The organism is Paenibacillus plantarum (assembly GCF_013141695.1).
In the GTDB taxonomy this organism is placed as follows: Bacteria; Bacillota; Bacilli; order Paenibacillales; family NBRC-103111; genus Paenibacillus_E; species Paenibacillus_E plantarum.
Map to the genome: position 1 here is coordinate 634,386 of NZ_WHNY01000067.1, position 57,671 is coordinate 692,056.

56 protein-coding genes and 1 tRNA gene (1 of these 57 only partly in view) are annotated in these 57,671 nt (G+C 46.8%); 46 read left to right on the forward strand and 11 right to left on the reverse strand.

What is annotated here, in order from left to right; translation table 11 throughout:
- The 19 genes from GC096_RS25755 to GC096_RS25845 all read left to right on the forward strand — a co-directional run.
- Positions 1–604: the end of a CoA-acylating methylmalonate-semialdehyde dehydrogenase gene (locus GC096_RS25755; protein WP_171634153.1), read on the forward strand. The gene continues 842 nt to the left of window position 1, outside the view; the window shows 604 of its 1,446 coding nt (coding positions 843–1,446); its start codon lies beyond the left edge, outside the window; its stop codon occupies positions 602–604.
- 32 nt (positions 605–636) lie between these two features.
- Complete coding sequence (gene fba, locus GC096_RS25760) at positions 637–1,515, forward strand: class II fructose-1,6-bisphosphate aldolase (protein WP_171634154.1); 879 nt, start codon at positions 637–639, stop codon at positions 1,513–1,515.
- Positions 1,512–2,552, forward strand: a complete 1,041-nt coding sequence (iolG, locus tag GC096_RS25765; protein ID WP_171634156.1) for an inositol 2-dehydrogenase — start codon at positions 1,512–1,514, stop codon at positions 2,550–2,552. The genes fba and iolG overlap by 4 nt, the downstream gene beginning before the upstream one ends.
- Positions 2,553–2,573: 21 nt before the next feature.
- The gene (iolB, locus tag GC096_RS25770) at positions 2,574–3,392 is read left to right on the forward strand and encodes a 5-deoxy-glucuronate isomerase (protein WP_171634157.1); all 819 of its coding nucleotides are present in this window, start codon (positions 2,574–2,576) and stop codon (positions 3,390–3,392) included.
- 75 nt (positions 3,393–3,467) lie between these two features.
- Positions 3,468–4,481 carry a LacI family DNA-binding transcriptional regulator gene (locus GC096_RS25775; RefSeq protein WP_171634159.1) on the forward strand — a complete coding sequence of 338 codons (1,014 nt, stop codon included), beginning with the start codon at positions 3,468–3,470 and terminating at the stop codon, positions 4,479–4,481.
- Positions 4,482–4,999: 518 nt separating this feature from the next.
- Positions 5,000–5,965, forward strand: a complete 966-nt coding sequence (locus tag GC096_RS25780) for an ABC transporter permease (RefSeq protein ID WP_171634160.1) — start codon at positions 5,000–5,002, stop codon at positions 5,963–5,965.
- Positions 5,966–6,009: 44 nt separating this feature from the next.
- Entirely contained in the window at positions 6,010–6,882 is an 873-nt protein-coding gene (locus GC096_RS25785; RefSeq protein WP_171634162.1) for a carbohydrate ABC transporter permease, read from the forward strand.
- A 60-nt stretch (positions 6,883–6,942) separates the two neighbouring features.
- A complete protein-coding gene (locus GC096_RS25790) occupies positions 6,943–8,631 on the forward strand; it encodes a type 2 periplasmic-binding domain-containing protein (protein ID WP_246302939.1) in 1,689 nt (562 codons plus the stop codon).
- A 124-nt stretch (positions 8,632–8,755) separates the two neighbouring features.
- The gene (locus tag GC096_RS25795) at positions 8,756–9,835 is read left to right on the forward strand and encodes a Gfo/Idh/MocA family protein (protein ID WP_171634165.1); all 1,080 of its coding nucleotides are present in this window, start codon (positions 8,756–8,758) and stop codon (positions 9,833–9,835) included.
- 27 nt (positions 9,836–9,862) lie between these two features.
- Complete coding sequence (locus GC096_RS25800) at positions 9,863–10,882, forward strand: Gfo/Idh/MocA family protein (protein WP_171634166.1); 1,020 nt, start codon at positions 9,863–9,865, stop codon at positions 10,880–10,882.
- Positions 10,883–10,980: 98 nt separating this feature from the next.
- Positions 10,981–11,928 (forward strand): sugar phosphate isomerase/epimerase family protein, encoded by a 948-nt coding sequence (locus GC096_RS25805; RefSeq protein WP_171634168.1) that lies wholly within the window; start codon positions 10,981–10,983, stop codon positions 11,926–11,928.
- A 10-nt stretch (positions 11,929–11,938) separates the two neighbouring features.
- The gene (locus GC096_RS25810; protein ID WP_171634169.1) at positions 11,939–13,681 is read left to right on the forward strand and encodes a hypothetical protein; all 1,743 of its coding nucleotides are present in this window, start codon (positions 11,939–11,941) and stop codon (positions 13,679–13,681) included.
- Positions 13,682–13,695: 14 nt separating this feature from the next.
- Positions 13,696–15,936 (forward strand): glycoside hydrolase family 88/105 protein, encoded by a 2,241-nt coding sequence (locus GC096_RS25815; RefSeq protein ID WP_171634171.1) that lies wholly within the window; start codon positions 13,696–13,698, stop codon positions 15,934–15,936.
- Positions 15,933–16,694 carry an MgtC/SapB family protein gene (locus GC096_RS25820; RefSeq protein ID WP_171634172.1) on the forward strand — a complete coding sequence of 254 codons (762 nt, stop codon included), beginning with the start codon at positions 15,933–15,935 and terminating at the stop codon, positions 16,692–16,694. Before GC096_RS25815 ends, GC096_RS25820 begins: the two co-directional genes overlap by 4 nt.
- Positions 16,695–16,734: 40 nt before the next feature.
- Entirely contained in the window at positions 16,735–17,583 is an 849-nt protein-coding gene (locus GC096_RS25825; RefSeq protein WP_171634174.1) for a glycoside hydrolase family 43 protein, read from the forward strand.
- Between the two features lie 802 nt (positions 17,584–18,385).
- The gene (locus GC096_RS25830) at positions 18,386–19,033 is read left to right on the forward strand and encodes a chromate transporter (protein WP_171634175.1); all 648 of its coding nucleotides are present in this window, start codon (positions 18,386–18,388) and stop codon (positions 19,031–19,033) included.
- A gap of 17 nt (positions 19,034–19,050) precedes the next feature.
- Positions 19,051–19,590, forward strand: coding sequence for a chromate transporter (locus GC096_RS25835; protein WP_171634177.1), 540 nt, complete (start codon positions 19,051–19,053; stop codon positions 19,588–19,590).
- A 41-nt stretch (positions 19,591–19,631) separates the two neighbouring features.
- A complete protein-coding gene (locus GC096_RS25840; RefSeq protein ID WP_171634178.1) occupies positions 19,632–20,606 on the forward strand; it encodes a formylglycine-generating enzyme family protein in 975 nt (324 codons plus the stop codon).
- A gap of 218 nt (positions 20,607–20,824) precedes the next feature.
- The gene (locus GC096_RS25845) at positions 20,825–21,100 is read left to right on the forward strand and encodes a transporter suffix domain-containing protein (protein ID WP_171634179.1); all 276 of its coding nucleotides are present in this window, start codon (positions 20,825–20,827) and stop codon (positions 21,098–21,100) included.
- Positions 21,101–21,151: 51 nt separating this feature from the next.
- Here GC096_RS25845 and GC096_RS25850 read toward each other — a convergent pair whose 3' ends face one another.
- Positions 21,152–22,051, reverse strand: coding sequence for a LysR family transcriptional regulator (locus tag GC096_RS25850; protein ID WP_171634180.1), 900 nt, complete (start codon positions 22,049–22,051; stop codon positions 21,152–21,154).
- Between the two features lie 251 nt (positions 22,052–22,302).
- Here GC096_RS25850 and GC096_RS25855 point away from each other — a divergent pair, with 251 nt between their 5' ends.
- The 12 genes from GC096_RS25855 (at position 22,303) to GC096_RS25910 (ending at position 34,921) form a co-directional block, all read left to right on the forward strand.
- Positions 22,303–23,634 carry an LLM class flavin-dependent oxidoreductase gene (locus GC096_RS25855; protein WP_171634182.1) on the forward strand — a complete coding sequence of 444 codons (1,332 nt, stop codon included), beginning with the start codon at positions 22,303–22,305 and terminating at the stop codon, positions 23,632–23,634.
- 13 nt (positions 23,635–23,647) lie between these two features.
- Positions 23,648–24,979 (forward strand): LLM class flavin-dependent oxidoreductase, encoded by a 1,332-nt coding sequence (locus GC096_RS25860; RefSeq protein WP_171634183.1) that lies wholly within the window; start codon positions 23,648–23,650, stop codon positions 24,977–24,979.
- A 20-nt stretch (positions 24,980–24,999) separates the two neighbouring features.
- Entirely contained in the window at positions 25,000–26,637 is a 1,638-nt protein-coding gene (locus tag GC096_RS25865; protein ID WP_171634185.1) for an ABC transporter substrate-binding protein, read from the forward strand.
- A 21-nt stretch (positions 26,638–26,658) separates the two neighbouring features.
- Positions 26,659–27,582, forward strand: a complete 924-nt coding sequence (locus GC096_RS25870) for an ABC transporter permease (RefSeq protein ID WP_171634187.1) — start codon at positions 26,659–26,661, stop codon at positions 27,580–27,582.
- Positions 27,583–27,603: 21 nt separating this feature from the next.
- Complete coding sequence (locus tag GC096_RS25875) at positions 27,604–28,500, forward strand: ABC transporter permease (RefSeq protein WP_171634188.1); 897 nt, start codon at positions 27,604–27,606, stop codon at positions 28,498–28,500.
- Between the two features lie 3 nt (positions 28,501–28,503).
- Positions 28,504–30,540, forward strand: coding sequence for an ABC transporter ATP-binding protein (locus tag GC096_RS25880; protein WP_171634189.1), 2,037 nt, complete (start codon positions 28,504–28,506; stop codon positions 30,538–30,540).
- Between the two features lie 36 nt (positions 30,541–30,576).
- Positions 30,577–31,386, forward strand: coding sequence for a CoA transferase subunit A (locus GC096_RS25885; protein WP_171634191.1), 810 nt, complete (start codon positions 30,577–30,579; stop codon positions 31,384–31,386).
- Between the two features lie 21 nt (positions 31,387–31,407).
- Complete coding sequence (locus GC096_RS25890; RefSeq protein ID WP_171634193.1) at positions 31,408–32,193, forward strand: CoA-transferase; 786 nt, start codon at positions 31,408–31,410, stop codon at positions 32,191–32,193.
- A gap of 14 nt (positions 32,194–32,207) precedes the next feature.
- Complete coding sequence (locus tag GC096_RS25895) at positions 32,208–32,795, forward strand: cysteine dioxygenase family protein (protein ID WP_171634194.1); 588 nt, start codon at positions 32,208–32,210, stop codon at positions 32,793–32,795.
- A 47-nt stretch (positions 32,796–32,842) separates the two neighbouring features.
- Complete coding sequence (locus GC096_RS25900) at positions 32,843–34,012, forward strand: CaiB/BaiF CoA transferase family protein (RefSeq protein WP_171634196.1); 1,170 nt, start codon at positions 32,843–32,845, stop codon at positions 34,010–34,012.
- Between the two features lie 3 nt (positions 34,013–34,015).
- Positions 34,016–34,489: a DinB family protein gene (locus GC096_RS25905; protein WP_171634197.1), complete on the forward strand. Its 474-nt coding sequence runs from the start codon at positions 34,016–34,018 to the stop codon at positions 34,487–34,489.
- A gap of 135 nt (positions 34,490–34,624) precedes the next feature.
- Positions 34,625–34,921, forward strand: coding sequence for a DUF6509 family protein (locus GC096_RS25910; RefSeq protein ID WP_171634199.1), 297 nt, complete (start codon positions 34,625–34,627; stop codon positions 34,919–34,921).
- A 671-nt stretch (positions 34,922–35,592) separates the two neighbouring features.
- Here GC096_RS25910 and GC096_RS25915 read toward each other — a convergent pair.
- Positions 35,593–36,534: an aldo/keto reductase family protein gene (locus GC096_RS25915; RefSeq protein ID WP_171634200.1), complete on the reverse strand. Its 942-nt coding sequence runs from the start codon at positions 36,532–36,534 to the stop codon at positions 35,593–35,595.
- A 146-nt stretch (positions 36,535–36,680) separates the two neighbouring features.
- A complete protein-coding gene (locus tag GC096_RS25920; protein ID WP_246302940.1) occupies positions 36,681–37,817 on the reverse strand; it encodes a GGDEF domain-containing protein in 1,137 nt (378 codons plus the stop codon).
- A 174-nt stretch (positions 37,818–37,991) separates the two neighbouring features.
- On the opposite strand from GC096_RS25920, the gene GC096_RS25925 reads away from it, so the two are divergent.
- From GC096_RS25925 to GC096_RS25945, 5 genes are all read left to right on the forward strand, one after another.
- On the forward strand, positions 37,992–39,155 hold the full coding sequence (locus GC096_RS25925; RefSeq protein WP_171634202.1) for a glycosyltransferase family 4 protein: 1,164 nt from the start codon (positions 37,992–37,994) through the stop codon (positions 39,153–39,155).
- A gap of 25 nt (positions 39,156–39,180) precedes the next feature.
- Positions 39,181–40,458, forward strand: a complete 1,278-nt coding sequence (locus tag GC096_RS25930; protein WP_171634204.1) for a metallophosphoesterase family protein — start codon at positions 39,181–39,183, stop codon at positions 40,456–40,458.
- Complete coding sequence (locus GC096_RS25935; RefSeq protein ID WP_171634205.1) at positions 40,455–43,676, forward strand: AAA family ATPase; 3,222 nt, start codon at positions 40,455–40,457, stop codon at positions 43,674–43,676. Before GC096_RS25930 ends, GC096_RS25935 begins: the two co-directional genes overlap by 4 nt.
- Before the next feature lie 63 nt (positions 43,677–43,739).
- Positions 43,740–44,015: a hypothetical protein gene (locus tag GC096_RS25940; protein ID WP_171634207.1), complete on the forward strand. Its 276-nt coding sequence runs from the start codon at positions 43,740–43,742 to the stop codon at positions 44,013–44,015.
- A gap of 30 nt (positions 44,016–44,045) precedes the next feature.
- Positions 44,046–44,483: a hypothetical protein gene (locus GC096_RS25945; protein WP_171634208.1), complete on the forward strand. Its 438-nt coding sequence runs from the start codon at positions 44,046–44,048 to the stop codon at positions 44,481–44,483.
- Here the strand turns inward: GC096_RS25945 and GC096_RS25950 are convergent.
- On the reverse strand, positions 44,415–45,455 hold the full coding sequence (locus tag GC096_RS25950) for a YkvI family membrane protein (protein ID WP_171634210.1): 1,041 nt from the start codon (positions 45,453–45,455) through the stop codon (positions 44,415–44,417). The genes GC096_RS25945 and GC096_RS25950 overlap by 69 nt on opposite strands.
- Positions 45,456–45,599: 144 nt before the next feature.
- Here GC096_RS25950 and GC096_RS25955 point away from each other — a divergent pair, with 144 nt between their 5' ends.
- On the forward strand, positions 45,600–46,235 hold the full coding sequence (locus GC096_RS25955; protein WP_312886343.1) for a DedA family protein: 636 nt from the start codon (positions 45,600–45,602) through the stop codon (positions 46,233–46,235).
- A 52-nt stretch (positions 46,236–46,287) separates the two neighbouring features.
- Here the strand turns inward: GC096_RS25955 and GC096_RS25960 are convergent, their stop codons facing one another.
- Positions 46,288–47,001, reverse strand: coding sequence for a DUF4309 domain-containing protein (locus tag GC096_RS25960; protein ID WP_171634211.1), 714 nt, complete (start codon positions 46,999–47,001; stop codon positions 46,288–46,290).
- Positions 47,002–47,267: 266 nt separating this feature from the next.
- Between GC096_RS25960 and GC096_RS25965 the strand changes: the two genes are divergently transcribed.
- Together GC096_RS25965 and GC096_RS25970 are read left to right on the forward strand one after the other, a co-directional pair.
- On the forward strand, positions 47,268–47,837 hold the full coding sequence (locus GC096_RS25965; protein ID WP_171634213.1) for a xanthine phosphoribosyltransferase: 570 nt from the start codon (positions 47,268–47,270) through the stop codon (positions 47,835–47,837).
- An 80-nt stretch (positions 47,838–47,917) separates the two neighbouring features.
- Positions 47,918–48,244 (forward strand): hypothetical protein, encoded by a 327-nt coding sequence (locus GC096_RS25970; protein WP_056615938.1) that lies wholly within the window; start codon positions 47,918–47,920, stop codon positions 48,242–48,244.
- Positions 48,245–48,318: 74 nt separating this feature from the next.
- Here GC096_RS25970 and GC096_RS25975 read toward each other — a convergent pair whose 3' ends face one another.
- Positions 48,319–48,636 (reverse strand): hypothetical protein, encoded by a 318-nt coding sequence (locus tag GC096_RS25975; RefSeq protein WP_057309825.1) that lies wholly within the window; start codon positions 48,634–48,636, stop codon positions 48,319–48,321.
- A 174-nt stretch (positions 48,637–48,810) separates the two neighbouring features.
- Here GC096_RS25975 and GC096_RS25980 point away from each other — a divergent pair, with 174 nt between their 5' ends.
- Together GC096_RS25980 and GC096_RS25985 are read left to right on the forward strand one after the other, a co-directional pair.
- Entirely contained in the window at positions 48,811–49,074 is a 264-nt protein-coding gene (locus GC096_RS25980) for a hypothetical protein (RefSeq protein WP_056615932.1), read from the forward strand.
- Entirely contained in the window at positions 49,061–49,855 is a 795-nt protein-coding gene (locus GC096_RS25985; RefSeq protein ID WP_246302941.1) for an adenosylcobinamide amidohydrolase, read from the forward strand. The genes GC096_RS25980 and GC096_RS25985 overlap by 14 nt, the downstream gene beginning before the upstream one ends.
- Before the next feature lie 98 nt (positions 49,856–49,953).
- On the opposite strand, the gene GC096_RS25990 is transcribed toward GC096_RS25985, so the two are convergent.
- Complete coding sequence (locus tag GC096_RS25990) at positions 49,954–50,139, reverse strand: hypothetical protein (RefSeq protein ID WP_171634216.1); 186 nt, start codon at positions 50,137–50,139, stop codon at positions 49,954–49,956.
- 111 nt (positions 50,140–50,250) lie between these two features.
- On the opposite strand from GC096_RS25990, the gene GC096_RS25995 reads away from it, so the two are divergent.
- Together GC096_RS25995 and GC096_RS26000 are read left to right on the forward strand one after the other, a co-directional pair.
- Positions 50,251–50,334: transfer RNA gene (locus GC096_RS25995), tRNA-Leu, on the forward strand.
- A gap of 139 nt (positions 50,335–50,473) precedes the next feature.
- Positions 50,474–51,127: a Bax inhibitor-1/YccA family protein gene (locus tag GC096_RS26000; protein WP_171634218.1), complete on the forward strand. Its 654-nt coding sequence runs from the start codon at positions 50,474–50,476 to the stop codon at positions 51,125–51,127.
- 89 nt (positions 51,128–51,216) lie between these two features.
- Here the strand turns inward: GC096_RS26000 and GC096_RS26005 are convergent, their stop codons facing one another.
- Positions 51,217–51,441, reverse strand: coding sequence for a hypothetical protein (locus GC096_RS26005; protein ID WP_171634220.1), 225 nt, complete (start codon positions 51,439–51,441; stop codon positions 51,217–51,219).
- A 167-nt stretch (positions 51,442–51,608) separates the two neighbouring features.
- On the opposite strand from GC096_RS26005, the gene GC096_RS26010 reads away from it, so the two are divergent.
- Both GC096_RS26010 and GC096_RS26015 read left to right on the forward strand, forming a co-directional pair.
- Positions 51,609–51,890, forward strand: a complete 282-nt coding sequence (locus tag GC096_RS26010) for a hypothetical protein (RefSeq protein WP_171634221.1) — start codon at positions 51,609–51,611, stop codon at positions 51,888–51,890.
- A gap of 91 nt (positions 51,891–51,981) precedes the next feature.
- Positions 51,982–52,173, forward strand: coding sequence for a YqzE family protein (locus GC096_RS26015; protein ID WP_056615913.1), 192 nt, complete (start codon positions 51,982–51,984; stop codon positions 52,171–52,173).
- Between the two features lie 332 nt (positions 52,174–52,505).
- On the opposite strand, the gene GC096_RS26020 is transcribed toward GC096_RS26015, so the two are convergent.
- From GC096_RS26020 to GC096_RS26030, 3 genes are all read right to left on the reverse strand, one after another.
- Positions 52,506–53,447, reverse strand: coding sequence for a hypothetical protein (locus tag GC096_RS26020; protein ID WP_171634223.1), 942 nt, complete (start codon positions 53,445–53,447; stop codon positions 52,506–52,508).
- Between the two features lie 116 nt (positions 53,448–53,563).
- Positions 53,564–54,565 carry a YqhG family protein gene (locus GC096_RS26025; protein ID WP_171634224.1) on the reverse strand — a complete coding sequence of 334 codons (1,002 nt, stop codon included), beginning with the start codon at positions 54,563–54,565 and terminating at the stop codon, positions 53,564–53,566.
- Positions 54,562–56,352 (reverse strand): DEAD/DEAH box helicase, encoded by a 1,791-nt coding sequence (locus GC096_RS26030; RefSeq protein ID WP_171634226.1) that lies wholly within the window; start codon positions 56,350–56,352, stop codon positions 54,562–54,564. The genes GC096_RS26025 and GC096_RS26030 overlap by 4 nt, the downstream gene beginning before the upstream one ends.
- A gap of 252 nt (positions 56,353–56,604) precedes the next feature.
- Between GC096_RS26030 and lipM the strand changes: the two genes are divergently transcribed.
- Complete coding sequence (gene lipM / locus GC096_RS26035) at positions 56,605–57,444, forward strand: octanoyltransferase LipM (RefSeq protein WP_171634227.1); 840 nt, start codon at positions 56,605–56,607, stop codon at positions 57,442–57,444.
- Positions 57,445–57,671: the final 227 nt, after the last annotated feature.

Below are 57,671 nucleotides of genomic sequence, written 5' to 3' on the forward strand. Positions count from 1 at the left end.
CTGTATGGCATGTTCCGTCGTGGTAGCAGTAGGCGATGTAGCGGATACGTTAGTTAGCAAGCTGCTTGAAGCGGCAGATGCGATTACGATTGGCAACGGAAATGATGAAGGTGTGTTCTTGGGTCCTGTTATTCGCGGTGGACACAAGGATCGTACATTGAAATATATCGACATCGGTGAAAAAGAAGGCGCAATTATGATTCGTGATGGACGTAAAGACGCCGCTGCTTCCGAAGCGGGCTACTTCGTAGGCCCGACAATCTTCGATCAAGTGCAATGTGAAATGAAAATTTGGGAAGACGAAATTTTTGCTCCTGTGCTTTCCATCGTTCGTGTAGCAACACTCGAAGAAGCAATTGAGCTTTCCAACCGTTCCGAGTTCGCGAATGGCGCATGCCTGTTTACGCAGGATGGCAGCAATGTACGTCAATTCCGTGAAAACATTGAAGCAGGGATGCTAGGCATTAACCTTGGTGTACCAGCACCAATGGCTTTCTTCCCATTCTCTGGCTGGAAAAAATCCTTCTACGGCGATTTGCATGCCAATGGTACGGATGGCGTGGAATTCTATACGCGTAAAAAGATGGTAACGGCTCGCTGGTAACAGCGAGTTTCCGCTAGAAAGGAGCGATTGGTATGGCACTCGTCTCAATGAAAGAGATGCTGCAGACGGCGTTAGAAGGTAAATATGCCGTTGGGCAATTTAATTTAAATAATCTTGAATTCACACAAGCGATCTTACAAGCGGCCCAACTCGAACAGGCGCCCGTGATTCTTGGTGTAAGTGAGGCTTACATTCCCTATATGGGGGGACTGCCCTGTATCGCAGGCATTGTGAAAGCTTTGATCGAGCACTATGGCATTACAGTGCCAGTAGCCCTTCATTTGGATCATGGCAGCTCGTATGAAGTATGTATCAAAGCGATCCACGCTGGATTTACCTCGGTGATGATCGATGCTTCCCATCATTCGCTCGAGCATAACATCGAAGTTACGCGTCAAGTGACGCAAGCTGCGCATGTGCTCGGTGTTTCTGTAGAGTCTGAGTTAGGTCGGATTACAGGACGTGAAGATGATCTAGTTGTAGATGATGCTGATGGGATGTATGCGGTGGCTGAGGATTGTGTGAAAATGGTTCAGGAAACAGGCATCGATTGTTTAGCACCTGCACTTGGATCGGTTCATGGTCCTTATCGCGGACAGCCTAAGCTTGGTTTTGAACGAATGGCTGAAATTAAGGAACTGACAGGAGTACCCCTTGTGCTTCATGGGGGAAGCGGTCTGCCAGATGACGAAATTCGCCAAGCCATTGCTTGTGGTACAGCTAAAATTAACGTTAATACAGATAATCAAATTGCTTGCACAGCAACGATTCGCAAATTTTTGAATGATCACCCGGATGCCTATGATCCTAGGAATTATTTAATCCCAGCTCGGGAAGCCATCATTGCATCTGTGAGAGCCAAAATCCAGTTATTCGGAAGTGCAGGTAAAGCGGGAGGGAACGTAGGATGAAGAAGATCAGAATCGGTATTATCGGCGCAGGCCGCATTGGTAAAATCCACGCAGACAATTTATTACGGAACCCGCAAGTTGAGATTGTGGCAGTAAGCGATCTGTTTGCAGGTCCTGAGCTCGAAGCATGGGCAGCAGACCGCAACATTTCCATCGTAACTAAGGATAGCAACGAACTTATTTCTCATCCAGATATCGATGCCATTTTCATTTGTTCCTCCACAGATACGCATGTTCCGTTGATAGGGCAAGCCGCGCGTGCGGGTAAACATATTTTCTGTGAAAAACCGATCTCGATGGATATCACACAAACCGTATCAGCGATTGATGAAGTTAGAAAAGCTGGCGTGAAGCTGCAAATTGGCTTTAATCGTCGTTTTGATCACAATTTCAAGCGTGTGCAAGAAGTCGTGCAAAGCGGGGGGATCGGCGATCCTCATATTATTAAAATTACTTCCCGTGACCCGAATCCGCCTCATATTGATTATGTCAAAGTTTCCGGCGGTATCTTCATGGATATGATGATTCATGATTTTGATATGGCTCGATTTGTTTCAGGCAGTGAGGTTGAAGAAGTGTATGCGGTTGGAAATGTACTGATAAATCCGGATTTTGCCCAGCATGGTGATGTGGATACAGCGGTTGTGACACTTCGTTTCGCGAATGGCGCACTAGGTGTGATTGATAATAGCCGTCAAGCCGTATATGGCTATGACCAGCGTGTTGAAGTGTTTGGCTCCAAGGGCAGTGTGGTCGTTGCGAATGATCATCCGAATACAGCTGTGATCTCCACAGCAGAATCGATTGTGAGTGATAAACCGCTGCATTTCTTCCTTGAGCGTTATCAAGCAGCTTATATAGAAGAAACGCAAATGTTTATTGATGCGATTTTGAATGATAAGTGTGTGCCTGTTAGTGGGGATGACGGTGTTCAAGCCGAACGGATTGCACTAGCTGCGAAGTTATCTTCCCGTTTGGGCAGACCAGTGAAGGTGAGTGAGGCCTTGGAATTGCTCAAAGAATCCGCGGTATCCTAAGAAGGGGAGGGAGACGTTACGATGTCCAAATTAATTGTAACACCTGCATCTTCTCCGAATGAAGAAGGCAGCCTTTTACAAGTGACGCCGGAATCGGCAGGTTGGCAGTATGTTGGATTCGAAATTGTTCAGCTAGCAGCAGGAGAAACCTTGAAACGTGAAACTGCTGATCAAGAGGTATGCCTCGTATTGTTGAGCGGCAAAGCGGATGTGAGCACAAAGGAAGAACAATGGCTTGGGATCGGTCAGCGTATGAGCGTGTTTGAGCAAATTCCTCCTTATTCTGTCTATGTGACTAGCCATGATAACTATGAAGTGACGGCGTTAACTTCGCTAGAGCTTGCTGTGTGCTCAGCGCCTGGTGCCGGGAATCATCGTTCACGCTTGATTGCTCCTGCGCAAGTAGGCGTTGAGACACGCGGATATGGGAATATCGAGCGTTACATTCATAATATTTTGCCTGAGAGCGAGCCTGCGGATAGTTTACTTGTTGTCGAAGTTTTCACTCCGAACGGCCATTGGTCCAGTTATCCGCCGCACAAGCATGATCGTGATGCGCTTCCGGATGAGTCCTTTCTGGAAGAAACGTATTATTTTCGTGTCCAGCCTGAGCAAGGTTTTGCGATTCAACGGGTGTACACAGATGATCGTTCACTTGATGAAACGTTAATTGTTAAAAACGGAGAAGCCGTGCTAGTTCCTCGTGGCTACCATCCCGTATCTGCGCCTCCGGGCTATGATGTGTATTATTTGAATGTCATGGCTGGACCTACGCGGATATGGAAATTTCATAATGACCCCGACCATGCCTGGATCATGACGAAGCCGAGCGAATCGTAAGGCGGTTGCAAGTTCTGGCAAGCCCCGTCATAATGGGGGAATAACTGTATTCTTCAAGAAAAATGGGGTAGTACGATGAAGGCAACCATTTACGATGTGGCTCGGGAAGCCGGTGTATCGATTGCAGCGGTTTCGCAAGTCATGAACGGTAAAGGGAAAATAAGCGAAGAACGGCGCACTGAAATTCTAAAAGTGATGGAAAAGCTCAATTACCAGCCGAGTGTCATCGCATCCGCACTTACGGGGAAGAAGACATATACGTTAGGCCTGCTTGTCCCTGATATCTCCAATCCCTTCTTTGCTGAAATCGCTAGGGCTGTTGAGGACCAAGGTCATAATCTAGGATATAGTCTTGTCATCTGCAGTACGGATAATAAAGACGAACGCGTAGAACGGTATTTGAACTTACTCCAGCAAAAAAGTGTGGATGGGATGATTATCGGGACCGGGATGGATAATAAGGACATGCTGACACCACTCATGGAGCGATCGATTCCTGTCGTCATGATCGCGCGGGAGATGCCGGATATGGCTGTACATACCGTTGTTGTTGACGATTTCGTCGGTGGCACGTTATCTGCTAAGCATCTCTTGGAACTTGGTCATACTCGGATGGCGATTCTTGCTGAACACACCAAAGTTACAAGTAGTCGTGAACGGGTAAAAGGTTTCATGACCACGCTTGCGGAAGCGGGGATCGGGCTCCCCGAAGCGAGGGTTCGGAATTGTAGGTATACCGTAGAAGACGGCAAACGCGAGGCGATTGAACTTCTAGAGAAACCTGCCGCCGAGCGGCCGACTGCGCTGTTCTGCTGTAATGATATGCTCGCGATTGGCGCCTTGCAGGCTGCTAAGCAATTAAAGCTTCGTGTTCCTGAAGATATTTCCGTGATCGGTTTCGATAATACGATCCTAGCTTCTGTGACGGATCCACCGCTTACCACAATTGCACAGCCAATTGAACCGATGGGTAAGCAAGTTGTCGATCTGCTTATTCTCGAACTGAAGAAGAAGTCACAAGCCAAGCAACGCATCGTTATGCGCCCAGAACTCATCATCAGGCAATCCACAGCAGCTCCGGCAAAGTGATCGTATAAGGAAGCGAAGACTGCTTTCCCTTAGGGGAAGGCAGTTTTTTACTTTTAGACTTGTAAAACGTCGTTCGCTCCATCCGAATAGATGATTACTTCTTGATCAATCGGTCTCCACGCGAATAGATGGATTTCCTGTAGTTAATTTAGGGGAATTTCTGTTCAATCACCAATTAGATGGATTACCTACAGTTAATCGGAGGGAATTCCGCTGAAATGCGTAAAGCGGGTGGATTTACCTACATTTTTTACAGTTATATTGGGAAATCGGGAAAATTCCACAGAAATAACTGTACTTTTTCCATTTAATTTCCATTCGCAGGATCAGCCAGTCGCATAAGCATCACAAGAAACTCTCCCAAGCACAAATATCTATAGATATTCTTTATTTATGTGGAAAAATTCACTAGAAATGACCCAATGATTTTATAGTTTCTTCTATAATATTTTAAGGGTTTTACGCGTGAAAACTTATATGATAGGGATATAAACATTGAAGTAAGGAGTGAAGCAAACATGAATGGGAATATTATTAAAACTCCTGACATCCAGCCTGCCATTAGCGAAATAGGAGCCTTGCGCTTGAAACGACGAAGAAAGTTGAAGCAGAACATTCCATTGTTCATCATGTTGTTACCTGTTGTTGCGTACTATATTCTTTTCAAATACTGGCCTATGGGCGGACTTGTTATCGCTTTCAAAAATTACAACTTTGCCGATGGGATTTTACATAGCCCCTGGGTAGGGCTGAAAAATTTCCATCTATTATTTTCTAGTTCGAATACACTTCAAATTATTTGGAACACATTCTGGTTAAGCTTATTAAGTTTAGTATTCGGTTTCCCGATGCCGATCTTTCTAGCTATTTTATTAAATGAAGTTAGACGGTCATGGTTTAAAAAATGGGTGCAAACGATTATTTATTTGCCGCATTTCTTTTCTTGGGTTATTGTTTCCGGGATTGTGCTTTCCCTATTCGCTACCGATTACGGTTCGATTAATAAGGTTCTTGTCCTGTTTAATATTGAACCGATTACCTTCTTGTATGAGTCCAAATCTTGGCTAGCCATTTTTATCGGATCGGGTATCTGGAAGGAAATGGGGTTTAGCACCATTATTTATCTAGCCGCACTAACGACTATTGATCCTTCGCTCTATGAATCAGCCGCAATGGATGGTGCTGCGAAATGGCGTCAAATGTGGCACGTAACGATTCCAGGAATCAGGCACACGATAATTTTGCTACTTATCCTAGCGATGGGGAAAATTATGGAGGTTGGCTTCGATCAAGTCTATAATTTACAGAACGCCGGCGTGTCTGAAGTGTCTGAAGTTATCTCTACCTATATTTATAAAATTGGTTTAGGCAGTGCGCAGTTTAGTTTAACAACAGCCATGGGATTCTTCGAATCCGTCATTAGTTGCAGTCTGGTGTTGATCGCTAATCAGATCGCTAAGAAATATGACCAAGCATTGTTCTAGACCTTGGAAACATCCTGTAGGACAGCAATGAGAGGAGGGGTTGTATGAAAGCCACTAGGGGAGAAAATATATTTTACACGATCAATTATATCGTACTTGGATTAATAGCTTTGACTTGTATCCTGCCATTTATTCATATCGTGGCTCTTTCACTAAGTGAACGAACAGCCGTGGATTCAGGTCATGTCGCCTTCTGGCCAATAGGTATGCAGTTCACTGCATATAAAATCTTTTTCGTTGCCAGCCCAGCGCTTAGTGCTTTTAAGAATAGCATTATCATAACGCTTGTTGGTGTGGTACTTAGTTTATTAGGTACGATATTAGCTGCATATCCATTGTCAAGATCCTACCTCATGGGTCGCCGTTATCTTGTTCTTGGGATGGTATTTACAATGCTATTCTCGGGAGGGTTAATTCCTACGTATCTCGTGATTAAGAGTATGCATCTCATCGACTCCTATTGGGCATTATGGTTGTCTGGCTTCATTAGTACGTACAATATGTTGTTGATGAAAAGTTATTTCGAGAATATTCCGTATGAAGTGCAGGAAGCCGCCCGAATTGATGGGTGCAGCGATACTTCCCTTCTCGTACGTATAATATTGCCGCTATCCCTTCCGATGCTGGCTACGCTTGCTTTGTTCTATGGGATTGGTTTCTGGAATTCATTCATGAACGTACTTATGTACATCAATAAGAGCGAAATGATGAATTTAACCGTTGTCGTGCAAGCGATGCTGCAAAAAAACGATCTGTTGAACTCGCCGTCGCTTAATGTGGAAGAGCAAGCAGCAGTCGCTACGGAAATGGTTAAAGCTGTAGGCGTAGTTGTTATGGTTGTGCCGATGTTAGTCGTTTATCCTTTTTTGCAGAAGTATTTTGTCAAGGGTGTCATGCTTGGATCCGTCAAGGGTTAATCAAATCGGTGTTCCCGTTTCACAAAACTTCACTATAAAATTTTGCAGGGGGAAATGAACATGACAAATAAGAAACTATGGCTCGGGATGACAGTAAGTGCTGTTGCTCTAGGGGCAACGCTGGTAGGTTGCAGCAGTGACAAAAATGAAGGTGCGACAGCAACGACATCTACAACAGCGGCACAGAGTACGACAGCAGCTGCGCCAGCCAAACGTGGAGATGTAACTTCAACCATGTATGATCGTGGCGGAGTACCTGCAGCCGAAGGAAATTATGAAGAGAATCGTTGGACCAAGTACATCAACCAAAACGGCCCTGCTAATGTGAAGTTTGTACCTGTCTTGCGAAGCGACTCCGTGAAGAAATTGAATGTCCTTTTCGCATCCGGCTCAGCACCAGATATCATCAATGAATATAACACACCGTTCCGTGGTTCCCTATATGATCAAAAACAGTTGATGCCAATTGATAATATTTTGAAATTTATGCCTGAATATACAAAGTTGTTAGAGAAATACCCGCAGCTGAAAAAAGCAGGAACGAAGCCAGACGGTAAAATTTATGAAATTGGTAAAGTGAAAGAAGCAGTACCTGCCCACATTCTACTTATTCGCTCTGATTGGTTGAAAAAGTTGAATTTGAGCATGCCAACAACAACAGAGGAGATGCTTGCAGTTGCGAAAGCGTTTGCTGAGCAAGATCCTGATGGCAATGGCAAGAAAGATACGTACGGTATGAATATGAGCACGTACTCCGAACAAGCGATCAATGAAATGTTCGGTGAAAACTCATCCTCAACGCTGCTTGCTTGGGATATCAAAGATGGCAAAGTTGTTCGTGCATGGGATAAAGAGCTAGCTTCCCTAGCCTACAAGCAGAAATTATATGAAGGTGGAATCATCGATAAAGACTACATCAATGATAAAGACGGTGCGAAAGCGAAGCAGGACTTCCTGAATGGGAAGATCGGTATCTACGTGAAGTTTACTGGCGGTTGGAATGAATTTGTACTGAGCGATATGGCTACGTTGAAGAAAAATGTGCCAACTGCAGAAATCGCACCATTAGGGTATCCGAAATCACCACTCGGAACATTCACAGGTGGAATTGATAACCCAGTTCAAATGACTACTGTAGTCAATGCGAAAGCCAAAGATCCAGAAGCAGTTGGCCGCTATCTTGACTTCATGATGAAACCAGAAACAGCGGGTAAAATCTTCAATGGTGATGAAGGCGTTCACTGGAAGAAAGGGCCAAATGGTTGTCCGCAACCAATTGATGTAGCGAAGAACAAAAATGAAGTTGTTTGGGCAGGAGATTATGATATGTTCTACTCCCTCGGCCAAGATAAATGTAGCTTCGTCTTGAGCGGTGTAAATCCTGAAATTCCTGAACAAAAGGTTGCTTACGATATGTATAAAGAAGTTCAGAAATTGTACTATGATCCTGCGAGACAATATCCAGCGATTGCAAATGGTGATCACATGCCTGTATACCCTGCTGATCTTCAAGTGATTAATACGACGATCTTGAAAGAGAAAGGTGATCTCTTCGTTAAAGCAATTCTGAGCGGTGCGAAATACACACCAGAACAAGCGATTAAGGATTCACAAGCAGCTTGGACGAAAGCTGGCGGTCAGCAACTCGAAGATTACATGAACAAATGGTACCAAGAAAATAAATCCACAGCATTCCTTGCTAAAGATCTTATGGACATTGCTAGGCAACAAATGGAACAAGTGAAGTAATTGAATTGTTGACGGAAGAGCTGGATTTCGATGAGGAGTGCCTGCACATGTAGGTCTCTCATCGATGTCCAGCATCTTCTTTAAATAGGCAGATATCAGCAATACATCATGGGAGGAACTAACAGTGAACAAGGTGAACGTAGCCATCATCGGTTGTGGCGGCATTGCAACGGGGAAACACTTACCCAGCTTGAGCAAAATTGAGCAAGTCGAAATTATCGGATTTTTTGATATTTTCCCGGCAAGTGCACATAAGGCAGCTGAGAAATTTGGCGCACCTAGAGCCAGAGTCTATGATGATTACCGCGAATTACTCGCAGACCCAACGATTGATGTGGTTCACATCTGTACACCGAATGATACACATGCGGAAATCTCCATTGCTGCATTGGAAGCAGGCAAGCATGTGATGTGTGAGAAACCGATGGCCAAAACAGCCGCAGATGGTCGCCGCATGGTGGAAGCTGCGAAACGTACGGGTAAAAAATTAACGATTGGGTATAACAATCGCTTCCGTGCTGACAGCCAACATTTGAAACGAGTTATTGAAGATGGCGATTTAGGTGAGATTTATTTTGCAAAAGCACATGCTGTTCGCAGACGTGGTGTTCCCACTTGGGGTGTTTTCCTGGATGAAGAGAAACAAGGCGGCGGGCCGCTAATTGATATTGGAACGCATGCGCTTGATCTAACGCTTTGGTTAATGAATAACTATGAACCTAAGGTGGTGCTGGGCACCGCTTATCATAAACTTTCACGTAAGGAAAATGCGGCAAATTCTTGGGGGCCTTGGGATCCAGAGAAGTTTAAAGTTGAGGATTCAGCTTTCGCAATGATCGTGATGAAGAATGGTGCGACCATCATGGTGGAAGCGAGCTGGGCGCTCAATACACTCGATACGAAGGAAGCGAAATGTACGCTTTGCGGTACCGAAGGCGGTGCCGATATGCAGGATGGCTTACGTATTAATGGCGAAAACCATAGCCGCCTCTATGTGAACCAAATGCAATTCGAAGCGAAAGGCGCAGATTTCTATGAAGGTAAGAAAGAAACGATGCAGGATAAAGAAATCCGTTTATGGATTAATGCCATTATCAATGATACAGAGCTGGTCGTGACCCCAGAACAATCCTGTGTCGTTTCTGAGATTCTTGAAGCGATTTATGAATCGAATCGCACGGGTAAAGCTGTCTATTTTGACTAAAACATGTAGAAAAGAGGCAGTCGAACTATGATTAAAGTAGCGATGTTGAGCTTCTGGCACGTCCATGCCAAAGATTATGCACGTCTAGCTGCCGAACATACGGATACCGAAATTGTTGCTGTTTGGGATGAAATGGAGGAGCGAGGTCGGGAGAAGGCCGAAGAACTCGGTGTTCCCTTTTACAGAAACTTGGAACAGTTGTTGAGAAATCCTGAGATCGATGCTGTCATTGTGGGTACACCAACGAATCGACATCATGAGGTCATTATTGCAGCTGCCAGAGCAGGTAAGCACATATTCACGGAAAAAGTGGTAGCTACGACCACCAAAGAATGCAAAGAAATACTTGCCGTGGTAGAGGAAACAGGGGTCAAATTAACTGTGTCCTTACCTCGTCTTTACATGGGCTTCGCACAAGCGGCGTTAACGTGTATCCGTGAAGGTCTCCTAGGCACGATTACCACTGTACGTATTCGACTTGCACATAACGGTGCGCTGCGAACAGACAAACATCCAAACGGAGCACTTCCATCTCATTTCTTCAACTTGGAGCAATGCGGTGGGGGAGCGTTGATGGATCTTGGGTGTCATCCGATGTACTTAGCTCGTTTGTTTCTGGGATTACCAGAAAGCGTTAGTGCAAGCTTCGGTTACATCACTGATCGCGAAGTTGAAGATAGTGCCGTAGTCACATTACGTTATCCAAACGGTGCTCTGGGCATTGTGGAAGCTGGATTTGTTAACAGCTATTCGCAATTTGATATGGAGATTCAAGGAACAGAAGGTAACCTTATGTATGCCCGAACGGACGATAAATTACGCATCCGCAGCTCCAAAATGTCAGGGGAAGCAGCGACAGAGTGGCAAGAAGTGACCGATTTACCAAAGCTGCCTTCTGCCTTCGAACAATGGGTATCCCATATTCAGCAGGGAACGACGGCGACAGAGAACATTGAGCTTGCTTTCGATTTAACTTGTTTAATGGAAGCATCGACGTTGTCTGCCCGTTATGGCGCTGTGATGAAGTTGAGTGACCTTTCAGAATAAAACCGTTTCCCTAAGGAAAGGCCAGAGCATCCCCTTCAGAGCAGTAAGGGAATTCTGACCTTTCTTTCATAATAGAAAAACTTTTAGGAGGAAGAGACATGATCGATAAAGGGGAATATTCCTTTTCAACCTGTTGGAACATCAAGAAGCACACGGTAGGACGTGGCATGATTGAGGAAATTAAAGAGCTTGGCTTTCGCAATGTCGAGCTTAACTATAACGTTACGGAAGAAATGATGACAACGATTGAACCGATGATTGAGAAGGGTGAGATTGGTGTATCTAGTGTGCACAATGTGTTCCCATTTATCAATGACAAGGATTATGATACAGATTCCGTCATGCTGGGATTCGATGATGAAGCGAAGCGTAAGCGTTCTGTGGAGTTACTAATCCGTTCTATGGAATATGCCAACCGATACGGGGCCAAAGCTGTGGTCGTGCATCCAGGTGAAGTGCCTTTTGACTATAACATTGATGTGGATTTGAAAAAGCTGTATCGAGACCACGGTAAGGATTCACCGGAGTATCAGAAACTATGGAGCGTCATGATCGAAAGAAGAGATCGGTTGAGTCCTCTGTATACGCAAAGAATTCAAGAAAGTTTGGAGATTGTAAGCGAGCATGCGGCTCGAAAAGGCTGGAATGTCGCGATCGGCATTGAAACTCGCTCCAGATCGTATCAGATGCCTTCTTTGATGGAAGCGAAGACGATCTGCGATAACCTGGCAGGCAGTCCTGTGTATTTATGGTACGATATCGGTCATGCGATGATGATGGACCGAATGGGCTTATACGATAATCTCAAAGAGTTGCAAGAAGTGAAAAAATACATTTATGGTGTACACATCCATGAAACGCTGGAACTTGCCGATCATTGGTGTCCTTATGTTCACAGCAAAGATCTGAACTATTTCGACCATTTCCTAGAAGCTATCGATTATGCCAAAGTGAAAGTATATGAATTAAAAGCGCTATGCGAGCCGAATGAAATTCATGAAAGTCACAACCTCATCACAAGTAAAATCGCAGCTAGGAAAGGGTAAGGTGACCTGCATGGATGCTATTTATAATCGCTTAGTTAGCTTGAATGATGAATTAACGGAAGCTACGCTTCTGGGGCAGATTCTGGATCCGCAATCCAAATATTACGGAGGTATTGTGGACGAAACGGGCATTGCCCGAGCGAATCACATGAGTACACCGCGTATGATAGCTGGTTGGGCTTCTGCTTTGGTGAATCCGGATTCTCGCTATTATCAAGATAGCTTGCTATTGAACGCATTGGATAAAGCGGTCGCGTTCATGCTGAACAGACAACATGCGGATGGTACGGTTTCACTGGGTTCTACGAATTATAATTCTCCCCCCGATACCGCGTTCGTAGTCGGTGGCGTGACACAAATGTACCAACTGCTTAACAAACACGACTGGGCTGAACTTGAGCCTGTGACAGCTAAGCTGAAGCTCTTCTTGGAACGAACGATACCAGCCATGCTGACTGGTGGTTGCCACACGCCGAATCATCGATGGGTGATTACCGCTGCACTATGTCTATTATTTGAAATTTTCCCACAGCCCGAGTTGCTTGCACGAGCGGAAGACTGGTTAGCTGAAGGATTAGATATAACTGAAGATGGGGAATGGACAGAGCGCAGCAACGGGATCTATAACGCAGTTAGCAATATTGCCCTATATCATACGGGTCGTTTGATGAACCGTCCTGAACTGATCGCATGTGTGCGAAGTAATCTTCGTATGATGATGTACTTAATTCACCCTTCTGGTGAAGTAGTAACGGACTACTCAGGACGTCAGGATTTCGGTCAGACCGCTACGATGGCGAACTACTTTCCGATTTATCGCTTAATGGCGGCGCATGATCAGGATCCCATCTTTGCGGCCATGGCCGACTATGCGGGATCCTACATTACAGGCTTCTACGAAGGCGTGAACAACCATCCGCTGATGAGTATCCTCGTTTATCCCGAAGCGGATATATCTCACATTGAACGAGCACCGCTGCTTGATCGATATGTGAAAATGATAAATGCCGAGCATCCGATGAAGGAACATTTGCAGCAAATCGATGCGGTTGGCCATCATATGCACATCCAGCATAGCAGCATGCATCTCACTTTCGGAGCTCCGTTGGTTCGGATTCGTGAACTGGATCAAAGTGTAACAATCATGTCGCAGACGCCATCCTTCTTCTCGTTGCGCCATGGGAAAGCGAGGTTACTCGGTGTCAAACTGTCCACTTCGTTCTCACCAGGCATTGTGAAGTTCACGAATCTGACAGCGAGCGAAAGCGGATATAAGCTGGATACGGTGTTGGAAAAAGGCTACAACGGACCGATTCCGCGTCATTTGCTACCTGCTGGGACGGAGGGTTCAACACTCAGTCCATGGTATTTGCTACCGCATCAGCATCGGCCGATGACCCATTCGCAGAAGCTTGAACTGCAAGCGGAAATAGTGAACACAGGAGACTCTGAATGGACGATTCATGTATCGTCTGATGAGCGTGAGGATGTCTTCACGCAAGTAACTTTCATTTTTGGAAATGAAGGTGCGGTGAGTGGCGATGATTTGCTAGCAGGGGAAGAAGGGAAGTACTTCCTGCGAAGCGGTTCTATGACGTACGAGGCAGAGGGAGATGTTATTGAGATTTCTTCAGGTGCCTATGAGCATATCCTGCCTATCGTTCGTGAAGATCAACATCCATCAGGATGCCAATATGTCCATGTCAACTTGGTTACACCTTATGATCGGACGTTCAAGATCCGTCTACTGTAGAAAGGAAGTTCGTTATGACGACCTATTTCAATGAACAAGAGAGTATACAATCCCGTTTAGGGAATGACAATAAACAAACATTGAAAGTGCTTGCTGATCGCTACATTGGTGCGAACCCACCTGTACCCTTCGCATTTCGAGCATTCAGCCGAGCAGGCGTTTTGCAAAATGAAAAAGGGATGTTTGATCTCGATTTGGGCCGCAGATTTCCTGAGGCAAAACCCGGTCAATTCTCCTATGCTTATGCCTTGGTTTGGAGTGATGGCGAACGTAATCTGGATGTCTTGTTCAACTGTTTGGGTCCGATTCAGTTTTATTTCAATGATGAGCTGACGTATCGTTCTACGGTCATTGACGAGATTAAGCCGGATGCGACTGTGAAGTTAAATCTAGACTTCGTCAAAGGCTGGAATCGTCTCTTTATCAAAGCGAAGCATACGGCTGCTGGTTTCGGCTGTTTGTTCGGTTCTGATGAGGCGAAGGTGCGCATCCTGAACGTGCTAGCTCCGTTCGCAGAACGCATAGGACAAGCGGGTTGGGTGTTTTCCTCGCCCATTGACAACGATATTTTCGAGGGGCGTTCCTTACCAGATGCGATGTCCTCAGAGAAGAATAATGGCCTACGTTGGCTGCCAAACCGTGAATGGGATGAGAATGAGCTCTCACTGCCTGTCTGCGAGCGATTGTTTGGGAGACAGCCTGGCAAACGAGCTTATGCTTGGACGAAGCTGAACAATGTCAGACCGGGTCGAGAAACCTGCGTAATCAAGGGCACTGCAGCTGGAGCACTGACGGTATGGCTGGAGGGCGAGCTAGTGCTGGAGCTTACGGAGGCAGATAACTTTCATGTCGAGGTGCCGCTTGCGTATGGTCAACACCATCTACTCATTCGGAGTGATTGCGCTAATAGCGCTTGGGGCTTCACGATAGAGACTTCTATCGGAGATGAGATTGTTCCGCTCAGTTTACCGAAGCAGGTTCATGGCGCTGCAGACCCTTGGTTGTACCTAGGCCCTCTGTCTGCGAACGTATCCTTATCGTACGAGGATTTGGTACAGACGGATCGCGTGTATTCAATCGATGTGAATTCCGAAGAGAAAACCTATTGGCGCTTGGATCGTCCTGACACATGGATTCGCCCTTACTATGAGAATGCGATGCTGAGCAATAAATGGACAGTTGGCAATGTGACGAATTATGCACGTTGGGATTATCCGCTTGGTGTTACGATTTATGGGCTGTTGCAAACAGGCCGCTTATTAGAGCGATCAGATATTACACAGTACGCTCTGGATCATGTTCAAAGCTGTACAGACATGTTTGCCTATTCCCTATGGGATCGTGTGCAGTATGGGTTCCCAGCGATTAATCAACAATTGGTTATGATGAAAATGCTCGACAACTGCGGTTCCTTTGGCTCCGCGATGTTGGAGGCGTATCAAGAAGATGAGGATCAGAGCTTCATGGCTATTGCGAATCGCATCGCAGATTTCATTTTATATAGCTTGGAACGTAAGGAAGACGGGGCATTTTATCGGATTTGTGCAGATGAGTACTCGGAAAATACGATGTGGGCAGATGATCTTTACATGTGCACACCGTTTCTGTGCCGTTACGCACGGATCACTGGCGTAACGGATGCGCTTGATGAAGCAGCCAAACAATTCTTGCTGTTCCGCAAGTACTTGTACATGCCGGAGGAACGAATTATGTCGCATGTGTTTGATTTTAAATATGGTATGGCGACGGGAATCCCGTGGGGCCGTGGCAATGGTTGGACACTCTTTTCGTTAACAGAGGTGTTGGAAGCATTGCCAGCTTCACATGAAGCACGACCTGCGCTTGTGGAATTTTTCAATGAGCTGTGTGGTGGATATGCGGATCTTCAAGCAGAAAGTGGTCTATGGCATCAGGTTTTGAATGATACAGATGCCTATGAGGAAGCTTCTTGTACAGCAATGTTCGCTTATTCTTTTGCTCGAGGTGTTCGCTTTGGTTGGCTCCAAGAGCCGCAGCGGTTCATTGAAGCGGCATTGAAAGCGTGGGATGGTCTGACTCGCATTGCGATCGATGCGCAAGGGAATGTGCACGGTGTATGCAGTGGCTCCAGATATGCGTTTACGGCGGACTATTATAAGAAGGATCTGCTTACTGTCAAAAATGACAATCATGGCGTCGGCATTATGATGCTTGCTGGTTCGGAAGTTGTGAAGTTGAACCATTGGTTGTCAGAGCCGCTTGAGGTTGCGCAATGATAACTGCCGCCAATAATGTGTGGCAAATTAGTCATTTGGATTTAATTATTCGCATGGTGTTAGCGGTCATTCTAGGCGGTTTGATCGGTCTTGAAAGGGAGTGGAACAATCATGCGGCAGGCTTTCGAACGCATATTCTAGTTTGCTTGGGGTCGGCGACTATTATGCTGCTATCGGTATATGGATTCTCGGAATTTGTGAATGAACCCAATGTTCGGATTGATCCATCTAGGTTGGCTGCACAGGTTGTCAGCGGCATTGGGTTTTTAGGCGCTGGCGCCATTTTGCGAAACGGCAATGTCATTAAAGGATTAACGACCGCTGCTTCCGTGTGGCTGGTTGCGGCCATTGGTTTAAGCGTCGGGGCAGGCTTTATTACCGGAGCGCTGGTTTGTACATGTTTAGTCCTTATCAGTCTGTATGTCTTGAATAAGTTGGAGAAGCATATCATCAGGCACCGACGTACGCATGAAGTCGAAATTATGATTAATGAGCATCCTGGTTTTCTCAGCTCGTTAACCGCTCGTTTCGGGGAACAGGGTATACAGGTGATTCATCTCAAAATGATGCCAGAGAGTTCTATTTCTCCGTTAGTCGAGAAAGGAAATGGTGGGAAAATCCCGGTCATGCATTTGGTTTTTAGCTTGCGATGTCCAAAGCATGAGAAGCTGATTGCGGCCTATGAGCAAATATGTGCGTTGGATATCGTCGTCAGCATGGAAGCCACCAACTTCGTCTTTCATAAACAAGTGGCTTAGTGAAGTTGTGAGCTCGCGAAAATAAGGAGTATGAGTTTACATGTACGTATTCAGTTATTTCACGGAAAAAGAAGAAAAACTGTTTCTGGCAGCGAGTGAAGACGGATACCAGTGGCGCGTTATGAACGGTGGTGGCCCCATCTGGGAGTCGCCGATTGGCACAGGGCAGCTGCGTGATCCGTTCCTTATCGAAGACGATGAAGGTACGTTCCATCTTCTCTGGACAGACGGCTGGCAGAGTAAAAGCTTAGGTTATGCTTGGTCACACGATCTTATGCAATGGCACGATGCCAAGTTGATTCCAGTGATGGAGCACCTGCCAGAGACACAAAATGCGTGGGCACCGGAAGCCTTCTACGATACCGTCAAGAAAGCGTACCGGATCGTATGGTCCTCAACAGTTGGAACAGGACCGCGAAATCATCGCATCTGGTCGGTGACAACGACGGATTTCCAGGATTTCACGGAAGCGCAGCTGTTCTTCGATCCAGGCTATAACGTCATCGACGCGACAGTTGCGGATCTCGATGGTCATTACGTCATGCTGTTCAAGGACGAGCGCGGGCAGAATGAGCAAGGAACTGCGAACAAAGCCATCCGTTCCTGTATAGTAGCTATGGAGTTGAGTGATACTCCGACAATCACCGGTATATCCGAGTTGATCACACCAGCGCTTACCGAAGGACCGACGCTATATCCCGTGGATCGTGGTGAAAGCAAAGAATGGATTCTACTTGTAGATGGATTCCAGGAGCATTATTACGGTGCCTTCCGCTCGAAGGATCTGAACATGTGGGATGACATTACGGACCAGGTGCATGTGCCCAAGGGAGCCAGGCATGGTTCCGTGTTGAGGGTGAGAAGTAGCGGGATTGCATTTGTGTGGTAAGTGAGTGAGTGAGTTGAGTGCTTGCGTGGAAGGTGAGAGGTAAAAGGTGCTGACAGGCAGGTAATAAGTGATAAGTGGTGTAAGTAACAGGGGAAGCCAAGAGATGGATGTCCATCTCTTGGCTATTTATGCTTCCGCAGAGCATTAGTCCGATATTCCGATCTAAAACGATGACTACATGTAATAAAGTGCCAATAGTCCGAATCTGCCGAACTAATTAGCCCATTTCCCCGCGTTAGGGGTGTTTGAGGCGATTTAGTTGGGCTTTTTCGGACTATTTAAGGTTCTGTAACGCGGAAAGTGTGATTAGTTCGATAAAATCGGACTGCTGGGTGCAGTGAGAGCCCGAATGCGCCGCCCGAAGGCCGTAAGTCGAAAAAATCGACTTACGCAAGCCCGAAAGCGCCGCCCGAAGGCCGTAAGTCGAAAAAATCGACTTACGCAAGCCCGAAAGCGCTGCCCGAAGGCTGCAAGTCGAAAAAATCGACATACGCGATCCCGAAAGCGCCGCCCGTAGGCCGTAAGTCGAAAAAATCGACATACGCGATCCCGAAAGCGCCGCCCGTAGTCTGTAAGTCGAAAAAATCGACTTACACTACCCCATCCAGCTCTATGCTTTAATCGATACTTAAAATCACATTGAGTTAAACTAAGTGAATCTATCGGATTACAGGAATTAATTCTGCATTAAAATCGCCAATAAATTTCGGAAATCTCCGTTAAACCAAATTGTTTATTCCATTTTGGAGTTAAGTGGGGTATAATTGAGTTACCATACAAATGGGCTAGAGGGGGAATCCATATGCAGAAACAGCAATTACATCTTTGTTTGGATATATTCTGGACATTTCTCAAGATCGGACCTTCCACGTTTGGCGGGGGGTATGCCATGATTCCCGTTATTGAGCGGGAAGTGGTCGATAAAAAGGCTTGGATCGCGGAAGACGAGATAACCAATATCATAGCGATTGCAGGCTCAGCGCCTGGCGGGATCGGTGTAAATGCCTCGGCATTTATCGGCTACCGCTTGGCACGTATACCTGGTGCAGCAGCAGCCGTCATCGGCATTGCGTTGCCAACCTTTTTAATCGCATTAGTACTTAGCTTTTTCTTACTATTCATGCAGGCAGATCCGAAAGTCGTGGCCGCGTTCAAAGGTATTCATGGAGCCATTATTGGACTCATCGTGTTGGCAGCCTACAATATGGCACGTTCGGCTATTTTTGATAAAACTACGTTAATTACGGCAATTAGCACGGTAGCGATTCTGTTGCTGCTTCCGATCAATCCGCTCTTCATGATTCTCATTGGTTTGTTTATTGGATTTATTTTTGTCAAAGTGAAAGAAACGTTTGGCTTCAAAGTTAGTTTGGAAAAAGGCAAAGAACCTGTACACACTTCCTACAATGGCTACACCTACTACGATTATTATATCGCGGATGGGATATAAGAAAGGTGGCGATGTAGATGGTGTTATGGGAACTGTTTATTACATTTTTGAAAATAGGATTCATGTCATTCGGCGGCGGCTACGCGATGATTCCGATCATTCAGCATGAGGTCGAGCAGCATGAATGGATGACTACAGAGCATTTTGCTCAGAGTGTGGCTACAGCAGGGATGGCGCCTGGGCCGATTGCAACGAACACAGCAACAATAATTGGCTATCAAGCAGATGGCATTCTTGGAGCTATAATTTCAACGATTGGCATCGTATTGCCGTCGCTGGTTATTGTCCTTATCATTTCTTCTTTCTTTTATAAAATAGTTCAAAGTAAAGCAGTGCACACTACTTTTTATGGGTTAAGACCGATTGTTACAGGATTAATCGTCTATGCGGCGATTCACTTTGGCTTTTCAGATCGTACGCAACAACTATTTTCGTGGCAGGTATTATTCACGCTTTTAATCGCGGCGGGTGTGTTTATTGTTGTATATAAATACAAATGGCATCCTCTCGCAACCATTGTATTGTCGGCACTCGTCGGAATTGCTATATTTAGTTAATAGCATGAAACTGATAGAACGAAAGGGAGAGGACGACCGTTATGGAACCAAATAAACCAACGTGCTGCTCAGCCAGCCGTGCCTCATCCGATCAACCATCGGCACATCCGGAAGCTTTTATTTCTGTTGAGATACCAGAGGCAGCTGGTCCAATTGGTAAAGAAGGCATGGCACTCATTCCAAGTGGGAAATTTTTAATGGGGACGGACGACCGTGAAGGTTTCCCAGCGGATGGCGAAGGACCGGTACGTGAGATTAACGTTAAGTCCTTCTACATAGACACTTGTGCGGTAACGAATGCTGATTTCAAGCAATTTGTTGATGCGACGAATTACAAAACAGAGGCCGAGTCCTTTGGCTGGTCATTTGTTTTTCATTTGTTTGTGTCCGAGGCGACGGCAGCACGAGTGCAGAATAAAGTGCAACAAACCCCATGGTGGTGGGTGGTAGAGGGAGCAGATTGGCTGCATCCTGAGGGGCCCGATTCCCATGTTGAAGATCGCTGGGATCACCCGGTTATCCATGTTTCATGGAGCGATGCGATGGCCTATTGCAAATGGGCAGGCAAACGTCTACCAACAGAAGCTGAATGGGAATATGCCGCTCGCGGTGGACTAGCCCAGAAGCGGTATCCTTGGGGAGACGAGCTTAAACCAGGCGGAAAGCATATGTGTAACATTTGGCAAGGGAAGTTTCCGGACAAAAACAATCAAAGTGACGGCTATGCAGGCACCGCGCCTGTCAAAGCGTTCGAGCCGAATGCATACGGTTTGTATAACGTGGCAGGCAATGTGTGGGAGTGGTGCTCCGATTGGTTCAGCCCGAATTATCACGTGAAGGGCAAAAAGGACAACCCTGTCGGCCCTCCATCCGGAGACACGCGAGTACTTCGAGGCGGCTCATACTTGTGCCACCGTTCCTACTGCAATCGCTATCGTGTGGCAGCACGCAGCAAAAATACGCCAGACAGCTCAACCGGCAACATCGGGTTTCGATGTGCAGCGGATGTTAAGTAACTGAAATCAAAGCCACCTTTTCCATTAAGGAGTAGGTGGTTTTCTTGTTGTCGTGTGTGTGATGCCGCCGCTAGGTTAACTGTAATAAGTACATCTAGTTTCCTGGGAAATCAATTGAAAGTGTGCAAGGTTTGAATTACAAAGGTCTTGCGCTTATGATAGGAGGAGACATCGAACAGTAGGGTCAGGCTTTATTTGAAATATAAGGGGGACATGACGTGGCCAAAAAACTAGGCATCACCTTGTTAATTCTATCGACACTCGCTTTTATAAGTGCTTTTACCATTCCATTTTTCGTACATACCGGAGGCGGTATGGCCAAGTGGATTGCGGGGCTGCTTATTTTCAGCGAGGTTACCTTCTGGACGGGCGGCATTTTATTAGGCAAAGAGGTTGCCAAGAAATATAGAAGCTACCTCAATCCGAAAAACTGGAAACGGAAGAAAGTGCCAGATAATCCAGATCAGGTGTCCGTTAAACAAGACGACGTATAAAAAAGCAGTATTCCTAACTCAGGAATACTGCTTTTTCTGTCTTTCTCAACCTTAAGAGGCCGAAGATACCGCGCTTTTCAACTCCTTACGGAAAATCTCGACGAGGCTCTCGGTCGCTAAGCTGAAGGTGCTGGCATTCATTTTGCGCAGCAGGCCTGTGACTAAACCAGAATCTAGATCATCAATGGCTTTAAGAACAGTGCCTTGCGGGCAAGGCGTTGCCGAAATGACAGGAACAACCGCGATGCCGAAATCGGCTTGAACATAGTATTTGAGCGCAGCCATATTGCCGATTTCCATGCCGGAGTAAGGACTGCCGCCATTTTCGAGTAAGGCATTCTCTAGCTTTTGACGATAAGGGCATTGTGAATTGGTAATCAGTAAATGCTCATGCTGCAAATCACTTAAGCGAATTGACGGTTTTGAAGCTAACCAATGCGTTTCTGGGACGAGTAGTGCGAGTCTTTCCATGAAAAAAGGTTCAAAGGAATGGTCCAATCCCGTATTGGGCGTCGAGCAAATAGCCATATCAATACTCCCCTCATGGAGCATCTGGCCAAGCACCGTCGTGTTGCCGATGTGAATACTAATCTTCACTTTGGGATGTTGACGCAGGAAAGGGCCAAGCAGCTGTGGTAGTCGATAGCTGGCTGTGGGTTCCATGACGCCGAGTCGAATAATCCCCGCATCCCCTTTGACGAGTTCATCCATTGAAGCTTGCAGATAATCATAATCCTTCAGCAATAGATCCGCATTCTGATGAAACAGTCTGCCTGCCTCCGTTAGCGTAAGCTTTTTCCCGCGTTCTAATAGTTTAACCCCCAGATCACTTTCGAGCTTCTGTATATGCATCGTTACGGTCGATTGGCCGTATTGCAGTTCCTCTGCTGCACGCTGAAAGCTACCGAGCCTGATAATGGTTTGAAAGGTTTTGATATTTCGAATATCCATAGGAACCCTCGTCCTCTCCTAAGATTTGGTTCATGATTTGTGAAGTATACGATCGGAATTTCCAATTTTACAAACTCTTACAACTATCATAACATGAATTCTTATTAATCCAAGTGTTTTACTTGTATATTCATAAAATGTGAATCATGCGTTCAGCTTTTTGAATTGTACAAGAGAAAGATCCTGTTTTATGATAAATACCATTAAGTGCATCGGAATAATCAAATATAAACAAACGGAGGCTGATTCGAATGGCGAAAGGTAAGCAAATTAAACTAGGAGCAATGATTCATGGTGTAGGCGGAGGATGGGAAGATTGGAAGCATCCTGAAGCGATCACGGATGCAAGCACGAATTTTCAATTTTATAAACATCAAGCACAAACAGCGGAAGCTGGGAAATTTGATTTTGCGTTCATTGCAGATAGTGTTCATATCACAGAAAAATCAAGCCCTCATTACCTAAATCGCTTCGAGCCGCTGACGATTCTATCTGCACTAGCAGCCGTCACGAAACGAATCGGTCTGGTTGCGACAGTGACTGTCAGCTACAGCGAGCCTTTCACCGTGGCTAGGCAATTCGCTTCACTGGATTTGATCAGCAAAGGGCGCGCTGGTTGGAACGTCGTTACTTCCTGGCTATCGGGCAGCGCAAACAATTACAGCAAGGATGAGCATCCTCCGCACGAGAAACGTTACCGCATTGCGCAAGAACATGTGGATGTGGTGAAAGGCTTGTGGGATTCCTGGGAGGATGATGCGTTCACGCGGAATAAAGAGACAGGTCAGTTTTTTGACCCGGCGAAGCTCCATACCTTGAATCACAAAGGTGAGTTCTTCTCCGTACAGGGTCCGCTGAACATTGCCCGTTCAAAGCAAGGGCAGCCGGTCATTTTCCAAGCAGGGACCTCAGAGGATGGTCGTAATTTTGCATCCAAGAACGCAGATGCGATCTTCGTTGGACACGAGAATATTGAGGAAGCCAAGACGTATTATGCGGATATTAAACGCAGAGCAGTTTCCTTCGGTCGTAACGCAGACGATGTTTCGATCCTCCCTGGTATTCGACCTATCATCGGTCGTACAGAAGAAGAAGCGGAGCGGAAGTACCTCGAAACGGTCAATCTTGTCTCGATCGATAAAGCGATAATCGCGTTAGGTCGGCCATTCAATGATTTTGATTTTAGCGTATACCCGTTGGATGAAGCTTTCCCGGACCTTGGAGATCTCGGCGCTAACAGCCAACAAGGCGGTTCAGAGAAAATCAAGCGATTGGCGAAAGAACACAATTTAACACTTCGCCAAGTGGCTCTACGTTTTGCAACACCGAAAGGTAATTTCGTGGGTACACCGGAGAAGATCGCGGACACGATTCAGCAATGGGTCGAAGAAGGAGCGTCTGACGGATTCATTATTGGTGTGGGAATACCGGGAGCCTTACAGGATTTCGTGGAATTGGTTGTGCCGATTTTACAAGAGCGTGGCTTATATCGAACGGAATATGAACATGACACACTGCGTGGTCATCTAGGTCTGGAAGTACCGGTTAATCGGAATAGCAAAGCCAAAGTGCTGAACGTATAAGGGGGAGAAACACATGTCCAATCAAAGAAAACTTAAACTCGGTGCCACCATTACAGGTGTAGGTACTTCCAAATATACATGGCGAAATCCAGAAATACCGGGGGATGCCAGTGTTGATTTTGATTATTATGCCGGGCAGGCGTTGCAAGCAGAGGAAGGCAAATTTGATTTTGTTTTTATCGTAGATAGCACGTATATTACGGAAAAATCAGCGCCGCATTATTTAAACAGGCTGGAGCCGCTAACGGTTTTATCGGCACTAGGAGCCGTTACTTCGAAGATTGGTCTGGTGGGGACGCTAACCGCGTCATTCACACAACCGTTCACTGTGGCAAGGCAGTTTGCTTCGCTGGACCATATTAGTAGCGGGCGTGCAGGATGGAACGTTGTGACGACGGGGCTTGAAGGCGCTGCTCGCAATTACAGCAGGGATGAGCACTATGCTCATGATGAGCGCTATCGGATCGCGGAGGAGCATTTAGAGGTTGTACGCGGTCTCTGGGACTCTTGGGAAGATGATGCCTTCACGCGAGATAAATCAACGGGTCAGTTCTTCGATCCGAGCAAGCTGCACGCTTTGAATCATAAGGGCAAGCATTTCTCCGTGCAAGGGCCTTTGAACATATCTCGTTCGCAGCAAGGTCAGCCTGTGATTTTCCAAGCAGGTGGGTCAGACGATGGTCGCAATTTAGCAGCGAAGAGTGCGAATGCCATTTTTACAGGACATGAATCGATCAAGGAAGCGAAAGCTTTTTATCAAGATATTAAAGCACGTGCAGCTGCTTATGGCAGGGCAAGCGAAGAAATTCTCGTGTTCCCGGGCATTAGTCCAATCATTGGACGGACGGTAGAAGAAGCAGAGAGCAAATATCAGGCGATTGCAGGGTTAGTGACGTTGGAGGATGCGCTCGATCAGCTTGGTCGTCCATTTACCTACCACGATTTCAAACAGTATCCGTTGGATGAACCTTTCCCGGATCTTGGCGATCTTGGCAGCAATAGCTACCGCAGTTCGACAGATCGGATTAAGCGAATTGCGAAGGAAGAGAATTTGACGCTGCGTCAAACGGCACTGCGATTTGCAACGCCAAGAAGCTCCTTCGTCGGTACGCCTGAGCAGATCGCAGATACGGTTCAACAATGGTTTGAAGAAAGCGCAGCGGATGGTTTTATTATTCATACGGGCATACCTAGCGTGCTTAAGGATTTCGTGGAACTGGTTGTTCCGATTCTTCAGGAGCGCGGTATTTATCGGGAAGAGTACGAAAGTGAAACGTTGCGAGGCAATTTAGGGCTTGAAATCCCAGTAAACCGCTATACAAAAGAGAGAATAGCTCAAGCTTAAGCTTAGAGGGAGAGAAAGATATGAAAAAGAGAATTGGATCTATCGTCAGCGGTTTACTCATTACGGCTTTCATCGTAACAGGCTGTGGGGAAGCCTCGAAAGCCGGCAAGGAAAGTGCATCGCCAGAAGCGGGTACGGTGACACCAGGCGGAGAGCTTGTGTGGGCGCTTGCAGGTACGGTGACATCAGACAGCTTGGACGCGCATAAAGCGGGCTTCGCCCCAACGACTAGAGTCATGCGCTCGATCTATGACAGCTTAGTTGTGGAGCTTCCTGATCACACGATTAAGCCGTGGCTAGCGACAGATTGGGAGCTTTCCTCGGATAAAAAGAGTTATACGTTCCACCTGCGCAAGGATGTGAAATTCCATGATGGCACGCCGTTTAATGCGGAAGCTGTGAAATTTAATTTTGATCGGATTATCGATCCAGCGACCAAAGCGTCCATTGCATTGAACGAGCTTGGCTCGTATCAATCAACGGAAGTCATCGATGAATTCACGGTGAAGGTGAATTTTAAAACGACCTTTGCGCCGTTCCTGAGCAACGCTGCCAAAGTCGATTTAGGCTTCGTTTCTCCGACGGCTGTGAAGAAGTATGGCGATGCTTTCCCGCAAAACCCAGTGGGAACAGGACCTTTTAAGCTGAAAAAAATTACGCCGAGCTCACAAGTTGAACTTGAGAAAAATCCGGACTACAACTGGGGCCCTTCCAATGCGAAGCATCAAGGTCCAGCCTATTTAGATAAATTAACGGTGAAATACGTGGAAGAAGAAGCAACGCGCGTCAGCGTTCTGCAAAGCAAACAAGTCCAAGTGGCGGACATTATTCCTCCGCAGAATCTCGTAGCGTTGAAGGCGGATCGTAATTTTAATGTACAGGAAACAGAGCTTCTGCAGGCCAACTATACACTCTATTTAAATATTCAGAAGGCACCTTGGAATGATCTGAAAATACGACAAGCGTTCCGCTCGGCCTTGGATATCGACTCGGCTGTGAAGACGATTTACTTAGGCACCTCGAAGCAAGGCTGGTCGCCGCTTTCTCCCCAGCAGTTTGGCTATTCACCGACTAGGGAGAATGCCTACAAGGTAGATGCAGCCAAGTCGAATCAAACGCTGGAAGAAGCGGGTTGGATCAAGGGGACAGATGGCTATCGCTCCAAGGACGGTAAACGACTCACGGTTGAAGTGATTGATACACAAGGAAACCGCGAGAAACGGCTTGATTTAATCGCGATATTCACCCAGCAGCTGAAACAAGTAGGGATCGAGTTGAAAGTCATTTCTTTGCCTACAGGGACATACACAGATCGCCGCAATAAAGGGGATTATGACCTGATCGCGGGCAGCCAATTCTCAGGTGATCCGGATGTACTCAGACAACTTTACTCCACCAAAGGTCCTTCTAAGGCAAATAATATTGCCAAAACAAATGATCCTAAATTAGATGAGTTTTTGGAGCAGGGCTACTTGGAAACAGATCCTGAGAAACGGAAAACGATTTATCAAAACGCACAAGAATACATTATTGATAATGTCTACGGGATTCCGGCTTATGTCTTCAACTACTCTGTTGCTTCTACCAAAGAAGTGAAGGGGATTACGTTCGATTCGCCGGCATGGCCTGTATTCTACGATGCTTGGATTCAAAAATAAGATCACGAGGGGGAGTCACGGATGGTGAAGTATATCTTGAACAGGCTCATCGTCTCCATTCCAGTCATTCTAGGTTCGTTGACGCTTGTTTTCTTAATCATTCACTGGCTTCCCGGTGATCCGGCCCAGATGATTGCAGGTGAGGACGCCTCACCTGAGCGTATCGCCTATTTAAGAACACAATTTGGCTTAGATCAGCCGCTTTGGCAGCAATATGCCGTGTATTTGTGGAAAAGTATTCGGGGAGATTTCGGGCATTCCTTCGCAAACAGCCAGCCGGTTATAGATCGACTGCTGGCTCAGCTGCCCGCAACGCTTTCTCTGGCTTTGTTGAGCACGATTTTTGCTATCATCGTCGGGTTCATTCTAGGTGTGTTATCAGCTGTGTATCAAAATCGTGTACTGGACTATATCGTGCGTGTCATTAGTTTGTTAGGCGTCTCCATGCCCAAGTTTTGGCTTGGCATTCTGCTTATCCTTGTCTTTTCGGTGCATTTACAGCTCTTACCCGCGATAGGGAATGGCAGCTTCAAACAGCTGATTCTTCCGTCGTTCGCTTTAGGGGTGACAGGTGCTGGGATGTTAACTCGGATGGTGAGAAACAGCGTGCTGGAGGTCATCCATGAACCATTTGTCTTGACACTGCGCGCGAAAGGGCTGTCCGAAAAAATCGTGCTCTATAAGCACGTGTTACGGAATGCCTTGCTGCCTGCGGTTACAATTCTTGGTTTGTTAGTTGGGGAGATGCTCTCGGGAGCTGTTGTGACGGAGACTGTTTTTTCTAGGCAAGGCTTAGGGAAATTAGTGGTAGATGCCATCAATCAGAAAGATATTCCGGTGATTCAGGCGGCAATTCTGATTACAGGACTTTTTAATATTTTGGTCAACTTGATGGTGGATGTGTCGTATTCCTATGTCGATCCGCGTGTTCGTAAGTCAGGATAACTATGAAGGGAGTTGGCGCTTATGCTGTTTAACACGGTAACAACGGAAAGGCTGCTACGAAAGAGGCAGGAGCTATTAAGTTTTCGATTTCGACTGAAAAAGCTGAACTTATCCAAGGCACTACTAAGCCTGTCGCTATTTATATTGGCTTTTCTGATCTTGTGTGCCATCGTTCCCTCCTGGATTGCTCCTTACTCGCCAACGGAAATGCTGACGGATCAGCTCTTGAAATCACCCAGCTTTTCGCATCCGCTTGGAACCGATCAATTCGGTCGTGATGTATGGACACTCGTCATCTATGGGAGCAGGCAGTCGCTTATTATGGGGGTCGTGTCCGTCGTGATTGGCGGCTGTATTGGGACATTATTCGGACTTATTGCGGGGTATTGGGGCGGAACTGTCGATTCCTTGTTCATGCGTTTTAATGATATTTTGATGACGATTCCGGGGATTCTGTTGGCGATAGCGATCTCGGTTGCCCTCGGACCTAGTTTTTTTAACGTGATATTGGCTATTAGTGTGGCTACGATACCTGGAAAAGCAAGGGTCGTTCGCAGCCAAGTGATCTCGATTCGCAATCGGCCTTTCATTGATGCTGCTCGCGCTGTGGGGACCTCACATATTGAAATCATGCTGCGTCATATTCTGCCGAATTGCTTCTCTCCGTTGCTTGTCATGATGACGATCGGTGTAGGGAGCTCCATTCTAGTAGGAACAGGTCTAAGCTTCCTTGGACTTGGCGTAGTGAAGGAAATCCCAGATTGGGGCTATATGCTGTCCCAAGGACGGAGCTATATGACGGTAGCCTGGTGGGTGGCTACGTTCCCGGGGCTGGCTATCACCTTGCTGGTGATTGTGGTTAATCTCATTGGAGACGAAATTCGTGATCGCATGGATCCAAAGAAATCGAGGGCATAGCGGATGAAACCATTACTCGAAATAGATGACTTGTCGGTTGATTTTCAAACAGCGGGTGGCTCGCTGAATGCGATAAATAAGATTAGTTTGCACATCGGAACTGGCGAAATTGTGTGCTTGGTTGGGGAATCAGGGAGTGGAAAGACGATTACCTCTCTGTCGATTATGCGTCTGATTAACTATGATGGCGGCTATATTTCACATGGGGATATCAAACTCGATGGGCAAAGTTTAGTAGGACTGTCACAAAAGGAAATCAGTGATCTGCGTGGGAAGAAAATCGCAATGATTTTCCAAGAGCCGATGACGGCACTAGATCCAATCTTCACAATTGGCAGCCAAATCATTGAAGTCATTGTCCGTCATGAGCGAATTTCGAAGCTGGGAGCGAAGGAAAAGGCGATATCCTTGTTGCGCAGAGTGGGCATTCCGGAACCGGAAATTCGGATGGGGCAATATCCATATGAGCTCTCTGGAGGCATGCGCCAAAGGGCAATGATCGCGATGGCACTAGCTTGCGGACCTGAGCTGCTTATTGCTGATGAACCTACGACAGCGTTGGATGTTACGATTCAAGCGCAAATCTTGAGCTTGCTCCGTGAGCTGAAAGATGAATTCCAGATGTCGATTCTATTAATTACTCATGATCTCGGTATTGCCGCTGAAATGGCGGATCGCGTCGTAGTCATGTATGCGGGGAAGGTTGTAGAGCAATCACCGGTGCATCAATTATTCGAAAATCCAGCCCATCCCTATACCCAAGGGCTTCTGCACTCCATTGTCACATTGGATAATGTTCGTGGTTTGAAGCTGTATACGATCAAAGGTACGATTCCCAGCTTGTCTCAGTTGCCGACAGGCTGCCGTTTCCATCCCCGTTGCCCTTATGCAACGGATCGCTGCCTAAGTGAAGATCCACCTCTACAGGAGCTTCACGGCCGTGAGGTCGCTTGTTGGAATGCGGAGCGGATTGATCATTTGGCGGCCGAGTTTTTCGGGGATGCCGTAACGACCGCTCCTGTCGAGCTGCTTGACAACGAGGGGCTCCGTGATGATGCCTGGTCGCTGGGCTCGGAGCTTCCGTTGCTCCAAGTGAAGAACGTGAAGAAATATTTCCCGATCCGTCAAGGATGGTTTGGACGAGGCCGCACTTCCATTAAGGCGGTTGATGATGTGTCCTTTGACATCCGCAAAGGGGAAACCTTCGGACTCGTCGGAGAATCCGGTTGCGGGAAATCCACGCTAGGCCGTGTACTTCTTCAGCTGGAGAAAGCGACGGCGGGCAGTATTCATTTTGAAGGCCGAGATCTCATTCAATCTGGTTCCCAGGGGTGGAAGGAAACACGACGGGACATGCAAATTGTGTTTCAGGATCCCTATGGCTCCATTAATCCCCGCTGGAAAGTGGGGGACATCATCGGCGAACCCTTCTGGGTGCACGAGTCTTTACGTGGGTCTGCCAAAAGAGCCAAAGTAGAGGCCGTCATGGAGCTTGTGGGATTGAATCCGTCCTGGTACGATCGGTTGCCGCATGAATTCTCAGGTGGACAGCGCCAACGAATTGGGATTGCTCGTGCGATTGCGCTGAATCCGAAGTTTATTTTAGCTGATGAAGCGGTATCCGCCTTAGATGTTTCTGTTCAATCGCAGATCGTCAATCTGATGCAAGATATTCAGCAACGGATGAATTTGACGTATTTGTTCATTGCACATGGTCTGAATATTGTTCGCTACATTTCGGATCGTATTGGCGTCATGTACTTAGGAAAGCTAGTAGAAATTGCACCAACCGATGAGCTGTTTAGGCATCCTGCCCATCATTATACGAAGGCGCTTCTATCCGCTATTCCAGTGCCGGATCCCAAACGTAAGCGTAGCTTCGTGCCCTTGGAAGGCGAAATGCCATCACCTGCGAGGCCGCCATCCGGCTGCCGCTTTCACACGCGCTGCCCAGCGGCGACAGCACTGTGCCGAGAAGTTGTGCCTGAATTAGCGCCGATTGCGCCTGGTCATTATGCGGCGTGTCATTATCCCTTGTAAGAATGGGAGTTTATTTGTAAATAAGGAGTGAGACGTGTGCCATCCAAATTAATTTCCATCCAAGAAGCGGTTGCACAGATTCCGGATGGTACGAAGCTTGCCGTTAGCGGCAATATGGAAATGTCCCCGATGGCCCTCATTCGTGAAATCATCCGGGCAAAGAGGCGCGAGTTATATCTTATTTGTGCGGGGGCTGCGGCAGTGAATGCTGATCTCCTGATCGGAGCGGGTGTGGTCTCGACTGTGGAATTCTCACAGATTTCAATGGGAGAGTATGGGTTTGGGCTGAACTTCCGGCGTAAATTCGAGCAAGGCGCGATAGTTGGATTGGAGCATGCTTGTCCAACGCTGACTGCAGCAATTGGGGCAGGTGCTTCGGGCATCCCCTTCATACCAGTGCGAGGGCTGCTCGGGACGGATTACATGCAAATTAGACCGGATTTTCATGAGATCAAAAATCCATACAATGCGGAGGAGAGAATTGCCATTGTGCCGGCAATTCGACCAGACGTAGCGATTTTTCACGGCTATAAGGCAGATACGCTCGGCAATGTAATTGCTCACCCAGCGCAGAACAATCGAGTGCTCGCGCAAGCTTCAGTCAAGGCTTTTGCTTCAGTGGAGGAGATTGTGTCCCCTGAAGAGCTGCTTCGTGAAGCTAACCATGGTGTAGCGTTCATCCCATCGCTGTTCCTCAGCGGTGTCATTCATGCACCTGGTGGCGCTTTGCCTACGGCTTGTCCAGGCTACTATGAGGTAGATGATGAGGCGATTTCCATTTATTTGGAAGCTTCTAGTACGGAAGTTTCTTTTGAGGAGTATGTGAACGGCTTATCTAACACGTAATGAAGGGAGGTAAGGTATCGTATGAGTCGTATGGAGCAGGCGAAGTTGTCTTCGTATTCCACGGAGGAAGCCATGATCTGTTACTTGGCTAGAGAGCTGCGTAATCACGAAGTTATCGGTGTCGGTAATAACTCACCAATCCCTGCTGCGGCTGCATTACTTGCCAAAGCGAGACATGCGAAGCAAGCCTCCGTTTATATTCTTGGGCAGTGTGATTGGCCGTTTCAAGGAACGAAAGAGTTCTTTGATCTCATGCAGCGAGGCGCAATGGATGTGTTCTTTCTAAGCGGTGCTCAAATCGACAGCTACGGTCGCATTAATCTGCATACGATTGGCGATTATGGAAAGCCGAAGGTGAGACTCCCTGGAGGTGCAGGCTCAGGGGTTGTTTATTTTACATGCAAACGCATTTTCCTATATAAAACGGACCATGGTATCAAAGGATTTCCTGAAACGCTCGATTTCGTTACGTCGATACCTTCTTCGGGGAAAGGCATTTATCATCAAAACGGATTAGTTGGCGTGTATACACCGCTAGGGGTAATGAAACCGATCGGGCCCGATCGCAGATTAAAGCTAGCAGCAACCGTTCCAGGGGTGAAGCCAGCTGAGGTGCAGGGGAGAACAGGTTTTGATCTAGGTTTGAACAAAGAGGATGACACATCGATTCCAATCCTCGAAGCCCCTTCAACTATCGAGTTAGCAATACTTCGTTATGAGGTAAGCCATGAATTGAAACGCATATATCCATTGTTTGCGAAGCAGCATTTTGGTGCTTATTTGAAAAGTGCAGTAGTTCAATCATAGAAAGAGGGATGACCATGAGCGCGAACAAAGCGTTTCATCAGTTGGAAGCGAACATATCAGGTATCTTAGCAAGTCATCAGGATTATCGAACCATCATTGATCAAGTGCGACCGCATTTGCAGGAATTGCTGACCAATGAGCAGTTGCTTCCTGAGGACTTACAAGTGCCGCTGCCGAATAAATATGCGCAGTATTTGCTATATAGGCCGGAGAACGAGTCTTTCGCCGTCATCGCATTCGTCTGGGGAGCGGGTCAAGTTGCCCCGGTTCACGATCATTTGGTTTGGGGGTTAGTTGGCGTTTACCGCGGGTCAATTATAGAGAAGCGATACCGCCGTGAAGATCACGGTGAATCTGCCGAGCCACGTTACACAGTTCGTGAGGTATCAGAGGTCACAGCTGCGCAAGGTGATATCTCCTTTGTCTATCCGCCGGATTATGATATCCATGGCGTTGCGAATCCATTTGATGAGGTCGCCATTACGATTCATATTTATGGGACCGATATAGGGAAACAGCCTAGGCATATTCATGACGTTGCCTCTGGGAATGCACGAGATGTCATAACAAAGCATGATAATTTAAGTCCCATTTTTAACTAAGGCTTGGAATTATCTCTTACTACCAAACAAAGAGGAGCGAAGCGCATATGAGCAAGAACAATCACGGCCCTCTTGCAGGCATCAAAGTCATTGAATTTGGTCAAATAGCGGCAGGTCCCTTCGCAGGCATGTTGTTTGCTGATCTTGGCGCGGATGTGGTCAAGGTCGAACGACCTGATGTGGGGGATAGTATGCGAGACTGGCCGCCATTTATTGCGAACGAAGAAGGTGAGAGCTACAGCTCCAATTTCAGTTCGTTAAATCGGAATAAACGCAGCATAGCGATTGATTTTAAAGCAGCTGCGGATCTTGAACGATTGCGTGAGTTATGTGCGCAAGCCGATGTCATAGTGGAAAATTACCGGCCTGGCGTATTGGCGAAATTCGGGCTTAGCTATGAGCGATTAGTCGAAGAGAATCCGAAACTTGTGTATTGTTCCATTTCTGGATACGGGCAAAAGGGGGCTTACGCACAAAAAGGCGCTTTCGATGTGACCATTCAAGCGATTAGCGGATTGATGAGTGTGACGGGCGAAGAGGAGGGTGCACCTGTCAAATGCGGAGTTCCTGTGGCTGATTTCGTTGCTGGACTTTATGGTGCCTATACAGTCGTTGCTGCGATTCATCAAGCTTCTCGAAGCGGGAAAGGCAGTTACATTGATTGCTCGATGTTAGCTAGTGTGCTGGGTATATCCGCTTTGCAGACTAGTGAGTATTACGGCAATGGCGTGGCACCGAAGCGTTTGGGCAGCGCTCATCCGCGCAATGCGCCGTACCAAGGTTATCACGGCAGTGATAAGCCATTCGTGATTGCAGCTGGCAACGAAAAGCTGTGGCGTGAAGTAGTGGATGCCGTGGAGCTGCCGGCGCTTGCAGACGATCCGCGTTTTCTGAATCAAACGCTGCGCGCGAAGCATCAGAAGGAGCTGGCATTGCTTCTGCAGGAAGAATTCAGCCTGAAAACTGCTGCGGAATGGCTCGACATATTTGATGGACGAGGTGTGCCGTGTGCGCCGATCAATACATTTGAGGATATTTTGCATGATCCTGCGGTGAAGGAAAGTGGCTTGATTCACGAGCTAGCGCTCCCGAATCATACTCAAACGACGACCGTAGGCTATCCCGTTAAGCTAACGGACTACGAGTTTCAGATTTATCGCAAACCGCCGCTCAAGGGTGAGCACACAGAAGAAATTTTCCAAGAATGGGGTGTTTAGATCGTGAGTGAGACAACAAGGGTTCATATTGATATTTACCTCGCGTCTTCGGAATTAATTAAACAGCGCGTTAGCCATCTTTCACGAGAACAGTTGGAATGGAAGCCTGCGCCCGAGAAATGGAGCATCAAAGAAATCGTAGCTCATCTCGTGGATGCCAGCTTCGTGCACGCTATCCGCATTCGTAAAATTGTTGCAGAAAATGGTAAAGAGTTTCTACTCTATGATCAGGATGCATGGGTTGCGAGCTCGCGAGCGAACCAGACGGAGCTCAGTGACATTCTGCTTGCGTTCGATGCCATACTTGCCTATAATGCGCTGTTCTACGGGCGTTTGACAGAGGAACAGTGGGAACGTAAGGGGAATAATAACGGCAAAGAAACCTCCGTTGCGGATTTGTTCCAAGGCTTTATTCGTCATGTGCAAACGCATTTGCTGCAAATTGGTCGTAATTTGGATGCTTTAGGTGTGAAGTAAAGGCACGGAAATAACTTGTAGAATACCGATAAGAAGACCGATAGGGGCATTTTCTGGGACAACAGAGAGGTGCCTTTTTTCTTTTGCACGCATTTCGGTTATACTAACAGGTGCAGAAGAGAAAGGGGCGGTACAATGTTTACGATTACGACCTACACCGTAGAATTGGTTAGAGATCCTTTTGGGATTTTGACGGGGCAACGTTATGAATTTATCATCGATATCGAAGTTGAAGAAGATGATGAACTTTATTCCGAGAGCGGCCTATATATCCGAGCAATCTACAATGTAACCGAAGAAACATCAGCACTTATGAAATACGAGTTGTACGAAAAAACGACCGAGCTCTATCTGGATTTCGACCTAGAGGATGATGAAGTCGCAGTCGTGGAAGCGTTCTGTAAGGAGCACTACTCGGAAGGTAATGAATAAGGAGGAGCGATTTTGCTCTTCTTTTTTTTGTCTTTTTATCAACTATAACCATAACCACATTCACAACCATATATGGAAAACCACAAATCGCCGACCACATACCGCGAAAAGTAGAGCACAGACCGCAAATCGCAACATACCAACTACCAACTACCAACTACCACCCACAACCCACAACCACAAATCGCCGTCCACAGACCGTAACCCGTAACCCGTAACCCGTAACCCGTAACCCGTAACCCACAAACCGCCGACCGCTGAGCGTAGACCGTAACTCGTAATCCGCAGATTACTGACCGTCTACTAACCGCTACGAGAGCATTGAAAGGATCAGATATTAACTAGTTAAGTACTCTAAATGAATAGCTGTATTTTCTACAGTTAATTCTGTTGGATTTCGCATCATTTCCCGATTAGATGGATTTTCTGTAGTTAATTTTAGGTGTTTTTATCGATATGAGCTTATTTGGTAAAATTAACTACGTTTTTCTATTTAAATCAATTTATTGGGGATATTGACCTAAATTAGATGTATATTTTCCAGTTATTTTTATATTTCGTGTGATAACTATTCCACCAACCCAACCTCATTTAGTCAAACACGCAAAAAAAACCTGCACAACGGCAGGTTTCTCATGACACGCATCACTCAAAAATAGTTGGTGTTTCGCTTATCCTTGCAGAATCGTCTCAATGCTGCTAAGCACATCATCTGTCAAATGAATGCCGCTTGCGCTGCAGTTCTCGATAACCTGCTCGGGGCGGCTCGCACCAACGAGAGCACTGGATACGTTGTTTTGACGAAGGATCCAAGCGATCGCCAGCTGGGATACCTTAATCCCAAGTTCATCCGCAATACTGGATAACTGGGCTACTTTATGTAGAGAAGCTTCGTTCAGCTGCTTTTCATCCCAGTTTTTGCTGCTAGCCCGGCTATCGGTGGCGATGGGCTGCCCTGCACGGTATTTGCCAGTCAAGAGGCCTTGAGCAAGAGGAGAGAAGACGACCTGGCCGAAGCCCTTTGTTTCGCCGAGTGGAATGATATCTTTTTCAATATAGCGATTGAACATATTGTATACGGGCTGATTCACGATTAGTTTATCGAGCAATAACTTATCAGCAAGCGCATAAGCCTCCACAATTTGAGCTGGCGTCCACTCACTAACACCGATATAAAGCACTTTGCCTTGAGTGACTAAATCGTCAAGTGCACGTAACGTTTCTTCCAGCGGCGTCTCAGTGTCAAAACGGTGACAGTAATAAATGTCAATGTAATCCGCATTCAAGCGTCGTAGGCTAGCTTCGGCTTGTTCTCTAATATGCTTACGGGAGAGTCCACGGTCGTTAGGACCTTCGCCCATTTTACCAAAAACTTTCGTCGCTAGAACGTAGGATTCCCGAGGATATGCGGAAAGGACTTTACCCATAACCTGTTCGGCTTCACCGCGTTCATACACATTGGCTGTATCGAAAAAGTTAACACCCAGATCGTATGCTTGTTCAATGGAACGTACTGCAGGGTCTTCCCCTACATAGCCGCCATAGGTAAGCCAACTGCCTAGACTGATTTCACTAACTTTGAGACCGCTATTACCAAGTTTCCGATATTGCATGCTGTTCATCTGCCTCCTGCTCTAACATAGAATTTGTACGGGATTGTCTGTACATGTCTATTATAAAGCATGGAACGAGAAGACATAAGAACTGAAAAGCAAGTGAGTTACTTACCTCCAGGTGCGGTACTTAACAACTCAGTATATTAGGCAAACTTCACAACTTTGTTTTTTCCTGTTGTCTTGGCGCGATACATGGCTTCATCCGCTTGTTTGATGAGTTCTTCCGCACTTAAGCCAGTCTTGTATTTGCTGTACCCAATACTCGCGGTTACGATCGTTTCTTTCTCAATGCGGCTGCGGATTCGCTCTGCGAACGCGTCCATTTTCACGCTGGGATCGGACACCAAGATAACCATTTCTTCACCGCCATAACGGCCCGCAATCCCGCATTCTTCAGCTTCGTCCTTCATAATTTGCGCAACCTGTTTGAGCACATTGTCACCCATCTGATGGCCTTGCGTATCGTTTAACTTTTTGAAATTATCGATATCACTGAACAAAATGTAAACGGGCAAATGACGCTGAACGTGCTGTGTAACACGGTTGTAGAAAAATCTGCGATTATAGAGTCGAGTCAAGCCGTCCGTAATCGATGAATTGTAGATGGCTTGCATGAGCTCAACGACACGTTCAAAGAGAATCATAAATAAGAGAAAGTAATAGATGACGGGCAGTATATTGACAGCCAAGATAAGCACAGGCTGTGCATTATCATACACATATGTATTTAGAAGCTGAGACGTCTGAAATAAAAAATAAATCGTCAAAGCAAGCTGATATTTCATTTGCTGACCGATGTAAGGTGGAATCATATAGAAGCAGAGAAAAATGAGTACGAATACGTATAACTCAAGTCCAATATTTTGCAGAAGACGAACCTGATGATCTGTCCCGCTGTATATATTAGGAACAATGAAGTGAAGCGTAGAGACGACAAATCCCATGACGATTAAACCGTAGAAAAATGTATATTGTTTACGGTTCGTGCGATTATATAATTGATAAATTCCCATATTTATAAGTACAAATGAAATAATTTTGAGCATGATCTGTGAGTAATCAGCCAGGCTCGTGTGGATACTGCTAAACATGAAATATAGTTGAAGCAAAAAATGGATACCGACGAAGATGAGCGATATCGTCATGGACATATACGCTTTTTTGCGTCGATCTAGAAACAAACGCAGTGAAATCACGAACATGAGTGCAACCATGACAACGATCATGGCATGGGAGAGAAACGAAGCTAATTCACCGAAAAGTAAATCCATGATGTCCATGAGTTCCTCCAAGTAGGTCTATTTTTCCATAGAAGCAGACTCTATTATAAAGGAAAAAGCGGTGCAGGGATAGAACATTTGTGCTGTTGAGGTTGTGTTCTCTTTTCTATTCGCCAGGCACAGGTTACAATAGGAATTGGTAAGCTCAAGGATTTTGGGAGAGGGGCTCATGCAATGAACATATTGCAAGCATTATTTTTCCCCCCGGAACAACCGGGTGGGGTATCATCCATGGTTCCCTATATTTTGGAACGATTTAATAAAAAAGGTTGGGAAATGGAACTGTTTTCGCTGCCTAAGCGTATTCGCGGCAAGGGAACCGAGGACGTGTCATTCGCTACGTTTGATTGGCGGAAGTATGCCGGAAACCCAATTATCGATAAATACATTCAAACCTATAAAGATTATGTATGGTGGACAAAGCTCAGAATTTCTAAGAAATTTGATATTATACATGCCCATCATCCAATTGCTGCACTGGTTATGAAACAAATTTATCCAGATACGCCTGTCATTTTGACTATTCACTCCAGTTTTGAGCGAGAGCTTATTTTAAATGGGCGCATTGTTGAGAATGGCGTGGAGCATCAATTTCTAACCCAGATCTATGGGGAGTTAGAAGCGAAGGTAGATCAAATTATTACGGTATCAAATTCGTTTAAGCAGTACATGGCTGAATATGTGCAGGACAGTGAACGCATTGGCGTCATTCCAAATGGCTTTGATGAGAAGCGATTCCGTCCGATTTCACATGAAAATCAAGTCACACAATTTATTACGGTTTGTCGTTTAGTTCCAGCGAAGGGCTTGGATACATTGCTGATTGCATGTGGCGAGCTGAAGAAACGCGGACATCCATTTGTTTTACATATTATTGGCGATGGCCCCAGTCGTGAGGAACTTGAGAAATTAGCCATCGAGCATAATATCTATGAAGATACGATTTTTTATGGATATATGCTCCACCCGGAAGAATTCATGCCATTCTTTGATGTGTTTGTTCTGCCATCTCGTGCGGAGGCGTTCGGGTCTGTATTCGCAGAAGCAGCGCTGTGCTGGTTAGCTTTGATTGGTACAAATGTTGGTGGGATCGCTGAGCAAATTGAGCATGGACACAATGGATTGCTTGTGCCTGTCGGGGATGCGATGGCCTTGAGCCATGCATTGGAGAAAGTCGTCATAGATCCTAGCTTCCGCTACAATTTAGCACGAGCTGCTTGGGAAAAGGCGAAAAAAACCTACTCATTGAATCGTGTACTTCGTCAATTGAAAAGTGTGTATGAACGCTATCAAGTACCGTTGCAAACGATTCATGAAGAAGCAGGTCAACAGGAATAAGTTCATAAAGGAAGGCGTTAGAGCCATGAAACGACTGCGGTTTATACATGCTGCCGATTTGCATTTAGATAGCCCATTTAAAGGCATGTCGGCGCTTCCTGAACGGGTTCGAGAACGAGTTCGAGAATCGACGTTCGAAGCGTTGAAGGAGCTTGTGGCGCTTGCGATACAAGAAAAAGTGGATTTTGTACTGATTAGCGGGGATGTCTATGATGTTTCGGATCGTTCATTGCGAGCACAAATTCGTTTTCAAAAAGCAATGGAGCATTTGGCGACTGAAGACATTCCTGCTTATATCATACATGGTAATCATGACCCCGAGGATGGACGTGCCGCAAAGTTGGTTTGGCCGGCAGACGTTCATTTTTTTGCGTCTGAGCATGTGGAGACCTTACAGGTTGTGAAACAAGATCGCGGCATCATCGCCGAAATTCATGGGATATCCTATGGGAGCTCGGCAGTAACAGAGAATCTCGCGTTGAAATTTAAAAGGGGTCAAGCGGAGGTGTGTCAGATCGGACTCTTACATACGAATGTCGATGGAGATCCTCATCATGATAATTATGCCCCTTGCAGTAAGCAGGATTTAATCGATGCTGGCATGCATTACTGGGCACTTGGACATGTACATACAAGACAGGTTATGAACTACCAGCCCGCGATTGTGTATCCAGGCAACATCCAGGGCCGAAGTATTCGGGAAACCGGGCCTCGCGGCTGTTATCTCGTAGACATCGATGATAGTGGACGAGCGGAGCTTATGTTTCACGCATTGGACACGGTGCGGTGGTTTCAAGAAACACTATCTGTGAGCTCAATTCCGTCAGAGCAAATATTGAAAGATCGCTTAGGCGATTTATTAGATCGGCTTCGTCAAGATGCTAACGGCCGAGATGGGATTGTGCGCATCGTTTTGGAAGGCCGTAGTGAAATCCATGAACGACTGCGTAAAGGCCGAGCCTTACAAGAATTAATGGATGAGTTAAGAGAAGATGAATTGGAGCGGAGCAGCTTCGTGTGGATCGAATCGATCGAAGATCGAACGGCCAGTGAGCATGATCTGGCAGCCGTTATGGAAGAGAAGAGCTTCCTTGGCGATTTATTAAGGTATGCGGCAGCGCTGCAAACTGACGAATCTGCCTTAGAGAGCTTCGCAGAAGAAGCTCTTGCTGCGCTGCAGGGAATGCCTCCATTCGCGGGGAATCCAGCTGCGGCAACGCCTGAACAGCTGAACGAATGGCTGCGTTCCGCAGAAGTGCTTGTTGCGGATTTGCTAATCACGGATGGAGGGGGACCTGGATGAGAATTATCGCCATCCAAGTCGATGGATTTGGCAGCCTGCGTGATCGCCAGCTGCATACGGACAGTAATTTGGCCGTTTTCTACGGCGCCAACGAAGCGGGGAAGAGTACGCTCATGGGCTTCGTCCGCGCGGTGCTGTTCGGCTTTCCGACGCGAACGAATCGGTCGGAGCGTTACGAGCCGCTGGGCGGCGGCGCCCACGGTGGCGCCCTAACCCTGCTCGATGAGCAGGGTCAGCGCATCCGCGTCGAGCGCTACGACGCGCCCGCCACAGGCGGCAAACGAGCCTCTGCGGGGCTCGTTAAGGTCACGCTCGCCGATGGTACCACCGGCGGTGAAGAGCTGCTGAACACGCTGCTGGGCGGCCTCTCGGCCGACCTCTATCGCAGCTTGTTCGCTTTTGGTTTAACCGAGCTGCAGGAGCTTCGCTCCCTGCAGACGGACGAGCTCAGCGGCTATCTGTATAGCGCTGGGCTTGGTGTAAGCGGCTCGGCCATCATGGAGGCCGAGCGCAAGCTGACGGCGCAGGCCGACGGCCTGTACAGACCCCGCGGACGCAATCAGGAGATGAACCGTCTCCTGAAGGAGCTCGAGGGTCTGGAGCAGTCGCTGCGCCGCAGCCGTGATGGGGCAGCCGACTACGATCGGCTGCAAGAAGAACGCCGCGCCGTGGAGGCTCGCGCTGCTGCCCTGGAGGGGCAGCAGGAGGCGCTGCGCGCGGAGCTGCACAAGCTCGGCCTGGCCGGCAAGGCGCGCAGCGGCTGGCTCCGCTTGCGGCAGATCGGCCGCGAGCTGGAGGGCCTGCCGGCACGGCCGGGCTTCCCGGAGCAGGCCACGGCAAGGCTGGAGGCGCTCGAGGCCGAGCAGGAGCGCCTCCAAGTGGAGCGCGACAAGCTGCACCTACGTGTGCAGAGTTTGCGCGGAGAGCTGGCTGCGCTCGTGCTGGAGCCGAAGGTACTCGCGCATGGGATCGAGCTGAACCACTTGTTAGAGCAAGCGGCTAGCTATGAGGAGCATAAGCGCCAGATTGAGCAGCTTGGGGTTGAGGTTGCACACCAGCGTGCTCAAGTGGACAGACTGCTAGCCAATTTGGATGTGCAGTGGGATGAGACCGATGTCACTTCATTCGCTATAACGATTTCCCTTCGTGAACAAGTGCGTACATATAAAGAGCAATTCCGCCATCGATCTGAACTTGAACTGCGTATTGGAGCTGAGTTGGAGAGCTTACATGCGCAGGTTGCTCGCGGACAAGACCAGGTCGGTCATCTTGAAGCAGCTTGCAAAGGATTACAGGCAAGCGCGGAGACGATGGATGCCGATCCATTTATTTTATTACAGAAATTGGCTTCGGATTATGCGCGTTGGCAGCTAGTAACTAGTCAATTTAGAAATCAACAAGATCGTCAGGCTGAACAAAATCTATACTTACAAAGTCTCGAAGATGCAACGAAAGCCGGTAAAGATGCAACGCGTGCATTTCGTCAACGTATGATGATAGCAGCAGGCATTCTAGCGCTTGTTACGCCGTTACTTATCGGATGGCAGGGAAATAGGCTTGCAGCTGCAATCGTTTTCCTTATTTTTGCAGGAGTAACTTGCTATATTTGGCTGATGGGTCGTGAAGTGGAAGGGAGTAGAGCTTCTCGTGCCATGCCCTCCACCATTGTCCAAGATCATCGTTTGGAGCAGGAACTCGTGCAGCTGGAACGCCGTATTCAGGAGCAACTGCGCCAATTTGAACAAGTACACTATCAGCAATCTAACCTTCAAGAAGCGGCCGCTGCTACAGAATTTAACAAGCAAGGATCCTATCGAAATACAAGTGTGTTGATTCAAGACCTGCAGCCACATCTGGATGCTTGGTTCCGTGAGGTAGATCAAAGTAAGCATGTACATAGTGAGCAGCTTCGTAAGCTCGAGAAACTAAGGGATGCACGGGAACATTTACAGCTGCTTCAGCAGCAAGTTGAGCAACGTATCCACTACGCGAATGAAGTCAAAAAAGACACGCTTGAGTTACACACGGCCTGGGAGGAATGGTTGCAAAGTCTAGGGGTAGGCTCACATTTGTCAACTGATGCCCTGCTAGAAACGATTCAGGTCATCGAGTTAGCACAAGACGGGCTGCGACAACTTCACAAAATGACTTCCAAGTTAGACATGTTAACCGAAAACGTTCATACCTATGAAGAAACGGTTCGAAAACTGCTTGAATTGCTTCCTTCCAACCAAGATTATTTGTTTGCTTTGAAGCGATGGAAAGAAGATGAGCAGCGCCAGCACGTACGTATGGCGGAACACAGGCAAACTGAACAGCTGATCGTAGAGACGGAACAAGCGTATCTGCTAGCTCAGCAACATATGGATCGGACACAGGCGCGTCTTCAGCAGCTCTTACAGGAAGCCACGGCGCAAGACGGTGAGCACTTGCGAATTTTGGAACGGGAACAGCTGGAACGCAAGAAGCTTGAAGATGAAAGCCGTGTACTTGAAGCCTCCTTGGAGTCGTTAGTAAGCCGGTCATTAATGGCGAGCTTTACGGAGCTGATGGAAGCACAGGGAGAAGAAGATCTGGCTCTTCTAGCTGCTTCGCTGCAAGAGAAGCTGTCGGAGACGATCTTGCAAGCGAATGAGCACAGAGAGATTATTGGCAAACTTTCGGGGCAGATAGAGAAGCTGGAGCAGGGAGCGGAAGCGGCGAATCTGCGACTGCAGGCGGAAGGGATTCGAACGACGTTAGCACAGCAAGTAAATCAATATGCGGTTGCTTCGTTCGCTGCACTCCTATTGAAAAAGGCGCGTGATATGTACGAAAAAGATCGTCAGCCAGGGGTACTTTTGCGGGCTTCTGCGTATTTCGCAATGATGACGAACGGGGCATTCGAAGCTGTAAAGGCACCATTTGGGGAGCAAAGATTACTAGCAGTTAGAGCAAATGGACAGCAAGTAGATACGAATCAACTTAGTCGTGGGACAGCCGAGCAATTGTATTTATCCATGCGTTTTGCACTTGTAGAAGAGTATGGAGGCAAAGCCATTTTACCGCTGGTTTTGGACGATATTCTCGTAAATTTCGATGAGGAACGGATGGAAAGTTGTTTGCGAGTCCTCGCTGATTTGAGTAAGCGTCATCAGGTGCTGCTATTTACCTGTCATGGTCATGTGCGCGATGCGGCAGCAAATGTAATTCCTGATCACCTGTATATTCAATTATAGAGGTTGTCCGAACTGGACTTTTCAACACGCAATTATAGAAACCTGGGACGGGAGGCCTCGAACGTGGAAGGAAACGATAAGAGGAAAGATCACCGAGAAATTTCCTATCAAGTCGGATGGAAAAAAGGCAAGATTCAGTGGAATGAGGGAGCGACTGACGCGCTCCGAGTTCAAAAGGGCAATCAAGAGGCCGAGGAGATCGAAATGAAAAGCCTGCAGCTGCTGTGGTTCCCAGCGATGAAGCTTCCTCACGTGATGATCCTGCCCTTGCTTTATGCGCTCCCAGTCATAAGCTTTGGCTGCACGCTATTGCTCATCTACGGCTTGCGTCAACACTAGCTTAAGGTCAGATGAAAGGAGGGGTTATGAATGAATTTATTTTTAGCAATTCTAGGAGCAGTGGTCGGTCTGTTTGTAACAGGTGCCGGCATCTATACCGCATGGACGGTGCATCAGTTATGGAGGCAGCAAGCTGCCTCGCCAAGAGCCGTCGGCCAAGCCCAGATTGCGGTTACCTATTTCTCCCGATGGACGATCATTGATTACTCCGTCGTTGGTTTATTTATCATAGGACTTCTACTCATGATTGCCATGCTAGTGGCTGTTGGTCGCGATCATACGGAAATCGCAAATTTCCACTGGGGCTATTTGCTTACAGGTATTATCCTTTCTGCGATGGGGATGTTGCTTTTGTTCATACGGTTAGTTATCGTACTCAGCTTCCCGCCAGGGAATGCCCTACAACGTACTTCGCCGGTTACGCCAGATCATCAGCACGAGCCAAACGACACTCACCACGCCAAATAGCGGGTATAAAGCGGTTAACAGCGTTTTAAAACCGATGTGGCTGATGGCATAGCTAAGAAGTAAAATGGCGATGAGCAACAATTTGGGAGGTATCTTGATTCGTTGCTGGAGCTGCATAGATAAGCCATAGGCATCCCCGATAAAAGTCGTGAATATTTCGCCGTAAATAACGAGTAAATAGGCGACTTGCGGGAAATAGCCTAGTTTGGTCATGATATTTCCCATCGGAATTTCAAATTGTGCGATGCCCGGCATTTGTGCGGATAGGGCATAATGTGCCGCTAGTAGAAGTAACCCAATGCCTGCACCTCCAAGCAAGCCACCCCAATAGAGCACAGAGCGATCGCGAATCGCGCCTCCCATTGGAACGAGTACAGCTTGTGCCATGGCCAAATTAAAGGCTGTGTAAAGAAATGGTGCAAACCAAACGCGTACAAGAGAATCTTCGCTTGAGATACGCAGCCAGTTGCCAGACGTTGGTGAATGCCAGGTGTACACGACAATGACGACGCTGAAGAGCAACATAATGGGAACAACAATCGAGTTTACGGTCATGATGGCTTTGATCCCACGCGTTAGAATGACATAAGAAAGTACGAGCGTGATCAGTAGTCCTGTGGTGTACGAGAGGTGAAGCTGTTCCTCAAAAACTGTGCCTGCACCTGCTAACATGACGGTTGTGATGCCAAAAAGAACAACCATCATAAACAAGCTGATCCATTTTCCTATTTTTTCGCCAAAAAGTACTTTATTCAAATCCTCATAGGATTCTGCTTTCAAGTCATGTGCCATAAGCATAAGTTGGATACCAATCCAAATGAACAACACGGTTGATAAAGCGATCGTTAATGTAGCGAGCGAGCCATAGCGAGTGAAGAATTGAAGAATTTCTTGCCCGGAAGCAAACCCAGCCCCAACGACGGTCCCGATGTAGGTGAAGGCGACACGGACAATCTGTGCATGATTTCGCATATATTGCCTCGCTTTCTTTCGTTTGATATAGTACAAGGTATGTTTGTACATAAGCTTGCATGACTGTAACTTAGGGCAAGCTTGCTTTAAGTCCCATTACGCAGCGAAGAGGCAGTTAAAGTTAAACTCGGGAGAGTGTAGGTTGTGAAGGAATTCCTGTTTGATTTTATTAGCCAATATGGCTATGTTGCCTTATATCTTTTGTTGTCCGCCGGGATGCTTGGCGTTCCAATTCCTGATGAGACCTTGATGGTCTTTATCGGTTCTTTGACCGCTTGGGGAGGTCCTTTTGACTTTGGCCCTACACTAGCCGTTATTTATGCAGGGACCATGACGGGCATGACGGTTAGTTATTTGATTGGTCATCGTGTAGGTAAACCGTTTCTCAATCGGTATGGCAAATGGGTCAAACTAACGCCGGAACGAATCGAGAGAGCGGAAGGCTGGTTTAAGAAATATGGTCTATGGACGGTTTTCTTCGGTTATTTCGTACCTGGCGTACGACATTTCACTTGTTATTTGTCTGGCGTTAGTGGTGTGAAGTTTTATAAGTATATTTTGTATGCGGGAACCGGAGCGCTGCTTTGGTGTACAACCTTTGTGACGCTGGGGAGATTTATCGGCAATAATTTTGAAAGTTTTTTACATTTGTTTCACACCTATATGGGAATTTCATTATTCGTATTGGTCATACTAGCTGCTATTGGCGTACTGATCTACCTTCGCTTTCGCAAACATCACATTGTTATACTGAAACGTAAACCGAAAAAAAGACCATGAATTTCAACCTATAAGGCTGAATTCATGGTCTTCTGTTTCATTGTAGAAGGAACTACGAGTTTGCAAAAAGCTTAATGGATTGGATCGTATTGTCATGCGGGTCGATATCGATCTTAAGCAATGTGCCTTGCGCTTTATAAGAAAGCACATAAGTGGAGTTCGTATCTGGCTTGCCTAGGATGGCGATTGCATCCTGCTGACTTTGTCCTAAACGCAAGCCATGCAAACCTGGGTCAATGTCAATCGAGTGCACATCTACGAATTCAAGCGTTCCTTTGCTATTGAAACCAACGGAAAAGTCGTTGAAATCATAAACCTCAATGTTGTCTTCTTCCATGACGAATTGCTTCTTCACTTTACCAAAACGCTCCAAGACGGAAGATTTCGGGGTGCCCAGCTTTAACCCCATCAAAGTCGGCTTTTCTTGTTGATAGGCATCCTCAGCTTTAATCTTCGGCTTAGCGGTGGGCTTCGGACTTGTGAAAACTTGCGATGGGACATCATCTTGATCGACTTTGGTAATACCAGCTACCTGTGCTTCATGCTTCATACTTTCGTCTACCGCAGGTGTGGCTGTCGGGGTTACGACGGTAATCGGAGGCGTGGATTCCTGGTTAACCTGTGAAGGTACATATGTTGATGTTACGTCTATGGTAGGCTTTGGAGCAGGAGCAGATGATTCTTGGCATCCAGTCACCAAGAATGATGCAATTGCAACAGGCATACAGCCTACAAGGATTGGTCTAATTAGGTTGTTCATTGCCATCTTTCCTTTCCTCCGAAGAGTAGTTGTAATCAAAAATAGTAGTAAGATTAATGATACTGTTTTATCGAAGGTTTTCAATGCATCTTCGTGCCCAAATGTGAGCAATTCTAGAACGAATTCCAATTGTGTTAGAACCTCATATATATATAGACACCTCGAAAGCCCAAAAAGTTTCAGTGTTTTTTGTTATTTTCTAAATGGACTTGAAAGAGGCAGGAGCAATATGGTAACTTACTCATAATAGAACGCTATAGGGGGCCGATTTCATGGAGTTATTAAAACAGCGGATCTTAGAGGTCGGCGTCGTTGCTTCTGATCAAGTACTTAAACTTGATGCTATTTTGAATCACCAAGTAGATCCTGTTCTCATCATGGAGATGGGAAAAGAATTTGCAAGATTGTTTAGAGAAACCAAGCCAGACAAAGTATTGACTGTGGAATCTTCCGGTATTCCTATTGCGTATACGACGGCCTTGCAACTTGGCGTTCCCATGGTTTTTGCTCGCCGCAAGAAGACGTTGACGATGGATCAAGATACGTATAGTGAGCGTGTTCCTTCTTTTACCAAAGGAATTGTTACGGATATTATGGTGTCCTCGCATTTGCTGGGACAAGGTGAGCGTATCTTACTGATTGATGACTTTATCGCCAATGGGGATGCGGCACGCGGCTTAATTCGCATTGTGGAAAAAGCGGAAGCAGAGCTTGTCGGTGTCGGAATTGTTGTTGAGAAATCCTTTCAAAATGGCGGTAAATCCATTCGTGAACGCGGTATCCGCGTAGAGTCACTCGCTCGAATTGCTTCACTTGCGAACGGTCAGATCACTTTTGACTGATTTTACATCACGAGAATGACTTCCCTGAAACCGATTTATCCTTTATAATGATTACAAGGTAAGAGAGGAGGCTGACATCTATGGGTATCGAAAATGGTTCCATTGACTATTTTATGACAAAGCTAGGGGAAGCAAAGACTCACTTTGAACGTGCGCTTGATTGTAAACATACAGAGTTTGATGACCTGTATCCGTATATGATTGAACACCCTCAATTTTTCTGGTATAAGCGCTATGTAGCCTGGTCCGAGTTGTTAACAATCGTGAAGCTTTGTACGGAGCTGACAATCGAGTGGGAGCAGCAGTTCTCTGTTGCACAATCGGATTATATTAAGAAACGTGTGATGTCAAGCAAAGTCCTTGATTTCTGGTTTGAAACGAACGATTCGAAAGAGCATGTAAGTTAAATAACCCATATATGACAAAAGGCCAATGAATTCCATAAGGATTCTTGGCCTTTTTATTTGTAGCAAAATTAGGGTCAAATGCCATTTTCTAAAACGTTCATCGTTTCGATATGCCGCTTCGTCTGTTCAGAACCAAGTCGGTGCAGCGTACGATACACTTCGGTTAAATAGTAATCATATTCCTGATTCGTTTCGTTAGAGTAATAAACTTTCCAGGGGAGCCAGGAAGTCGCGTAGCTGCCTTGAGACGAGTTATCGGTTTCCTCAAAAAGCTCCTGCAGTTTGGCGATATCATCTTCCGTTGCGGATATTTCGAATTCATAATCCAGTGCTGTGCTGTCTTCGAGTACTTCTCCCGTGCCTACATTGATGTAGTACGTTCTCTTCTCCATAGTAATATCCCCCTTACGGTAGGCATGAGTTAGCCTTTGCCTTATCGCGTGCTTCGTCCTCGTTAAGTTAACCGAAGATGAATGGATTTATGTAAAGTTTCATCGAATCCCGAATTGGTGTATGCTAAGGAGGAACGGTTGATTTGAGATACTTATTATGGAGGTGCTACATAGATGATTACAGAAGAACAATTGGATCAATATCGCGTAGACAGCACACTGCTGCGTGTCATTCGAGATGTCAGCCCAGCGAACGATGTGCGTGGCATTGTTGTAGCTTGGGATGATGAGACGGTTCTTATTCGCAAAAAAAACCGTAGAGTCGTCAAGCTTGCCCGCGGATACGTGTATCAGCCTTATGAGAATGAAAGGCCGCCAGCGTTCATGTTGCCTCAGGAAACGATAGCGCCGGATGATTTGTCCGATGATGCAGAGTGAGGGAGAGGAAACTTCCACTAGAAGTTTAATCGCTGGTATTGGGATGAAGCAAGTGGTATCGCCACACGGGCGATATATGCAGATTACTAGTGACAATCCGCTGCGAACATTGAATTCTTCTCCGTGGGGTGGTGGTTTTGGTCACCATCGGGTGTTGATGAATCGTCAAGTGGACAAGACGTATAACGAAACCGACCCGTTGGTGGAGATGGAGGCTTTCATTGCTCGAGAAGGGCTGAAGCCTCAGGATACGGCTGGGATGCTCACCGCGGCGTGGGTGAATGATGTTGGATTTAGCGAATTGGCTTGGCCTCTAGAGGAAGAGCATCGTGTGCAGCCTGTAGAAGCGGTATATGAGCACGAATCACTTCGTGTTGCTGCATGGGTGACAGTCGGGCTGGGAAATAAGGCGCGAGCAGGGGCCATTTTGCCAGCCGCTTCGCTCTATCCAGGCACGATTAATACGATCGTGGTCATCGAAGGTAGTTTGACGGATGCGGCCATGGTGAATGCGGTTATTACCGCGACGGAAGCCAAAGCTGCCGCTCTGCAGGCATTGAATATCACCGTGAATGGTCAAATCGCAACAGGAACATCGACAGATGCCGTGTTGATTGCTGCAACAGGCAGAGGAACATCATTCCGCTATGCAGGTACAGCGACGACGCTGGGGTACTTGATTGGCAGAACGGTGCATGATGCAATCCTAGCTTCTGGCCAGTTATATGAGATAGAAATGAGTAAGCGTGTCGCGGTGAACTTGCAGGGGGAATGCACGTAGTAAGGTGTACAGTGGTGTAAGTCTTCAAAATACAAACGAGGAGGGCCCCCGCCACATAGCTGGCTCTTGGGACCCTCCTCGTTGGTTACGTATACGACTTACGTTTTACGAAACATGCCATATGAGAGACCGATGGCTAGCGCATCCATGTCAGAGATATCGTCATCTTCATTCTCGTTTTTGAAATTCGGATCGTGAACGATCCCTTCTGCTTCACCCTCGGTCAAATGACGCTGATTGCCCGTATATTTCGGCTCCAGTGCTTTGATTTCTTCTTCATTCATAGGTCATACCTCCTTTGGGATTAGGTTTAGGAAGTGGTCACCGAATTATACCTAGTGACAAAAGTTTAATTGACGAGCTTTTGCGTCACATGGTATATTAATTTTGTAAACGCGATCATGGCGGAATTGGCAGACGCGCACGGTTCAGGTCCGTGTGGGCTTACCCCCGTGGAGGTTCGAGTCCTCTTGATCGCATCGCTCGAAACACCCTTTTCTGGTTTCTCAGGAGAGGGTGTTTTCTTGTCCACCGCCCCCTGTAGCGGTTTTCATGAATTACAGGTATAATACATAGGATAGATTGTACATTTCTTTATATCTAAAGGAGCTGAATTGCATGGATAGAACAGTAACGATCACACAATCCGGCAGCTTTGCACATGTGCTTCAAACGTTTGCCATTTCCCTATTGGTTTCATTTCTTGGAACATTGATTGGCGCGATGGTTGTACCGCAATCCATGGTTATGCTTTTCGTCATTGCAGAGGTTGCAATGCTGGTAGCCGCTATCGTGATTCGCATTCGCGGCAAAAATATTGGTTACGGCTTTCTCTACGCATTTACAGCCATTTCGGGCGTGACGCTATATCCGGTCATCATGGCTTACGGCGGTCAGCTTGGGGCTAGTGTCGTATCGGGGGCTTTTTTTGCAACGGCAGCGATTTTCGGCTCATTGGCTTTCTATGCTCACCGTTCCCAACGTGATTTCAGTTTCTTAGGCGGATTCTTGTTTGCAGGAACAATTGGACTTGTGTTAATGAGTGTTCTCGGCATGTTCTTACATTTTGGATCCATGATGAATCTAGTATGGTCCATGGTGGGAATTTTAATCTTCAGTGGCTGGGTGCTCTATGATGTAGCACAGTATCGTAACGGTGTCGCAGCGGAAGCTGTTCCACTTGCTGCATTGAATATTTATCTGGATTTTATTAACTTGTTCCTCTATATTTTGCGGTTCATCGCTTCCATTGCGGGAATCAACAGAAACTAAAACATCGGATCTGCACACGATGATAAAAAAGCACGATGGCTCCGAACCACGAATGTGGGGGAGTGCATCGTGCTTTTTTTGCTGCTTGGCTAAGCTTTGCCTGGCAGCTTTTTCGTATGAAAAAAAGGGATATCTCCTCGAAAGCTTCGATTGATTTCCAGCAGGGTATAGATTAACTGGGTCAAATCTGTATGGTTCATACGAATTGTTAAAGGAACTAAATCCCGTTCTGACTTCATTCGGATCTCGAGTTTAAGATTGACTTCATCCATATAAATGTCAAGCTGCTCGGTTGCAAGCATTAGTTCCCACATTCAAACCAACACCTCTTTCTCTCTCTAGTTACTCTAGCTTATGTGTGTTGGACGAGATTAGAAGCAAATGCAACGATCCGGCGATAGGCTTTTTATTGAAATAAGCACGATTTCAGCTCTTGCCTCATACAATTTAATGATCCTAATTGAAAGAGGTGAGAAAACCTATGGCAACTTGTAGCACATGGATGTATAAAGGGATTTCGCCTTCCGTATTCAGAGCACTGCAGCAAGTAGGTAGGAGGCAGGGGTTCTCTATTCCTAACACAGCATCAGGCAAATTTACGATTTCAGTCGTCAGCATGAATGTTGGCTTCCAATATGCCTGGGATACGAATGCTCAAACCTTGCTGTTGCAATGCGATAATAAGCCAATGCTGTTAGGTTGTGGCACGATTAAATCTTTTGCAGATAAAATTATTGCGGAGAGCGGCGGAAGACCAGGGTGAATGGCAATAAGTAAGCGGCCTGCCACCTGTCTTCGTGTAGTTTAAAGCCTTGTTGCTCTGGTTACAATAAGGGTAAAAGGCAGGTGGGCGTATGGCAAAAAGCGATGATCTTGTGAAGTACATAACCCAACAAGTCGTTACCTATATCGACACACCGAAGGAAGTTCGTCAACAAGCCAAAGCGTCGATGAAGGAACAACGTGAGGGTTGGCAGACACGGTGGTTTGGGATGCTGCCGTTAGCGACGCGGATGTTGTTTGGGCGGACGAAGTCGAGAAAATAAGCGTGGTGAAATGTGCAAAAAGTGGCTGTCACTTGTAGAATCTTCTACATGTGATCAGCCACTTTTTGTTGTAAAACAGGTAACAGTTTGGTTAAGTGATGGCAAGTATCCCATCAGGGATCACACGTTATGCGAATCTTAAAAGATGAAGGGATCGTAGGTGCGCTATTTACATAAAATCGAATCATTTTAGTGAGAAGGGGAACGAGAGTGCTCTATTTATCCGAATTTGCCAGTTTCCTGCGATTTTCGGCTAGATAAGACACTGACGTTCCCCTTCGGAACATTTTTGGCGCAAAGCTACAAAATAGCGTATCCTAGTTCCCTCTGACTCACGGATAGATCTTCCCAAGCGATAACGAAGCATCCAATCCCACGTATCGCGGGCCATCGTGATCGAGTATCAGATAGATATCCCCATATATCCATTGTTGATAACCTAATACGGTTAACGGCATTGTCACCTGAGCACCATACAACTCTGTGACATAGGTTAGATCACCTTGCTGCTCAAGAGCAATCTTGAGCTCAGGCAAGGTTGACACTTGCAGCGGAGTGCCTTTAATCCATGGCATCCGTTCATAAGGATCAAATGGGGGGCGTATCAGGCTCTGAGCAGTACCATGCGATAGATCGGATGAGACACTCAGATCATACGCCATGCGTGGTTTTGGATCCTCCGTCAGCGGAAGCAATTCCCCTGATTTGGCGTCGAGATAATAGGTCTCGTCATCCAGCACGATTTTCCAAACAGAAGTAAGGGTATCCATATATAAGCGGTCTTCAATGATCGTTTTATTTTGCACAAAATCGTCGTATAAGGTTCCTGAAGGGATGAGTTCTTGTTGTATCAAAGAGCGATACAACGTAGCCAAACTAAATAAAGGAGATTTGCCTGTCCCATATTCGGTCAAACGGAAACCGCCAGATTCGGTGGCATGCACAATCATGTAGCCCACTTCTTGACCTTGATCGGTGAGGATGACGACCCAGCCATGGGTGCCAGGTCCAAGTGGATAGCTGTTCCAGCGTGCGTTCAGCCAACCTGCAAAACCATCTTCCTTCGCAAGCGTCGATTGCCAATTACTGATTGTTGAACCGAATGATGATGTACTCGTCAAGTCCGGTGTTGAAGCTGCTGCTTTAGGTTCCTTCACTTGCGCCTGCGTAGGGCTTGTCCCGTTTAAGTTGTCAACAGCTGAAGTGTGTAAGGGCATGAAGCCAATACTGCACAAAATAATACAAGTGGCTGTCCAAGTGGTCCACGACTTCATCTTCGTTCACCTGCCTCTCGCTAACCTCTTAGTGTATGTGACTATTGTAATGCGTATGCCTTAAAAAGAATGTTAGAACCTGTTGCGGGTTATTTGCGAGGTTTTAGCGACTAGCGTCAGTTTCTGGATGCATTTCGACTCGCATTTAAGTGAAATAGTCCGCCATTGATGACGGATACAGCGATCCGTGGCTTATGCTGCCAATCGATCTCTTCCAAGCGATTCCGACATTGGATTTCGATTTCGTCTCTTTTGTCAGGTTCTGCTGCTAGTAAAAGGCCGTTGTAGTAGCCCTCCACACGATCGATTTCACTGCGATGCCGAGCGTTCGCTTCATCGGCCCAGCGGTGGTCGTAGGTGCTGACTTTACGTTCAAGCATCATCTCCAGGGCATTGATCGCCTTCGGAATGGAAATCGTATCCGGTAAAATGTGACTATTCGCAGGGAGCTTCGGCGACAGACTTTTGGTTAGCATTTGCTTATGAAAATGCTCGCGAATTTCACCGGTGCCCAGCTGAATCGCAAGGGAATGAATTTCTGTCCGTTTCCGGTCACAGAGAAGCTCAACCTTGTAGTTCACACAGAGCCACGTATTGTAGACAAGGGAAGCATGATACGTCGCACCTGTCGGGAATGGCTCTTCGAATACATGGATGAACCGACCACGCTCGCGAACGATCCCGAAGATCTGGTCAAGTCGTCGGCTGCCGAAGGTGACATCATCTTGGGGAACGCGCGCCGTGATGGTCGTCGGAACGAAGCCGAAGTAACGGCCGAGTATGCTGTCCGGCGCACTGCCTGCAGGACCACCTGCACCGCCAGTACCCGATGGTCCGTAGCCAGTGGACGGAGGGCTTTGGACAGCGGTCACAGCCGCAGGTTTCGGCTTCGTTTCCAGCTTTATTTGCTCCGGATCGATCACGAATTTATACGTCATCGTTTCCGCAGCAGCACCTGTTCGCTCGATGAAGCTCCAATAATAAGGGCGGCCCGTCATTTCCCGATCTGCATCGGGAGAGAGCTTGACCGTCACCGAGGCAGGTGTTTTCTCAAGAATCTGACAATCATAGGCTTCCAGAAAACGCATCACGAACGAGTGAATGTTTCGTTTATTCATGGACCCACCTCCACAGCTTGGGAACCGCCTACAGCGTCAAGAATGTCTTGGAACTTCGCGCCATATTGCGGATTTTGTTCGATCTCTTCTCTTACTTCGGAGATGGAATGTCCGAGTTCATCGATTCTACGACGGATTTCCTCGCCAGAACCGGCTTCCATCACCATTCGGAACAGGGATGTTTCAAGCGATCCGCGTTTCTCGATTTTTTCCAAAATCGTATCCAGCTGCCCAATAACTAATTCAAACATATTGATTTTCTCATGTAAGAGAGAGAGGATATGTTCTTCAATGGTATTCCTTGTGGATAAGTTGTAAATGTTTACGTCATGCGTTTGCCCAAGGCGATGAACCCGACCGATCCGTTGTTCCACGCGCATAGGGTTCCACGGCAGATCGAAGTTGATCATGTTGTGGCAAAATTGCAGATTAATGCCCTCGCCACCTGCCTCGGTAGCGATAAGTACTTGTACCCGATTTCGGAACAAATCCATCATCCAGTCTTTTTTGCCGCGATTCATGCCACCGCGATAGGGGACTGCCGTAATCTTATGTTCCTTGAGATAGTTCAATAAATATTCTTGCGATGCCCGATACTCCGTGAAAATAATGACTTTGTCATTAATGTCTTGAATAAGTCGCATCGTGGTTTCTGCTTTACTATTGGACTTAATGCTGCGAATAAGCTCGACGAGCTCCCAAATTTTAGGCCGCATCGGTGAGTCTTCGGCTGTCTTTTTAAATAAATTCACCAACGTTATAAAAACAGCGTCTCGCGAACTGCACACCTCACGCTGAAGTGTAATCATAGAAAGCATGGAGCTGAGATCGCCGCCACTTTCGGAATAGCGTGTTCGTACGAAATTCGTAACCCCATCATAGAGCGCTTGCTCATCGTCTGAGAGCGTGAGCGGGATATTACGCACAATCCGCTTCGTATAGTGAACACCGCCGTCTCCCCGACGGTTACGAATCATCACCTTAGAAAGCTCTTGCTGGAGCTGAATCTCATTCTTCGGCGTACGTTTGCCGACAACGAAATTGCTCTTGAAGCTGTTCTGCCCGCCAAGCTGACCTGGTTTTAGCAGCGTGATCAGATTGTAGAGCTCTTTGAGATCGTTCTGCACAGGTGTAGCTGTGAGGAGCAGGCAGTATTTTTTGCGCAGCTCGTTGACGAACGTGTAGTTAGTCGTTTTCTTATTCTTCAGCTTGTGGGCTTCATCGACGATGAGCATATCGTATTCAAGGCCCATCACAATCTCGCGATGCGGGTCCCTTTTGGCTGTGTCCATCGAAGCTACGATAATGTCAGCTTGCTGCCACATGTAGGCTTTTTTATGCGCAACGGCAGGGATGCCGAATTTGGTATTCAATTCCCGAACCCATTGCAGGACAAGGGAAGCGGGTACAAGGATGAGTGTTTTGCGGACAAGCCCGCGGATCATGTATTCTTTTAAAATTAAACCAGCTTCAATGGTCTTCCCAAGTCCAACCTCATCGGCCAAAATAGCCCGCCCACGCATCTCGTTGAGCACTCGTTTCGCTGTATCAATCTGATGCGCCATAGGTTCTAGCGTCCCTAAGTGCGCAAGGCATTGCATATCATCAAACGTAGAAATAAGCCCCGATTCTTCCGATTCGTAGGCAAGCTGATATAAGGTCCAGTCATCCCAAGGACCTCCTCCACGTACACGATTGTCCAGCTCGGTAAACCAGTCCCTCTCAAAATGCATATCCAGCTGTTTATGAATGGGGCGAATGTTCTCTTGCTGATCATGTTGACGCATGGCTGTGCCCTCCTAAAAGTTTTGCGTAGCAAAACTAGCCTCGTAAGCATATGCTACGATCTGATACTGCGCCTATCCTCAAACGTCGCATACTTGTTAGTATGTCCAGAGAAGAATCTTTCATAACTTTTCCCATGTAAGAGTTTTACTAGGGGGAAGTTCTCAGAGGTCGAACGCTGATCTTGAATATGCTATGATAGAGGTTGGTTTTTGGGAAAAAGTGACGTTCTACACGAAAGGAAGTCGAATGAGATGACAGCTTGGCGATTTATACATACAGGGGATCGTTCTCCTGCTGAAAATATGGCGTTAGATGAAGCGATACTTACCGCTCACAGTGAAGGCAAGGTTCCGCCAACGGTGCGGTTCTATGGATGGAATCCTGCTACGTTATCTATTGGTTATTTTCAAAAGGCGGCTGAAGTTGATCAAGAAGCGGTTGCAAGCGAGGGAATTGGCTTTGTGAGACGGCCTACTGGCGGAAGAGCTGTGCTGCACGATAAAGAGTTGACGTATAGCATCATCGTGGCTGAGGATTATCCAGGCATTCCACGCAATGTGACGGAAGCGTATCGTGTGTTGAGCGAGGGGTTATTGCAAGGTTTTCGTGCGCTAGGCCTAGCAGCAGAAATGGTGCAGTTGGCAAGCGATGAGGAAAAAGAGAAATACGCTTCCGCTGGTTCTGCGGCTTGCTTCGATTCACCTTCGTGGTACGAGTTGGTTGTGGAAGGTCGCAAAGTCGCTGGCAGCGCGCAAGTTCGGCAGAAAAACGTTGTATTGCAGCATGGCTCGATCCTGCTGGATATGGATACGGATCAATTATTTCGGATGCTGCGCTTCTCGAATGAGAAAGTGGCCGATCGCATGAAACATAGCTTTCTAAAGAAGGCTGTAGCCATTAATGAATTGCTGCGCGCACAAGGGAAAGCGGAAGTCACGTTGCGCGAAGTGGAGGAAGCGTTCCGGCGTGAAATCGCGCTAGGTCTTGGTGTCGAACTCGTCGAGTCGTCATTGACGGACTACGAGATTGAACTTACGGAGCGACTTGTTGCCGAGAAATACGGCACGGACGAGTGGAATTTACGGCGGTAGTAAGTTAACAGAAGTAGGAAAGTGGATGATAGGTGGGCTGAAGTAGTTATTGCTGCGAGTGCACCTTCTTAGCCTAACAGAGAGGAATAAATGGATTTCATGTAGCTAAATTAGAGGAAAAGGCTGAATTTTTAGGAATAAATGGATTATATACAGGTAATAGCAGCTAGTATTGCCTGTGTGGTCAGAAATCGCTGAATTAGCTGTAGGTTTTCCAGTTATTCAAG

Bases quoted from the DNA above. Each gene is read 5' to 3' on its own strand.
- GC096_RS25805 (WP_171634168.1), top strand. From the start codon at position 10,981: ATGATCGATAAAGGGGAATATTCCTTTTCAACCTGTTGGAACATCAAG.
- GC096_RS25960 (WP_171634211.1), bottom strand. From the start codon at position 47,001: ATGGCAATGAACAACCTAATTAGACCAATCCTTGTAGGCTGTATGCCT.
- GC096_RS26000 (WP_171634218.1), top strand. From the start codon at position 50,474: ATGGATAGAACAGTAACGATCACACAATCCGGCAGCTTTGCACATGTG.
- GC096_RS25930 (WP_171634204.1), top strand. From the start codon at position 39,181: ATGAAACGACTGCGGTTTATACATGCTGCCGATTTGCATTTAGATAGC.
- GC096_RS25875 (WP_171634188.1), top strand. From the start codon at position 27,604: ATGCTGTTTAACACGGTAACAACGGAAAGGCTGCTACGAAAGAGGCAG.
- GC096_RS25785 (WP_171634162.1), top strand. From the start codon at position 6,010: ATGAAAGCCACTAGGGGAGAAAATATATTTTACACGATCAATTATATC.
- GC096_RS25980 (WP_056615932.1), top strand. From the start codon at position 48,811: ATGATTACAGAAGAACAATTGGATCAATATCGCGTAGACAGCACACTG.
- GC096_RS25975 (WP_057309825.1), bottom strand. From the start codon at position 48,636: ATGGAGAAGAGAACGTACTACATCAATGTAGGCACGGGAGAAGTACTC.
- GC096_RS25840 (WP_171634178.1), top strand. From the start codon at position 19,632: ATGGAACCAAATAAACCAACGTGCTGCTCAGCCAGCCGTGCCTCATCC.
- GC096_RS25825 (WP_171634174.1), top strand. From the start codon at position 16,735: ATGTACGTATTCAGTTATTTCACGGAAAAAGAAGAAAAACTGTTTCTG.
- GC096_RS25810 (WP_171634169.1), top strand. From the start codon at position 11,939: ATGGATGCTATTTATAATCGCTTAGTTAGCTTGAATGATGAATTAACG.
- GC096_RS25860 (WP_171634183.1), top strand. From the start codon at position 23,648: ATGTCCAATCAAAGAAAACTTAAACTCGGTGCCACCATTACAGGTGTA.
- GC096_RS25890 (WP_171634193.1), top strand. From the start codon at position 31,408: ATGAGTCGTATGGAGCAGGCGAAGTTGTCTTCGTATTCCACGGAGGAA.
- GC096_RS25970 (WP_056615938.1), top strand. From the start codon at position 47,918: ATGGGTATCGAAAATGGTTCCATTGACTATTTTATGACAAAGCTAGGG.
- GC096_RS25800 (WP_171634166.1), top strand. From the start codon at position 9,863: ATGATTAAAGTAGCGATGTTGAGCTTCTGGCACGTCCATGCCAAAGAT.
- GC096_RS25870 (WP_171634187.1), top strand. From the start codon at position 26,659: ATGGTGAAGTATATCTTGAACAGGCTCATCGTCTCCATTCCAGTCATT.
- GC096_RS25915 (WP_171634200.1), bottom strand. From the start codon at position 36,534: ATGCAATATCGGAAACTTGGTAATAGCGGTCTCAAAGTTAGTGAAATC.
- GC096_RS25920 (WP_246302940.1), bottom strand. From the start codon at position 37,817: ATGGACATCATGGATTTACTTTTCGGTGAATTAGCTTCGTTTCTCTCC.
- GC096_RS25935 (WP_171634205.1), top strand. From the start codon at position 40,455: ATGAGAATTATCGCCATCCAAGTCGATGGATTTGGCAGCCTGCGTGAT.
- GC096_RS25965 (WP_171634213.1), top strand. From the start codon at position 47,268: ATGGAGTTATTAAAACAGCGGATCTTAGAGGTCGGCGTCGTTGCTTCT.
- lipM (WP_171634227.1), top strand. From the start codon at position 56,605: ATGACAGCTTGGCGATTTATACATACAGGGGATCGTTCTCCTGCTGAA.
- GC096_RS25775 (WP_171634159.1), top strand. From the start codon at position 3,468: ATGAAGGCAACCATTTACGATGTGGCTCGGGAAGCCGGTGTATCGATT.
- GC096_RS25925 (WP_171634202.1), top strand. From the start codon at position 37,992: ATGAACATATTGCAAGCATTATTTTTCCCCCCGGAACAACCGGGTGGG.
- GC096_RS25865 (WP_171634185.1), top strand. From the start codon at position 25,000: ATGAAAAAGAGAATTGGATCTATCGTCAGCGGTTTACTCATTACGGCT.
- iolG (WP_171634156.1), top strand. From the start codon at position 1,512: ATGAAGAAGATCAGAATCGGTATTATCGGCGCAGGCCGCATTGGTAAA.
- GC096_RS25895 (WP_171634194.1), top strand. From the start codon at position 32,208: ATGAGCGCGAACAAAGCGTTTCATCAGTTGGAAGCGAACATATCAGGT.
- GC096_RS25985 (WP_246302941.1), top strand. From the start codon at position 49,061: ATGATGCAGAGTGAGGGAGAGGAAACTTCCACTAGAAGTTTAATCGCT.
- GC096_RS25945 (WP_171634208.1), top strand. From the start codon at position 44,046: ATGAATTTATTTTTAGCAATTCTAGGAGCAGTGGTCGGTCTGTTTGTA.
- GC096_RS25835 (WP_171634177.1), top strand. From the start codon at position 19,051: ATGGTGTTATGGGAACTGTTTATTACATTTTTGAAAATAGGATTCATG.
- iolB (WP_171634157.1), top strand. From the start codon at position 2,574: ATGTCCAAATTAATTGTAACACCTGCATCTTCTCCGAATGAAGAAGGC.
- GC096_RS26005 (WP_171634220.1), bottom strand. From the start codon at position 51,441: ATGTGGGAACTAATGCTTGCAACCGAGCAGCTTGACATTTATATGGAT.
- GC096_RS25950 (WP_171634210.1), bottom strand. From the start codon at position 45,455: ATGCGAAATCATGCACAGATTGTCCGTGTCGCCTTCACCTACATCGGG.
- GC096_RS25880 (WP_171634189.1), top strand. From the start codon at position 28,504: ATGAAACCATTACTCGAAATAGATGACTTGTCGGTTGATTTTCAAACA.
- GC096_RS25990 (WP_171634216.1), bottom strand. From the start codon at position 50,139: ATGAATGAAGAAGAAATCAAAGCACTGGAGCCGAAATATACGGGCAAT.
- GC096_RS26010 (WP_171634221.1), top strand. From the start codon at position 51,609: ATGGCAACTTGTAGCACATGGATGTATAAAGGGATTTCGCCTTCCGTA.
- GC096_RS25780 (WP_171634160.1), top strand. From the start codon at position 5,000: ATGAATGGGAATATTATTAAAACTCCTGACATCCAGCCTGCCATTAGC.
- GC096_RS26025 (WP_171634224.1), bottom strand. From the start codon at position 54,565: ATGAATAAACGAAACATTCACTCGTTCGTGATGCGTTTTCTGGAAGCC.
- fba (WP_171634154.1), top strand. From the start codon at position 637: ATGGCACTCGTCTCAATGAAAGAGATGCTGCAGACGGCGTTAGAAGGT.
- GC096_RS26020 (WP_171634223.1), bottom strand. From the start codon at position 53,447: ATGAAGTCGTGGACCACTTGGACAGCCACTTGTATTATTTTGTGCAGT.
- GC096_RS25900 (WP_171634196.1), top strand. From the start codon at position 32,843: ATGAGCAAGAACAATCACGGCCCTCTTGCAGGCATCAAAGTCATTGAA.
- GC096_RS26030 (WP_171634226.1), bottom strand. From the start codon at position 56,352: ATGCGTCAACATGATCAGCAAGAGAACATTCGCCCCATTCATAAACAG.
- GC096_RS25790 (WP_246302939.1), top strand. From the start codon at position 6,943: ATGACAAATAAGAAACTATGGCTCGGGATGACAGTAAGTGCTGTTGCT.
- GC096_RS25910 (WP_171634199.1), top strand. From the start codon at position 34,625: ATGTTTACGATTACGACCTACACCGTAGAATTGGTTAGAGATCCTTTT.
- GC096_RS25830 (WP_171634175.1), top strand. From the start codon at position 18,386: ATGCAGAAACAGCAATTACATCTTTGTTTGGATATATTCTGGACATTT.
- GC096_RS25815 (WP_171634171.1), top strand. From the start codon at position 13,696: ATGACGACCTATTTCAATGAACAAGAGAGTATACAATCCCGTTTAGGG.
- GC096_RS25855 (WP_171634182.1), top strand. From the start codon at position 22,303: ATGGCGAAAGGTAAGCAAATTAAACTAGGAGCAATGATTCATGGTGTA.
- GC096_RS26015 (WP_056615913.1), top strand. From the start codon at position 51,982: ATGGCAAAAAGCGATGATCTTGTGAAGTACATAACCCAACAAGTCGTT.
- GC096_RS25850 (WP_171634180.1), bottom strand. From the start codon at position 22,051: ATGGATATTCGAAATATCAAAACCTTTCAAACCATTATCAGGCTCGGT.
- GC096_RS25820 (WP_171634172.1), top strand. From the start codon at position 15,933: ATGATAACTGCCGCCAATAATGTGTGGCAAATTAGTCATTTGGATTTA.